At 37.5% G+C, this 57671-nt stretch carries 56 protein-coding genes (2 of these 56 only partly in view); 27 read left to right on the forward strand and 29 right to left on the reverse strand.

The window, feature by feature from the left end:
• The 5 genes from HDE70_RS00800 to HDE70_RS00820 form a co-directional block, all read left to right on the forward strand.
• Positions 1 to 108 carry the 3' portion of a DUF3472 domain-containing protein gene (locus HDE70_RS00800; protein WP_183867503.1) on the forward strand. 1104 nt of this gene lie to the left of the window's left edge, so 108 of the gene's 1212 nt are visible here — the last part of the coding sequence; the start codon falls outside the window, past its left edge; it ends in the stop codon at positions 106 to 108.
• 39 nt (positions 109 to 147) lie between these two features.
• Positions 148 to 771, forward strand: a complete 624-nt coding sequence (locus tag HDE70_RS00805; RefSeq protein WP_183887438.1) for a YiiX family permuted papain-like enzyme — start codon at positions 148 to 150, stop codon at positions 769 to 771.
• A 19-nt stretch (positions 772 to 790) separates the two neighbouring features.
• A complete protein-coding gene (locus HDE70_RS00810) occupies positions 791 to 1729 on the forward strand; it encodes a helix-turn-helix domain-containing protein (protein WP_183887439.1) in 939 nt (312 codons plus the stop codon).
• 85 nt (positions 1730 to 1814) lie between these two features.
• Positions 1815 to 2555 (forward strand): SDR family oxidoreductase, encoded by a 741-nt coding sequence (locus HDE70_RS00815; protein ID WP_183867506.1) that lies wholly within the window; start codon positions 1815 to 1817, stop codon positions 2553 to 2555.
• Between the two features lie 33 nt (positions 2556 to 2588).
• Complete coding sequence (locus HDE70_RS00820; protein WP_183887441.1) at positions 2589 to 3341, forward strand: SDR family oxidoreductase; 753 nt, start codon at positions 2589 to 2591, stop codon at positions 3339 to 3341.
• 41 nt (positions 3342 to 3382) lie between these two features.
• On the opposite strand, the gene HDE70_RS00825 is transcribed toward HDE70_RS00820, so the two are convergent.
• Both HDE70_RS00825 and HDE70_RS00830 read right to left on the reverse strand, forming a co-directional pair.
• Positions 3383 to 3691: a GNAT family N-acetyltransferase gene (locus HDE70_RS00825; protein ID WP_183867508.1), complete on the reverse strand. Its 309-nt coding sequence runs from the start codon at positions 3689 to 3691 to the stop codon at positions 3383 to 3385.
• Between the two features lie 12 nt (positions 3692 to 3703).
• Positions 3704 to 4573 carry a pirin family protein gene (locus HDE70_RS00830; RefSeq protein WP_183867509.1) on the reverse strand — a complete coding sequence of 290 codons (870 nt, stop codon included), beginning with the start codon at positions 4571 to 4573 and terminating at the stop codon, positions 3704 to 3706.
• 164 nt (positions 4574 to 4737) lie between these two features.
• Between HDE70_RS00830 and HDE70_RS00835 the strand changes: the two genes are divergently transcribed.
• On the forward strand, positions 4738 to 6750 hold the full coding sequence (locus HDE70_RS00835) for a thioredoxin domain-containing protein (RefSeq protein WP_183887443.1): 2013 nt from the start codon (positions 4738 to 4740) through the stop codon (positions 6748 to 6750).
• 11 nt (positions 6751 to 6761) lie between these two features.
• A complete protein-coding gene (locus HDE70_RS00840) occupies positions 6762 to 7262 on the forward strand; it encodes a peptidylprolyl isomerase (protein WP_111632143.1) in 501 nt (166 codons plus the stop codon).
• A 64-nt stretch (positions 7263 to 7326) separates the two neighbouring features.
• Here HDE70_RS00840 and HDE70_RS00845 read toward each other — a convergent pair whose 3' ends face one another.
• The 4 genes from HDE70_RS00845 to HDE70_RS00860 are packed head-to-tail and all read right to left on the reverse strand — an operon-like array spanning position 7327 to position 10071.
• Entirely contained in the window at positions 7327 to 7758 is a 432-nt protein-coding gene (locus HDE70_RS00845) for a Fur family transcriptional regulator (RefSeq protein WP_183867511.1), read from the reverse strand.
• 5 nt (positions 7759 to 7763) lie between these two features.
• Entirely contained in the window at positions 7764 to 8201 is a 438-nt protein-coding gene (locus HDE70_RS00850) for a hypothetical protein (protein WP_183867573.1), read from the reverse strand.
• Positions 8202 to 8215: 14 nt separating this feature from the next.
• Complete coding sequence (locus tag HDE70_RS00855; protein WP_183887445.1) at positions 8216 to 9445, reverse strand: ABC transporter permease; 1230 nt, start codon at positions 9443 to 9445, stop codon at positions 8216 to 8218.
• The gene (locus tag HDE70_RS00860; RefSeq protein WP_183887447.1) at positions 9442 to 10071 is read right to left on the reverse strand and encodes an ABC transporter ATP-binding protein; all 630 of its coding nucleotides are present in this window, start codon (positions 10069 to 10071) and stop codon (positions 9442 to 9444) included. Before HDE70_RS00860 ends, HDE70_RS00855 begins: the two co-directional genes overlap by 4 nt.
• Positions 10072 to 10278: 207 nt before the next feature.
• Here HDE70_RS00860 and HDE70_RS00865 point away from each other — a divergent pair, with 207 nt between their 5' ends.
• Together HDE70_RS00865 and HDE70_RS00870 are read left to right on the forward strand one after the other, a co-directional pair.
• Positions 10279 to 11484 (forward strand): GTP-binding protein, encoded by a 1206-nt coding sequence (locus tag HDE70_RS00865; RefSeq protein WP_183887449.1) that lies wholly within the window; start codon positions 10279 to 10281, stop codon positions 11482 to 11484.
• Positions 11485 to 11705: 221 nt separating this feature from the next.
• Positions 11706 to 13175 carry an alpha/beta hydrolase-fold protein gene (locus HDE70_RS00870; RefSeq protein WP_183887451.1) on the forward strand — a complete coding sequence of 490 codons (1470 nt, stop codon included), beginning with the start codon at positions 11706 to 11708 and terminating at the stop codon, positions 13173 to 13175.
• 55 nt (positions 13176 to 13230) lie between these two features.
• Here HDE70_RS00870 and HDE70_RS00875 read toward each other — a convergent pair whose 3' ends face one another.
• Positions 13231 to 13419 carry a hypothetical protein gene (locus HDE70_RS00875; protein WP_183867516.1) on the reverse strand — a complete coding sequence of 63 codons (189 nt, stop codon included), beginning with the start codon at positions 13417 to 13419 and terminating at the stop codon, positions 13231 to 13233.
• Positions 13420 to 13497: 78 nt separating this feature from the next.
• Between HDE70_RS00875 and HDE70_RS00880 the strand changes: the two genes are divergently transcribed.
• Positions 13498 to 14376, forward strand: coding sequence for a polysaccharide deacetylase family protein (locus HDE70_RS00880; protein ID WP_221301988.1), 879 nt, complete (start codon positions 13498 to 13500; stop codon positions 14374 to 14376).
• 76 nt (positions 14377 to 14452) lie between these two features.
• Here the strand turns inward: HDE70_RS00880 and HDE70_RS00885 are convergent, their stop codons facing one another.
• Complete coding sequence (locus HDE70_RS00885; protein WP_183867517.1) at positions 14453 to 16078, reverse strand: ABC-F family ATP-binding cassette domain-containing protein; 1626 nt, start codon at positions 16076 to 16078, stop codon at positions 14453 to 14455.
• A gap of 147 nt (positions 16079 to 16225) precedes the next feature.
• Between HDE70_RS00885 and HDE70_RS00890 the strand changes: the two genes are divergently transcribed.
• Together HDE70_RS00890 and HDE70_RS00895 are read left to right on the forward strand one after the other, a co-directional pair.
• On the forward strand, positions 16226 to 16804 hold the full coding sequence (locus HDE70_RS00890) for a nitroreductase (protein ID WP_183887453.1): 579 nt from the start codon (positions 16226 to 16228) through the stop codon (positions 16802 to 16804).
• Position 16805: 1 nt separating this feature from the next.
• Positions 16806 to 17258 carry a GreA/GreB family elongation factor gene (locus tag HDE70_RS00895; protein WP_260159852.1) on the forward strand — a complete coding sequence of 151 codons (453 nt, stop codon included), beginning with the start codon at positions 16806 to 16808 and terminating at the stop codon, positions 17256 to 17258.
• Positions 17259 to 17333: 75 nt separating this feature from the next.
• Here HDE70_RS00895 and HDE70_RS00900 read toward each other — a convergent pair whose 3' ends face one another.
• A complete protein-coding gene (locus HDE70_RS00900) occupies positions 17334 to 18230 on the reverse strand; it encodes a DUF5977 domain-containing protein (protein WP_183887457.1) in 897 nt (298 codons plus the stop codon).
• A 308-nt stretch (positions 18231 to 18538) separates the two neighbouring features.
• Here HDE70_RS00900 and HDE70_RS00905 point away from each other — a divergent pair, with 308 nt between their 5' ends.
• Positions 18539 to 21091, forward strand: a complete 2553-nt coding sequence (locus HDE70_RS00905) for an outer membrane beta-barrel protein (protein WP_183887459.1) — start codon at positions 18539 to 18541, stop codon at positions 21089 to 21091.
• A 116-nt stretch (positions 21092 to 21207) separates the two neighbouring features.
• On the opposite strand, the gene HDE70_RS00910 is transcribed toward HDE70_RS00905, so the two are convergent.
• Both HDE70_RS00910 and HDE70_RS00915 read right to left on the reverse strand, forming a co-directional pair.
• Positions 21208 to 22086 (reverse strand): polysaccharide deacetylase family protein, encoded by an 879-nt coding sequence (locus tag HDE70_RS00910; RefSeq protein ID WP_183887461.1) that lies wholly within the window; start codon positions 22084 to 22086, stop codon positions 21208 to 21210.
• Positions 22087 to 22213: 127 nt separating this feature from the next.
• Positions 22214 to 22840 carry an outer membrane beta-barrel protein gene (locus HDE70_RS00915; protein WP_183887463.1) on the reverse strand — a complete coding sequence of 209 codons (627 nt, stop codon included), beginning with the start codon at positions 22838 to 22840 and terminating at the stop codon, positions 22214 to 22216.
• 419 nt (positions 22841 to 23259) lie between these two features.
• Here HDE70_RS00915 and HDE70_RS00920 point away from each other — a divergent pair, with 419 nt between their 5' ends.
• The gene (locus HDE70_RS00920) at positions 23260 to 24780 is read left to right on the forward strand and encodes a glycoside hydrolase family 130 protein (protein ID WP_183867522.1); all 1521 of its coding nucleotides are present in this window, start codon (positions 23260 to 23262) and stop codon (positions 24778 to 24780) included.
• On the opposite strand, the gene HDE70_RS00925 is transcribed toward HDE70_RS00920, so the two are convergent.
• The 4 genes from HDE70_RS00925 to clpB all read right to left on the reverse strand — a co-directional run bounded on the left by HDE70_RS00925 (position 24775) and on the right by clpB (position 31478).
• On the reverse strand, positions 24775 to 25776 hold the full coding sequence (locus HDE70_RS00925) for a glycosyltransferase family 4 protein (RefSeq protein WP_183887465.1): 1002 nt from the start codon (positions 25774 to 25776) through the stop codon (positions 24775 to 24777). The genes HDE70_RS00920 and HDE70_RS00925 overlap by 6 nt on opposite strands.
• Positions 25776 to 28055, reverse strand: coding sequence for a glycosyltransferase family 4 protein (locus tag HDE70_RS00930; RefSeq protein WP_183887467.1), 2280 nt, complete (start codon positions 28053 to 28055; stop codon positions 25776 to 25778). Before HDE70_RS00930 ends, HDE70_RS00925 begins: the two co-directional genes overlap by 1 nt.
• Before the next feature lie 194 nt (positions 28056 to 28249).
• Positions 28250 to 28741, reverse strand: coding sequence for an FUSC family protein (locus HDE70_RS00935; protein ID WP_183867525.1), 492 nt, complete (start codon positions 28739 to 28741; stop codon positions 28250 to 28252).
• A 124-nt stretch (positions 28742 to 28865) separates the two neighbouring features.
• The gene (clpB, locus tag HDE70_RS00940) at positions 28866 to 31478 is read right to left on the reverse strand and encodes an ATP-dependent chaperone ClpB (protein ID WP_183887468.1); all 2613 of its coding nucleotides are present in this window, start codon (positions 31476 to 31478) and stop codon (positions 28866 to 28868) included.
• A 281-nt stretch (positions 31479 to 31759) separates the two neighbouring features.
• Here clpB and HDE70_RS00945 point away from each other — a divergent pair, with 281 nt between their 5' ends.
• The 5 genes from HDE70_RS00945 (at position 31760) to HDE70_RS00965 (ending at position 36816) form a co-directional block, all read left to right on the forward strand.
• The gene (locus HDE70_RS00945; protein ID WP_183867527.1) at positions 31760 to 32671 is read left to right on the forward strand and encodes a DMT family transporter; all 912 of its coding nucleotides are present in this window, start codon (positions 31760 to 31762) and stop codon (positions 32669 to 32671) included.
• Positions 32672 to 32720: 49 nt separating this feature from the next.
• The gene (locus tag HDE70_RS00950; protein ID WP_183887470.1) at positions 32721 to 33527 is read left to right on the forward strand and encodes an endonuclease/exonuclease/phosphatase family protein; all 807 of its coding nucleotides are present in this window, start codon (positions 32721 to 32723) and stop codon (positions 33525 to 33527) included.
• A 164-nt stretch (positions 33528 to 33691) separates the two neighbouring features.
• A complete protein-coding gene (locus HDE70_RS00955; protein WP_183867529.1) occupies positions 33692 to 34399 on the forward strand; it encodes an NUDIX hydrolase in 708 nt (235 codons plus the stop codon).
• A gap of 109 nt (positions 34400 to 34508) precedes the next feature.
• Positions 34509 to 35348, forward strand: a complete 840-nt coding sequence (prs, locus tag HDE70_RS00960; protein ID WP_183887472.1) for a ribose-phosphate diphosphokinase — start codon at positions 34509 to 34511, stop codon at positions 35346 to 35348.
• Positions 35349 to 35364: 16 nt separating this feature from the next.
• Positions 35365 to 36816 (forward strand): nicotinate phosphoribosyltransferase, encoded by a 1452-nt coding sequence (locus tag HDE70_RS00965; protein ID WP_183887474.1) that lies wholly within the window; start codon positions 35365 to 35367, stop codon positions 36814 to 36816.
• 83 nt (positions 36817 to 36899) lie between these two features.
• Here HDE70_RS00965 and HDE70_RS00970 read toward each other — a convergent pair whose 3' ends face one another.
• Complete coding sequence (locus HDE70_RS00970; protein ID WP_183867532.1) at positions 36900 to 37298, reverse strand: SRPBCC family protein; 399 nt, start codon at positions 37296 to 37298, stop codon at positions 36900 to 36902.
• A 1-nt stretch (position 37299) separates the two neighbouring features.
• Complete coding sequence (gene pyrE / locus HDE70_RS00975; protein ID WP_111632118.1) at positions 37300 to 37962, reverse strand: orotate phosphoribosyltransferase; 663 nt, start codon at positions 37960 to 37962, stop codon at positions 37300 to 37302.
• Between the two features lie 215 nt (positions 37963 to 38177).
• On the opposite strand from pyrE, the gene HDE70_RS00980 reads away from it, so the two are divergent.
• Positions 38178 to 38822 carry an NUDIX hydrolase gene (locus HDE70_RS00980; RefSeq protein ID WP_183867533.1) on the forward strand — a complete coding sequence of 215 codons (645 nt, stop codon included), beginning with the start codon at positions 38178 to 38180 and terminating at the stop codon, positions 38820 to 38822.
• Here the strand turns inward: HDE70_RS00980 and coaD are convergent.
• The 3 genes from coaD to HDE70_RS00995 are packed head-to-tail and all read right to left on the reverse strand — an operon-like array spanning position 38797 to position 40625.
• The gene (gene coaD / locus HDE70_RS00985; RefSeq protein WP_183867534.1) at positions 38797 to 39258 is read right to left on the reverse strand and encodes a pantetheine-phosphate adenylyltransferase; all 462 of its coding nucleotides are present in this window, start codon (positions 39256 to 39258) and stop codon (positions 38797 to 38799) included. The two genes, HDE70_RS00980 and coaD, sit on opposite strands and share 26 nt — an antisense overlap.
• 3 nt (positions 39259 to 39261) lie before the next feature.
• Complete coding sequence (locus HDE70_RS00990) at positions 39262 to 39801, reverse strand: RsmD family RNA methyltransferase (protein ID WP_068402444.1); 540 nt, start codon at positions 39799 to 39801, stop codon at positions 39262 to 39264.
• Entirely contained in the window at positions 39792 to 40625 is an 834-nt protein-coding gene (locus tag HDE70_RS00995; RefSeq protein WP_183867535.1) for a DUF3822 family protein, read from the reverse strand. The genes HDE70_RS00990 and HDE70_RS00995 overlap by 10 nt, the downstream gene beginning before the upstream one ends.
• Positions 40626 to 40677: 52 nt before the next feature.
• Between HDE70_RS00995 and HDE70_RS01000 the strand changes: the two genes are divergently transcribed.
• Complete coding sequence (locus HDE70_RS01000) at positions 40678 to 42135, forward strand: ATP-dependent RecD-like DNA helicase (RefSeq protein ID WP_183867536.1); 1458 nt, start codon at positions 40678 to 40680, stop codon at positions 42133 to 42135.
• Between the two features lie 15 nt (positions 42136 to 42150).
• On the opposite strand, the gene HDE70_RS01005 is transcribed toward HDE70_RS01000, so the two are convergent.
• Complete coding sequence (locus tag HDE70_RS01005) at positions 42151 to 42321, reverse strand: hypothetical protein (protein ID WP_183867537.1); 171 nt, start codon at positions 42319 to 42321, stop codon at positions 42151 to 42153.
• A gap of 119 nt (positions 42322 to 42440) precedes the next feature.
• A complete protein-coding gene (locus HDE70_RS01010; RefSeq protein ID WP_183867538.1) occupies positions 42441 to 42665 on the reverse strand; it encodes a hypothetical protein in 225 nt (74 codons plus the stop codon).
• Positions 42666 to 42885: 220 nt separating this feature from the next.
• Here HDE70_RS01010 and HDE70_RS01015 point away from each other — a divergent pair, with 220 nt between their 5' ends.
• Positions 42886 to 43845 (forward strand): MBL fold metallo-hydrolase, encoded by a 960-nt coding sequence (locus HDE70_RS01015; protein WP_183887476.1) that lies wholly within the window; start codon positions 42886 to 42888, stop codon positions 43843 to 43845.
• Here the strand turns inward: HDE70_RS01015 and HDE70_RS01020 are convergent.
• The 6 genes from HDE70_RS01020 to HDE70_RS01045 form a co-directional block, all read right to left on the reverse strand.
• The gene (locus tag HDE70_RS01020; RefSeq protein WP_183887478.1) at positions 43842 to 46256 is read right to left on the reverse strand and encodes an outer membrane beta-barrel family protein; all 2415 of its coding nucleotides are present in this window, start codon (positions 46254 to 46256) and stop codon (positions 43842 to 43844) included. The two genes, HDE70_RS01015 and HDE70_RS01020, sit on opposite strands and share 4 nt — an antisense overlap.
• A gap of 225 nt (positions 46257 to 46481) precedes the next feature.
• Complete coding sequence (locus tag HDE70_RS01025) at positions 46482 to 47693, reverse strand: DUF4374 domain-containing protein (protein WP_183867541.1); 1212 nt, start codon at positions 47691 to 47693, stop codon at positions 46482 to 46484.
• Positions 47694 to 47737: 44 nt separating this feature from the next.
• Positions 47738 to 50131: a TonB-dependent receptor gene (locus HDE70_RS01030; RefSeq protein WP_183887480.1), complete on the reverse strand. Its 2394-nt coding sequence runs from the start codon at positions 50129 to 50131 to the stop codon at positions 47738 to 47740.
• A 93-nt stretch (positions 50132 to 50224) separates the two neighbouring features.
• Positions 50225 to 51445 carry a DUF4374 domain-containing protein gene (locus HDE70_RS01035; protein ID WP_183887482.1) on the reverse strand — a complete coding sequence of 407 codons (1221 nt, stop codon included), beginning with the start codon at positions 51443 to 51445 and terminating at the stop codon, positions 50225 to 50227.
• Between the two features lie 20 nt (positions 51446 to 51465).
• Complete coding sequence (locus HDE70_RS01040; protein WP_183887484.1) at positions 51466 to 52134, reverse strand: hypothetical protein; 669 nt, start codon at positions 52132 to 52134, stop codon at positions 51466 to 51468.
• A 50-nt stretch (positions 52135 to 52184) separates the two neighbouring features.
• A complete protein-coding gene (locus HDE70_RS01045; RefSeq protein ID WP_183887486.1) occupies positions 52185 to 52694 on the reverse strand; it encodes a sigma-70 family RNA polymerase sigma factor in 510 nt (169 codons plus the stop codon).
• Between the two features lie 215 nt (positions 52695 to 52909).
• On the opposite strand from HDE70_RS01045, the gene HDE70_RS01050 reads away from it, so the two are divergent.
• Positions 52910 to 53632, forward strand: a complete 723-nt coding sequence (locus HDE70_RS01050; RefSeq protein WP_183887488.1) for a hypothetical protein — start codon at positions 52910 to 52912, stop codon at positions 53630 to 53632.
• 39 nt (positions 53633 to 53671) lie between these two features.
• Entirely contained in the window at positions 53672 to 54511 is an 840-nt protein-coding gene (locus HDE70_RS01055; RefSeq protein ID WP_183887490.1) for an acetolactate decarboxylase, read from the forward strand.
• A gap of 87 nt (positions 54512 to 54598) precedes the next feature.
• On the opposite strand, the gene HDE70_RS01060 is transcribed toward HDE70_RS01055, so the two are convergent.
• Positions 54599 to 55024, reverse strand: coding sequence for a hypothetical protein (locus HDE70_RS01060; RefSeq protein ID WP_183867547.1), 426 nt, complete (start codon positions 55022 to 55024; stop codon positions 54599 to 54601).
• 190 nt (positions 55025 to 55214) lie between these two features.
• On the opposite strand from HDE70_RS01060, the gene HDE70_RS01065 reads away from it, so the two are divergent.
• The 3 genes in view from HDE70_RS01065 to HDE70_RS01075 are tightly spaced (at most 32 nt apart) and all read left to right on the forward strand, a layout consistent with a single transcriptional unit that may run on beyond the window.
• Positions 55215 to 55838: a hypothetical protein gene (locus tag HDE70_RS01065; RefSeq protein WP_183887492.1), complete on the forward strand. Its 624-nt coding sequence runs from the start codon at positions 55215 to 55217 to the stop codon at positions 55836 to 55838.
• Positions 55816 to 56187 carry a hypothetical protein gene (locus HDE70_RS01070; RefSeq protein WP_183887494.1) on the forward strand — a complete coding sequence of 124 codons (372 nt, stop codon included), beginning with the start codon at positions 55816 to 55818 and terminating at the stop codon, positions 56185 to 56187. Before HDE70_RS01065 ends, HDE70_RS01070 begins: the two co-directional genes overlap by 23 nt.
• Before the next feature lie 32 nt (positions 56188 to 56219).
• On the forward strand, positions 56220 to 57671 hold the 5' portion of the coding sequence (locus HDE70_RS01075; protein ID WP_183887496.1) for an NACHT domain-containing protein. The gene runs 177 nt beyond the window's last position; the window shows 1452 of its 1629 coding nt (coding positions 1-1452); it begins with the start codon at positions 56220 to 56222; the stop codon falls past the right edge of the window.

The raw sequence follows: 57671 nt of genomic DNA on the forward strand, positions 1-57671 counted from the left end.
AGAAAAGCAATTATTAGTGTTGCCTCAGGTGAAACGCTTAGGGCAAGGGTAACCATTACAGATATATTTAATGGCGTGTCTGCTCCGGTTACTGTAAATATTCTATAGTATTGTAGTGGCGCTGGTTTTGATCGGCGCCACTACATTATGATAAGAACACTGCTGATCATTGCCGGCTTCTTGCTGTCTACAGGAATTAATGCGCAAACTAAACCTGACTCTATTAGAGAAGGCGACCTTATTTTTCAAACTTCTTTGTCTGCACAGAGCAAAGCTATTCAGCTGGCTACTCAATCTAAATACTCTCACTGTGGAATCATTTTCAAGGATAAAAATGGGTATTATGTACTGGAAGCGATTAGCCAGGTTAAACGTACACCATTGGCGCAATGGATAGCCAGAGGGCAAGGAAAGAATTTCGTGGTTAAGAGACTCAAAAATGCGGATCAAGTACTTAATCCGGTTATGCTGGTCAAAATGAAAAGCGAAGGGCAGCAACTAACAGGTAGAGCTTACGATCTGACTTTTGAATGGTCGGACACTCAAATCTATTGCTCTGAACTGATCTGGAAAATCTATGAACGTTCTACGGGTCTCAGAATTGGCAAACTGGAAAAACTTCGTGATTTTGATTTATCAAATGATATTGTTAAAAAGAAAATGAAAGCAAGGTATGGAAATCGGGTTCCAATGAATGAAACTGTGATTTCACCAGTCTCAATTTTTAACAGTAAATTACTTAAAACTGTTAATTTGAAAGAGCCGGTTTAATCGGCTAAACTTATATCAGATGAAAGAAACGGAAAAAACACTGGTTTTCAATAAATTGCTGGATCAGTATAATTACCTGGGATTACCGAAAGAATCCATTGATGAGGATGCTGACTTTACGATTCATAACCTGAAAGATATTCATCTGATTATTCCTTATCAATCACCGGTATACCGGACAAATTTCTTCTCTTTTGTTTTTGTGAAAAATGGGTCAGGGAAATACACGACGGACGAGCAACTGTTTGAAATCAAACCGGGCACCGTATATTTTACCAATCCCGGACATTTCAAGTCATTTGAATGGCGTACGCTGGAAGAAGTATACCTGATCACTTTAAGTGAATCTTTTCTAAAAGAAAATGTCCATGCTGATATTTTTGATGAATTCCCTTTCCTTTTAGCAGAAACAGTACCACCCAGGGTTTTGGGACCTGCGGTATTTGCAGAATTCGAACAGCTTTACCAGCAAATTAACACGGCTTATTTTTCTGATTCAGTTTATAAGAACAGGATGATAGGAAGTTTGTTTGTGGTGCTGCTTTTAAAGGTTAAAGAATATTTCTGGAAGGATTATAACCCAATATATGAGGGGAACCGAAGTTCTCAGATTGTTAAGGATTTCAAAAAGACGCTTGAAAAACATTATAGACAACTCGCAGCAGGCGAAGTGCAGTTGCTTTTCAGAGTCCAGGATTATGCAGACGCACAACATCTGCATCCTAATTATCTGAATAACGTGATTAAAAGTAAAACAGGTAAAGCAGTTGGTGCCTGGATTTCTGAAAAAACTATTGCCGAAGCTAAAGCCATGCTTCAGAATTCTGCTATTTCTATCAAGGAAGTTGCTTATCGTTTAGGGTTTAGTGAGGCCACAAACTTCAGTAACTACTTTAAAAAACATACTGATCTTTCTCCTGTTTTGTATCGGAAGCAACAAGCCGGTCCTGCATCTTAGAGATTCATATCTTATCCTGTAATCTTCATATTTTTTGGAGCTATCCTAATAGTCATATTTGTCTTGTCATTAAAACAAGGCAATTATGAAAACGCTAAACGGAAAAGTAATCTTAGTCACAGGCGCATCAAGAGGAATAGGTGCAGCTATAGCACATCAACTGGCAGCTGCCGGTGCAAAAGTAATCGTTAATTATGCTGGTGGTAAGGAAGCTGCGGATGAAACTGTTACCAGTATCCAGGCTCTTGGAGGCGATGCATTCGCTGTTCAGGCCGATGTGAGTAAAACAGATCAGGTAAAAAACCTCTTTGATGCAGCAATCGCACATTATGGCAGGCTCGATGTACTGGTTAACAATGCTGGTATTATGATTACTAAATTAATCAAAGATACCACTGATGAAGATTTTACCCGCCAGTTTGATATCAATGTCAAAGGTACTTTTAATACGATGCGTGAAGCCGCAGAGCGCCTGGCAGATCACGGTAGCATCATTAATTTCTCTACTTCGGTGAACCGGATTATGTTACCTGGTTATGCGACTTATGTAGCAACTAAAGCAGCTGTAGAACAATTAACCCGTGTATTTTCTAAGGAAGCAGGAAGTCGCGGGATTAATGTAAACTCAATTTCTCCAGGTCCGACCAATACGGAACTGTTTACAAAAGGCAAACCTCAGGAGGTAATTGACAGGTTAGCTTCTCTTTCTCCTTTCAACAGGATCGGTGAGCCTGACGATATCGCAAAACTGGTTGTATTCCTGGCAAGTGATGAAGCGAAATGGATTAATGCACAGAATATTGGTGCTAATGGCGGAATGGCTTAGTTCTTTTTCTTAACGATTATATCATTGATGAGTATGTACGATTTAAAAAATAAAGTAGCCTTAATCACAGGCTCGGCAAGAGGTTTAGGTAAAGCTATAGCAGAACGTTATGCGGCATTAGGGGCTGATATTGTGCTCAACTATTCAAGAGACAAATCCTCTGCGGATGAGGTAGTTAGCAGTATAAAAGCAATGGGTGTTAAGGTAATAGCAGTTAAAGCTGATGTGAGCAAAGTGGCAGAGCTGGAAAGATTATTCGCTGAAGCCATTACAGCCTTTGGCAAAATTGATATTGTGGTAGCCAATGCAGGAATAGAAATGGTGGAAATGCCAGTACTTGATTTCACGGAAGAGCAGTTCGACAGGTTGTTTGCGATCAATACTAAAGGTAGTTATTTTACGATGCAGCAGGCGGCCAAACATGTGTCGGACAATGGCAGGATCATTTATATTGCTTCCAGCACAACTGCATTTCCGGTACAAGGAATGGCTATTTATGGAGGAAGTAAAAGTACACCACGTTACTTGGTAGATGTGCTTTCTAAAGAAATAGGGCACAGGGGGGTAACTGTAAATTCTATCATTCCTTTTGCGGTGGATAAATCGGGTATTTTTGCGGAGGCAGATAGTTATCCTGAGTTGAGAAAACAATTGGTGGATAGCTGTCCGATGGGCAGACTGGCTGAAGTTGAAGATGTGGCTAATCTTGCTGAGTTCTTTGCAAGCGGGCTTTCTTCGTTTGTTTCCGGGCAGCATTTACTGGTAAATGGGGGTGCAACGAATTAAAATAAGAAGCCCTTTTTAAAGGGCCTCTTATTACTGATCAATCAGAAAGGATCAACACTTTCATCTAATATCCGGTTCCAGCCGGTATGGCGTTTAAGGTAGGCTACAACCAGCGGACATAGCGGGATCAGTTTATAATCGTTCTCTTCCATATAGGCTAATGTCTTTTCGATCACTGCGGTTGCTGCACCTTTGCCTTTCAGTTCTTCTGGTGCTTCGGTATGAATGAGCCAGATCTTTTTACTTCGTTCTTTATAGTCTATAAATGCGGTGTAATCACCCACTTTAAGTTCGAAACGGTTCTTGTCCTGATTCTTAACCAGGGGCAGATTTACATATTCTTCATTCATATCTTTCTATAATTAATTCAATACACCAAATTTGCCAGCATTGAAATCCTCTATCGCCTGATGAATTTCTTCTTCTGTATTCATTACAAAAGGGCCGTAACTTACTATTGGTTCATCAATTGGTGCTCCGCTTAATAACAAGATAACACTTTTCTGATTTGCCTTGATATGGATTTCCTCTCCTGAATTCTCAAATAATACAAAACTGTGTTCTGTTGCGATTTCATCATTCACGATTATACTGCCATTCACAACTAACAATGCGGTATTATGCGAAGCTGTTATTGTAGTAGTCAGTTCCCCACCTTCATTCAATTGAATGTCGAATAAATTTACCGGGGTATAGGTTTCAGCTGGCCCGGTTACTCCATTAAAGTTTCCTGCAATCACATTCACTGTACCTGCCTGATCCGCTAATTCAACTTTTCCCATTCCGGCAGCTTTTAATTCCTGGTAATGCGCAGGAACACATTTGTCTTTTTTAGGAAGATTTACCCATAATTGAACCATTTCAAAAGGCCCCCCTCTTTTAGAAAAGTTTTCTTCATGATATTCTTTATGCAAAATCCCTTCTCCGGCAGTCATCCATTGTACGTCACCAGCATTGATAATTCCACTGTTCCCGGCACTATCATGATGTGCAACGCTCCCTTGATAAGCAATGGTTACGGTTTCAAAGCCTTTATGTGGATGAACATCTACTCCTCTGATATGATCGGAAGGGCCGAAATCGTATGCTGCATTAAAATCCATTAATAAAAACGGACTGATCCTTCTTTTAGAAATATCAGCTCCGGGTATATAGTTAAATACTCTGAACCCGTCACCCACCATGCCTGGCTGACCAGGTTTTGCCACGATTTTTTCAATTAACTTCTTCATTTTATTTCTCCTTTTTTGAGGTAATCAAAACGATTGTGTTAAAACATTTTAACAACAACGTGCGTTGATTTTCGTTATACAAATATACCTTGAACCGCGGCCGCATCAGTTGATGTAGGATAAGAAGTGTCATGCCCGTACAGAATTGTTTTTATCTTTGTAATATGAACCTGGAACCTAATAGTTTAATCCGCGCCTCTTCGCCTTACCTTTTGCAGCATGCTTATAATCCTGTAAACTGGTATGAATGGGGGGAAGAAGCGTTAGCAAAAGCAAAGCAGGAAAACAAACTGATTCTGGTCAGTATTGGTTATTCTGCGTGCCACTGGTGCCATGTAATGGAACGGGAGAGCTTTGAGTTACATGAAGTAGCAGAGGTGATGAACAAACATTTTGTTTGTATAAAAGTAGACCGGGAAGAAAGACCTGATATTGATCAGATCTATATGCTGGCTATCCAGTTGATGACTGGCAGCGGGGGCTGGCCACTAAATTGTATTTGTTTACCAGATCAGCGGCCAATTTATGGAGGTACCTATTTTAAGAAAGAAGACTGGATCAATATTTTATTAAATGTTGCTGATTTATGGCAAACTGAACCGGGTAAAGCAGAACAATATGCTGTTCAGCTAACTGAAGGTATCCGCAACTCAGAGAAAGTTATCCCGAATATCAGAACGACACCCTATACAGAAAAAGACTTACAGGATATTACTACACCCTGGAAACGTAATTTCGATATGATAGACGGCGGCTATAACAGGGCGCCTAAATTTCCCTTACCAAATAACTGGCAGTTTTTACTGCGTTACAGTCATTTAATGAAAGAGAACGCAACCCATGTTTCTACGCTGCTGACTTTGGAAAAGATGGCTTTTGGCGGGATTTATGATCAGATAGGTGGAGGCTTCGCCAGGTATTCGGTAGATGGCAACTGGCACGTACCTCACTTTGAAAAGATGTTGTATGATAATGCACAGCTGATCAGTTTATATGCAGAAGCTTATCAGTTTTCGGGTATTCAATTGTTTAAAGAAGTGGCTATAGAATCCATTACCTGGATTGAACGCGAAATGACTTCTCCCGAAGGGTTATTTTACTCTGCATTGGATGCCGACAGCGAAGGAGTAGAAGGTAAATTCTATGTATGGGATTTATTGGAATTTGAAAAAATACTGGGTGCTGATGCCGCATTACTGGCGGATTATTTCAATGTGACCGCACAGGGGAACTGGGAAGAGGAAGAAATTAATATTCTGTTAAGAAAATATACACCAGAAGAATACGCAGAATTAAAGGGTATTCCAATTGCTGAGTTTACAACGAAGTTAAACCTTGCTAAAGAGAAATTACTGGCGGTACGGAGTAAAAGAATGCATCCGGGCTTAGATGATAAGTGTTTGACTGCATGGAATGCGATGATGATTAAAGCATTGGCAGAAAGCAGCCAGATCTTTGACCGGGAAGAGTTTTACCTGGCTGCAAAAAAAGCGGCAGATTTTATTCTGGCTAACCTGACAGCAGAGAATGGGGGATTGTACCGGAATTATAAGCATAATAAGGCCTCGATTACAGGTTTCCTTGATGATTATGCTTTCTTTATCGCTGCATTATTAGCTTTATATGAGGCTGATTTTGAAGACCGCTGGTTATTGGAAGCAAAGAAGCTGACGGATTGGGTGTTAAGCAATTTCCGTGATCTGGACAGCCCGATGTTATTTTATACGCCAGCAAACGGGGAGTCGCTGATTGCACGTAAGCATGAGATTATGGACAATGTGATTCCTGCTGCGAACTCTGTGATGGCACAGAATTTAAAACATATGGGCTTATTATTTGATGAGATAAGATATACTGAAAGAGCAGATGCAATGCTCGCTGCGGTGCATCCCCAAATTAAAACTTATGGCTCTGCTTATTCGAACTGGGCGATCCAGATGATGAATGAAGTGTTTGGAATTAATGAAATCGCATTAACCGGAGATTCCATCACCCAGGTAAGGAAAGGGCTGAATGAGAGGTACATCCCAAACAAAATTATATTAGGAGGAACAAATTCTGTACTTCCTTTGTTAAAAGATAAGCAAAGCATTGAAACAAAAATCTATATTTGCCGAAATAAATCATGTCAGCTGCCTGTAACAACAGTTGAAGAAGCATTAAAATTAATTAACTAAATAAGATTCCAATGAGTATTAAACCCAATACAGTAGTTTCATTAACGTACGAACTGCATACGACTAATGAAGAGGGACAACAAGTTTTCGTAGAAAAAGCTGATGAGCAAAATGCATTGGTATTCTTATACGGTGCAGGTATGATGTTGCCTAAATTTGAAGAGCATTTAACTGGATTAAATGTTGGTGACGAATATAAATTTGAGTTGAGTGCAGCTGATGGTTACGGAGATTTAGATCCGGGAGCTTTCGCTGACTTACCAAAAGATATGTTCAAAGAAGTTGACCTGCCTAATGTAGGTGATGTTATTCCTTTACAGGATAACGAAGGAAATCACTTCAGAGCAGGTGTTACTGCTATTCATGATACTACTATTTCAGTAGATTTGAACCACCCTATGGCTGGTAAAAACCTGATTTTTGGTGGTAAGATCCTTTCGGTACGTGAAGCAACTGAAGAAGAATTAAGTCACGGTCATGCACATGGTGCTGATGGACACGCAGGACACTAATCCTGATAAGTTATACTAAAAAAGGTGCGGAGGTTTTAACTTCCGCACCTTTTTTTATGGCTTTCTAATTCTTTTTAACTTCAAGGTTACACTTTTCACAGGTTCCGTAAGCAGTTGTGTTTACTGTTTTAGCTGTAAACCCTTTTGGCATTGTGCTATGTGGTACTGCAACATCCAGACAGTATATTTTATTGCAGGTGGTACAGTTAAAGTGAATGTGTTCATCGTGGTGATGCTCTGCTGAGCATGAAGAAGAACAGATTGCATAATTAGCCGTTCCGTTCATATCCATAATCCGGTGCAGAATTCCTTTATCCTCATAAATGTTTAAGATGCGGTAAAGTGTTACCCTGTCAATTTCTTTGCCGAGCTTTTTTTCCAGTTCAGGTTGTGAAATGGCGACAGTATCTAAAGCTATCTCTTCTAAAACACGAACTCTTTGTTTGGTATGTTTTAGTGCGTGTTCTTTGAGTATGTTAGTTGGATCGATTTTCATGTTCGTTAAATTGACTTTGCATTCACTAGCGCTATTGGTGGATTATCCATTGCATTTCCGGTGCTTAGTTTCAGCGTTCCTTTAATGGTTATAGTTTGATAGGTGAATTTAATCGGTTCAGCAAGCTCAACCATCACCATAATGGGTACGCCATTTTTCCCGCAGAAATAACACTGGTTAATCGGAAGGGTCGAAAGCATAAATTTAGTTTGTTTCATCCCGTCTTTAATCGGGACTAAATATCCTTCCAGTTCAAATGGTTTATTCGCGTATTTTTTAATATCGGCATTGTAAATGGCATACATCTGTGTATCCTTCACAATTTTAAAATCTACTCCTCCGATCACGTCCCAATTAGAAGAGCTGATCTGATCATTGGGATTATGCTGAGCTTTCACTGCAAAACCTGAAAGTAGTAAAAATATAATAAGCAGTGGTTTCATTCGTATGTTCATATTTAGTTTTTAGACAATATCTTAGAGATATTTGACCGGTAAGCCTGCAAGGCAGGGATTACAGCTGCAAATATACCAATCGCCAGCCCGGCAACAAATAAATAAATTTCATCTTTCAGCAGGATGAAGCCACTTAACCTGGCCTGACTGCTTTCCTGATAGTTTCCAATGAGTTGCAGGACTAAATGTCCCAAAACCATTCCAATAATTGTACCAGCTAAAGTAAGCAGGATTCCTTCAAAAATCACAATGCAGAATAACTGGCTTCTGGAGGCGCCCAATGTCCGCATAATGGCCAGATCATAACTTCTTTCTTTTAGAGAGTTGTATAGATTGACAAACACACTGATGGCAGCGATAAGCATAATCAGGGCGGCAAACCATTTTAAGGTATCTACACCAACACCAATTAGTGAGAATAAGCGGGTGCTTTCCATTGCAGGGGAGGCAGCTTGCAGGTTGGTAGATTGATTGACCATCCTTGGAAACATCACTACAGACATCGGAGACCTGTATTGGATGAGCAATGCTGTAATTTCCTTTTCATCACTGTGACCGGTCTGATCAGGCCGGTGATTTTTATGGTCATGATGTTCTGCGGCTTCTTCTTTTTCATGGTCTTCGTGCATTTTCCATACGCTGGAAATATTTGTCAGGATCAGGTTGTCTGTGACATTCCCCTGAGGGGCTAAAATTCCTACTACTTTATAGGCATGCGTTTTATGAATGTCTGAGCTGCCTGTAAGTCCATGGGCACCGAAAAAAGTATCTCCGATTTTTAGTTTCTGATTGATGGCAACGGTTGAGCCTATGGTGACTTCAAAATCAGCCTTCCAGAATTTGCCTGTACTGGTTTTTAGTTTATAGATACTCACGAAATTGCTATCTGTACCCACGATTCTGATACCCTGGTAATTATCGCCCTGCGCTAAGGGAACAGCTTTTTTAACAAAGGGACTGCGCGCTAATTCCTGTGCTTCTTTCAAAGGAATGTTTCCGGTAGGAAAGTCGATATAATAAATGCTGCTCAGGATTAGTTGCAGCGGACTGCCTTTGGCACCAACCACCAGGTCAATGTCTTTAGCATTGTTATCCAGTTTCTCACCGATTTGTGTGGAGGCTAAAAGTAAAATTGTCAATATACCCGTACCAAAGGCAATGAGCATAATATTTAATGCGGAGGATAATGGTTTAGACCATAGACTTTTCCAGCTGATTTTTAATGGGCTCATTTTAGTTCGTAAGTATTGGTAAATGCATCTTTAACTCTTTTATCATGGGTAGCTACAATTAATGTGGCCTGATTTAAGCCGGATTGTTGCAGCAATAGTTCAAGCACAGCCTGCGCATTTTTATCGTCCAGACTGGAAGTCGGCTCATCAGCAATTAATAGAGCTGGTTTATTGATTACCGCCCTTGCGATAGAAACTCTTTGCAGTTGCCCCTGACTTAATTCACTGGGGTAACTGTTTTTCTTATCCGCTATGCCTAATGAGGTTAAGACTTCGTTTACTCTTTTCAGATTTTCGGGAAGACGGGCAAAACTCTGGGCCATAACCAGGTTTTCTGCAATAGTCAGACTTTTGATTAAATGAGGACGCTGAAAGATGATCCCTATATTTCTTCCTCTAAACTGATCGAGTTCGCGGGAGGACAGGGAATAGATTGAGGTACCATCCATATTTACTGCGCCGGCAGCTGGTTTTAATATCCCGGTTAGGATGTGCAGCAGTGTCGTTTTTCCGCTGCCCGATTCCCCTAAGAGTAACCATTGTTCGCCATTATTGATTTCCCAGTCTTTAAAGCTAATGCGGTGGGCATTGCCGTAACTGTGTGAAACTGATTTGATGGATATCATTTATAGGAGTCTGTTTAATTTTAACAAAAGTACTATATGCAAGTTTATTGCATATAGAATATGTGTAAAGAGTTTGCTACTGCATTTGAATAGGTAAACGCGCTGTTTTAAGGATTGTTATCTCCTGGTAAATATAAATGCAATTATATTGCATTTATATTGTTTATTCTATATTTGCAACTTGATTGCATTAAATATACACATAAAATGAAGACTAAACTATTACCTGTAACTGTACTCAGCGGATTTCTTGGAAGTGGGAAAACCACTTTGTTAAATCATATTCTCCATAACAAACAAAACTTACGGGTGGCGTTGATAGTCAATGATATGGGCGAAATAAATATTGATGCGAATGCGGTTCACCGGGAAAATATGTTATCCCGGACGGAAGAGAAATTGGTAGAAATGAGTAATGGTTGTATTTGCTGCACGCTGCGGGAAGATTTGATTGCTGAGGTAGAGAAGCTTGCGAAAGAAGACCGGTTTGATTACCTGATTATTGAAAGTACAGGGATTTCTGAGCCTGTCCCGGTGGCACAAACTTTCAGTTATGTGGATCTTGCCATGAATATTGACTTAAGTAAGTTTAGTAAACTGGATACAATGGTAACTGTGGTAGACTGTTTTAATTTTAAGAAAGATTTTGGGACGAATGAATTACTGGTAGACAGGGGATGGGTGGATGATACCGCAGACAGGCGGACTATTGTCAATTTGTTAACGGATCAGATTGAGTTTGCGAATGTGATTATCCTGAATAAAACAGACCTGGTTTCTGCGGAAGATTTATTGCTGTTGAAAGCTGTGATCCGGAAATTGAATCCTTCGGCCAGATTAATTGATACTTCTTTTAGCAAGGTTGATTTGAAAGAAATACTAAATACTGGTTTGTTTGATTTTGATGAGGCTTCACAAGGGGCTGGCTGGATTAAAGAGCTAAATGCAGAACATCTGCCCGAAACTGAAGAATATGGGATCAGCAGCACGGTATTCCGTTCTTCCAAACCTTTTCATCCAGAACGTTTATGGGATTACCTGACTAAACAGTTTCCTCCGAATGTGATCAGAACGAAAGGGTTGTTTTGGTTAGCGCCTATGCCAGACCGTGCTTTGAACTTTTCACAGGCGGGCGGATCACTGCGGATTGAGAGTGCTGGAACATGGTGGGCGAGTATGTTGCCATCTGAAAGATTGAATTACCAGGATTTTACGGAGAATAAAAAGGAAATTGAGAACCGCTGGGATGTGAATTATGGTGACCGGATGAATGAATTGGTATTTATTGCGCAGGATCTTCAGAAAGAGCAATTACACCAGGACTTAAATACTTGTTTGCTGACTGTAGAAGAAGAGCTTCAGCGGAAGAACAAAGAAGTATTTGCTAATCCTTTTGAAAAAGTAATTCAGTAATTATTGTTCAGTAGCCTGCGTTCGTAATAAATTGGTTACGGGCTTATGTTATTAATGCAATATAGTTGCAATTGTGTTGCGTTAGTATTATATTTGATCTTCATTATTTAGTTAATAGGTAAGCACCTGTAACGGGATTCATCACCCTGTTACGGTGCTTTTAAATTTTAATATCGGATCGTACGCGTATATTAGGGGTTTAATCAATTCTCTAAATCGTTATGATCAAAAAGATATGCTGCTTACTATCTTTATTTCTGGTTTTTACTTTAAATAGTTTTTCACAGCAATTTAAAGTGGCTTATTCCCCTGCTTCATTAAATCGGCCCTTTACAGGAAAGGTTTTCCTCTACTTATCAAAAAATAATCCTGAACCCTTAACTGCATCTATTGGTATTGAAACATTAAATTGTTTTGCTGTAGAGGTTAAAGGGATCAAACCAGGGGAAAGTATTGTTATTGACGATCTGGCAACCGCTTATCCTGTGCTCCCTTCAGAAATGGAGCGTGGAACTTACTATGTTCAGGCAGTATGGGACTTAAATTTGGGTGGAAGAGCTATTGCAGCGAGCCCTGGGAATATCTTTAGTCAACCACAAAAAATAGTAATAGGTAAAGACTTAAAGCAGTCTTTTACGTTATTGGCCGATCAGGTGGTTCCTGAACTTGTATTTCAGGAAACGGAATTTATTAAAGAGTTTAAGGCTCCTTCCAGGTTATTGAGTGATTTTTATCAGAAGAAATTTACTTTAGATGCAGCTGTTCAGTTGCCTGCTGAATATTATAAAAATCCTTCGGCTAAATTTCCTGTACTGTTTGTGGTGACCGGTTTTGGAGCTGATCATCACTATATGTCTGTACAGGGTAAATTGCCTTCAGTAATTGGTACTACACCTGTTATCCGGGTATTTTTGGATGGCAATTGTGCTTTAGGACATTCTGCTTATGCGAATAGTGATAATAATGGCCCCTGGGGAGATGCATTAACTCAGGAATTTATTCCATTGCTGGAAAAGAAGTACCGCTGCAATGGAGCAAGGATGTTGACGGGGCATAGCAGTGGTGGCTGGTCTGTTTTATGGTTACAAACACATTATCCGAAGCTGTTTTTAGCTACCGCTTCCAGCAGTCCTGATTATGTGGATTTCCGTAAGTTTCTGAATGTGAACTTATATAAAGATAGTAATCTGTTTTATGATGCTAAGGGGCAGATCAATCCGGGTGGAACGGTGGCTGGCAGATTCCCTTTTTCTTATTTGAAAGAAATGTACCAGGTGGAAAATGTGATTTCAAGGGGGGAACAGCAACATTCTTTTGAAGCTGTATTTAGTAAAAAAGGGAATGATGGATTACCGGAGTCAATTTGTGATCCTCAAACGGGGGTGATCAATCAGCATACTGTTGAAAATTGGAAAAAGTATGATATTTCTTTATACCTGAGAGAGAACTGGAAAGATTTAAGTAAAGACCTGAATGGAAAAATACGAATATCGATAGGGGATGAGGATAATTTTATGCTGAATTATCCAGTCAGATTAATGAATGATGAAATGAAAGCGGTACAGGCAGATTTGCTTTTTAAGTATTATCCTGGAGATCATTTTACGGTGAAGACAGCAGGATATATGGCTGATTTATCTGGTTTCCTCGAGGGGAAATATAAGCAATGGCTGCTTCAGACAAGCAAATAATAAAGAAGGTCTGATCAGATTTTTATTCATTCAGACCTTCCTTTTTTGCTCCGGGTTAGTAATTCTCCAGGAAATCTTCTCCCTTTTGCGTAATTGTTGCAGAGGGATGGGCGCTATCCGGATGAATAAGGATATAACCCAGACGCTCCAGCTCTTCATAAGCTTCTTCCATTCCTCCAAGAATAGAAGAGCTTACTTGTTGTTCCACTGTTTCCAGTATTCTTTTGATTTCTTCATTTTCCATACTTAAATTTAACAATTTTTAGGATAAGGTGTTTGGTAATTTTAACACTGTTCGTAAAATATATTTATTTTTGTGTCCATGAAAACATACCCCAATTCATTATTCCTCTTTCTTTCCTTGTTTCTTTTCGCCTGTCATTCTGATACTAAACAACAAATAGCTAAAACTGCAAAGGACACTGTAATCGGTGCTGAGCAATCAACAACTCCTGTGAAATCTTCTCCGGCAGATGCTAAAACGATTCTTTCACGTAAAGAAGTTCCTGTGTTATGTTACCATCAGATCAGGGACTGGAAAGCTTCAGATTCCCAAAGAGCACATGACGATATTATTCCCCCTGCTAATTTTAGAGATCATATGAAAATGCTGGCAGATAGTGGTTATCATACTATTTTACCTGATCAACTGTATGATTATTTAAATTATGGTACTAAACTGCCTTCAAAACCGATCATGATTTCTTTTGATGATACGGATCTGGATCAATATACTGTCGGTGCTGCGGAATTAAAGAAGCATGGCTTTAAAGGCGTGTTTTTTATTATGACTGTATCTATCGGCAGACCAAGATATATGAGCAAAGCGCAGATTAAAGAGCTGTCGGATGATGGACATGTGATAGCCAGTCATACCTGGAACCACAAGAATTTTGCGCAGTTTACTGATGAAGACTGGGATATCCAGATCGATAAGCCTACGCAGACTTTAGAGAAAATTACAGGGAAAAAGGTGGAGTACTTCGCTTATCCTTATGGAGTTTTCAAAGCAGCTAACCTGCACAAATTAAAAGAGCATGGGTTTAAGGCGGCGTTCATTTTGTCTACGCCAATGGACGAGGTGAATCCGATTTATACGATCAGAAGGATTATTGATCCGGGACGTTATACAGCGAGGAATCTGTACAATAGTTTACAGAAAAGCTTTAATAAAAAAAAGGTAGTTACGCCTGCTTCTTAACCAGGTTACAGTATAAATGTAAAAAGGGGTAGCTGAAATTTCAGTTACCCCTTTTTTATATAATCAGATTACAAGCTTATTTATACAATTCAGCTCTGATCTGTGCTACGTCTTCACTGTTGATATAATCATCATAGCTCATCATTTTATCAATTGATCCATTAGGTGTCAATTCGATAACTCTGGTTGCTACTGATTCAGTTAATGCATGATCTCGTGAGGTAAATAAAACAGTTCCTTTGAAATCTTTAAGTCCGTTGTTCAATGCGGTGATTGACTCCAGATCCAGGTGATTCGTTGGCTCATCAAATAATAACAAGTTAGCTTGTCTTAGCATCATCTGAGAGAACATACAACGCATTTTCTCACCACCTGACAGTACTTTACAGTTCTTTAATACTTCTTCTCCAGAGAACAGCATTCTGCCAAGGAAGCTTCTTACAAACTGCTCGTCTTTGTCTGTATCAGAGTATTCTCTTAACCAGTCAACCAGGTTCATATCTTTTCCTTCGAAATAAGAAGAGTTATCATTAGGAATATCAGCAGTATTGATAGTTACACCATATTTGAATTCTCCGGTATAGTTTTTATCACGACCTGTTAATACGTTGTAAAAAGCAGTAGTTGCTAAACTGTTCTGAGAAACAACAGCGATTTTATCGCCTTTATTCACCATGAAGTTTACGCCTTTAAACAAGACTTCTCCATGACTGGTTAGTGAAAGGTTTTCTACCTGAAGGATCTGATCACCAGCTTCTCTGCCACCTACGTTGTTAAACATAATTGCAGGGTATTTACGGCTGGATGGTTTAATCTCAGTCAGGTCAATTTTATCAAGGGCTTTCTTACGGGAAGTAGCCTGTTTTGATTTGGAAGCATTCGCACTGAAACGCTGGATAAATTCCTGTAGTTCCTTTACTTTTTCTTCTAATTTTTTGTTTTGATCACCACGTTGTTTTAAGGCAAGCTGACTTGACTCATACCAGAATGTATAGTTACCAGAGTAAGTAGTCATTTTGCTAAAGTCAATATCCACGATATGCGTACATACAGCATCTAAAAAGTGTCTATCGTGAGATACAACCAATACTGTGCTCTGATAGTCAGCCAGGAAGTTTTCTAACCAGGCGATAGTTTCTATATCCAGGTCATTCGTTGGCTCATCCAGTAACAGAATGTCAGGGTTACCAAAAAGGGCTTGTGCAAGTAACACACGTACTTTTTGTTTACCGTCTAATTCAGTGATTTGTTTGTGGTGGAATTCTTCTTTAATTCCAAGATTGCTTAACATGGTTGCTGCATTGCTTTCCATATTCCAGCCGTCCATTTCTGCGAACCTGTTTTCCAGTTCACCTGCACGCTCACCGTCTTTGTCAGAGAAATCTTCTTTCAAATAGATGGCATCTTTCTCCTTCATGATGTCATATAATTCTTTATGACCGATCATAACGGTTTCAATAACTGTGAAATCATCATATTCATGGTGATTTTGTTTTAAAACCGCCATACGTTCTCCAGGCGTAAAAGCTACGCTGCCCGAGGTCTGATTAACTTCACCAGACAGGATTTTTAAGAAAGTTGATTTACCCGCGCCATTAGCTCCAATTACACCGTAACAGTTGCCAGGAGTGAATTTTAGGTTAACATCTTCAAATAGGGTACGTTTTCCGTAACGCAGGGATAAATTAGAAACTGAAATCATATTGCACAAAAATAAGCCGCAAAGGTAACGATAATTTAATAAAATGTTTTGTCTGGTATGGTATTGAATGTCTGAATTACATAGATTTATTGTAATATTCACCTGATGAAGCAGGAGCCTGTTAAAATTGTTAAATTTGCACCAATTATGGAAAGCGAAATAAATATACTTAGTTCTATTATACAGCGCAGACGGAGCATTTTCCCGCCAAGTTATACACAGGAAGAAATTCCTGAAGCACTGATTACCCAGGTACTGGAAAGTGCAAATTATGCGCCTACACATAAATTAACGCAGCCGTGGAGGTTTATTGTTTACCGGAATGAAGGAAAACGTAAGCTGGGAATGGAGCTTGCGCGTTTGTATAAGCAGGGGACGCCTGAGGCACAGTTCCTGCAAAAGAAATATGATGGGATCATCGAGAAAGCAGTGCAGTCAAGTTGTGTTATTGTGTTAAATGCGCAATTGCACCCTGATATTATTCCGGAATGGGAAGAAATCGCTGCTTTTGCGTGTGCGGTGCAGAATATGGCATTAACAGCAGAAGCGTTGAAGATTGGTGCGTATTGGAGTTCACCGGGGATGATTACTCAAATGGATGAGTATTTAGAACTGGCTCCGAATGAGAAATGTTTTGGGTTGTTTTATATGGGTTTTCATAATGAAGAACCGCGTACACCAAAACGTACGCCAATGGAAGAAAAAGTAAGATGGATCAATGGGTAAGATGGAAGGATTAAAAGCGAAATTATATCAATCTTGTATGGATTTTATCATGCAAAGGATCAATACTGCGGAAACTGCTTTAGAGCAGGCGCAAGAAGCAAGTAATGATGATACAAAGAGCAGTGCGGGTGATAAGTTTGAGACTACAAGGGAAATGATGCAGCAGGATATTGGCAGAAATAAAAGTTTGTTAATGGATGCAAAGCAGAACCTGGCTTTGTTGTCTTCTTTAGAAGAGGCTGTTCATAGCGATGTGGTTAGAAATGGAGCGTTGGTTTATACTTCTAACGGGATATTTTATATCAGTATTAGTGCAGGGCAGTTGAAAGTTGATGGCCAGCAGGTGTTTGCGATTTCAGCAGTTTCTCCGATTGGGCAGTTACTGGTAGGTAAGAAGGTTGGCGAGTCTTTTAGTTTTAACAAGAACGAGTATACGATTAAACAGATAGATTAGTTTTAATTTTTTTATGATAAAATATCCGTTATCAATTTGATAACGGATATTTTATCATAATGATTTGGGAAGGTTTTATCTGCATTTGGCAGGTTTAACAAATGTAAGTCTGTTAGATTTTCCACAAGGATTGACTGCCTCTACTTCGATTACGTGCTTTTCTGAGCAATCCCAATAAATTGAAAATGAATAATCTCCAACTCTTCTCAAAACACCATCGACATACCAATAGTAACTTACGTCTGGTAAGTTATTTACTTGAACATTTACCTGTTGCCTTGAAGATTGAAGTGGCCAGAATTTGTAATTGAAAACATGCTGATAAATTTCACCTGGTGCACTGGTACATGTAGATATACATGTACGGTTTATATTTGCTTCACTTTGTCCAGTTGTGTTTAAATCATTTAGTGCCTTAGCATCTGCTTCTGCTTGTGAATATCCAGCCCATTTTCTAGCTGGTATCGTATATGTAAATGGTTCTGAAGTGTACCCAGGGCCACAATTATTTTTATAGAAAACGCCTGTTTTTTCGCTGCTAAAGTAAGTAGTAGGTGGGTGTATTGGTGGGTTAATTGTTAAAGTAAACTGTTGTCTGGTGTCATAAGATCTACCTGTGTTATCATCTATTATTTTAACTGTAAAATAATAGGTTGCGGTAATGGGATAGGAAAAGCCATTATGGACTGTCATGGTCAGTTTAGTAGGATTTTTTGTACTAGCATTCCAAAGATTTGTTCCTTGTACATAGCTTGGATTTGCAGAAGTTCCAATACTTTCAAAAGGAGATGCTGTTGTAGTTTCTGTAGGGTTAAAAAGAGGGTAGTTAAGACAATGGGAAGTAGCAGTCTCACCGGAAATTGTTAACTCAATCGTTGATCCGGTGTAGGATACAGATGGTCCAGTTAATGTTTGTGTATACCCGGTTAAACACAAAACAGTAAGTAATAGTAATAAGTAAATTTTTCTCATTTGATCTTTAGTAATTAAAAATTTGGTAATGTGTGTCTCTTGGATCCAATATCAATTGCTATTTGTTTATTATCTTTTAGTTTGATTTTAAATCATAATAAAAGAAATTTATAATTATAATTGCAAATATAAATTAATATATTTGAAAATATGAAATTAATTAAGAAATCAAATGTTTTTAAATTTATTTTTTATTTATTACTAATAGTTTTATATTGCTAATAGCTGGTTTTCAGTTAATTTGATATAATTTTTAAGTTTATTTATTTTTTTATTACGGTAATTTTATTTTGTTGAAATGTTTTTTTGTGTTGATTCTTGTTGTTCTTCTTTTTTATGGAGATTGTTGGGGACAGAATAGTGAAATTAAGGGAAGGATTATCGATGGTCAAACTGGGCTTAAGATTGAATACGCTGACATATTTTTTTATAAAGATTCCTTAAAAATCTTACGTGCTAATTCAGATACAGCTGGGGTATTTGCAATTCCTCTTAGTTTACTTAATCTATGCACAAGGGTTGTTATATCAGGATTAAACTACAAATCTTTGATCGTTTATGATTTGAAAAATCTAAGAAGTAAACGGGGAAATGAGGTTTTCGAGTTGCAACCGCTTAATAATATGTTGAAAACTGTTGAGATAAAGTCAACGAAAAAATATCGGGATACCGTTAGGATTGATTTATCTAATGAAAATTTTGACCGTTCAAAAATGGTTGAAGAATTATTTTATACTTCTGGTCTTTCGGTTGATAGTAAAAGTCAATTGTGGTATAAAGGAAATATAGTTTCTGGGATTAAAGTTAATGGAAAAGATTTTTTTGGAAAAAATAATATGGGTATTTATAAAATCTTACCCGCATTAACTATGAAGAATATTGAAATCATATCTACGAATATTGATTCTGTTACTAATACAATCATTACAAAACCTGACATAAAATTAAATTTTACACTCAAAGAAAAGTATAACAAAGGAAAGTTTGGTAACGTAAACATATCAGCTGGGAGCTCTGAAAGATACTTATTCCAAGGTAATTTATATTTATATAATAAAAATGAACAGTTTTCTTTTTTTATGAATTCTAATAATGTGAATGCTAATGACAATATAATTAATGAACCAGTTGTGAATTTTTCGACTAATACTAATAATGTAAAGTATAAATCCGGGAAGGTTACTTATGAAAGAACGTTTAAGAAACTTATTCTTTCTACATCTGTAAAAGGAGCTTTAACAGATAAAGATTATAAGGCTTTAACCGAAAGAGAGGAGGAAACTATATCTCAAAACTCAAAAACGTCAAGTAGCTTGAGGGATAAAATGTTCCTTTTAGATGAAACACTATTGGGAATAGAATATAAAATGGATTCTCTGAGTACATTTTCTTTCCATCAATCTCTTAATTACAAAAACAATAACATTTTAGATTCAACTGAGTATGATATTCAAAAAGCTGAAATCAGAACATTGTCTCAGATGTATAAGAGAAATGAGAAGGGAACGCTTCAATTAATTACAAATTTCAAATATAACTGGAGATCATTTAGTAAAAAAGGAAGAACAATAGGATTTCGATATCTTTATAAGATAAATAACTATAAAACAACAGAGTCTAATGATATTTTGAGTGTAAGTGGAGTTCTGCCAGGTCGATACTTCATTAATGGAAACCGAAATGTATTCAGCAAAGCTTTGTCCATAGAATCCACTTTAACTGAGCCTATGGGGGATAACTCTTATTTCAGTTTTATTTCAGCTTTTAAAAGAAATATACTGGATTATCATTCAAATGTTGAGAGTGATACTACAATTAATTTCCTTCGCGACCCCATTAAGATAAATAATAAATATATTGATTTTGGAGGTAAGTATCATAAATCTTTTAAAAAGATAAATTTCGATGCATCTGTTGGTATTAATATTAATTTAAGACAAGTTGAGGTGGTTGGTATTTCAAATAATAGAGTTTTTACTAATTTGATAGCCAAAATGAATGTCAATTATGCAATAAACAGTAAAAAGAATTTGTCTTTTTCTTATAATCAATCAGTTGATGAACAATCGGTTAATAATTTAACTGGTATTAATTCATCCTTTGGTCTAGTAAGTCAGTTTAAAGGCAATCCGTATTTGAAGTCAGAGGTTAGAAAAAGAATAGAAGTAATATATAATCTAAAGAAATCCGATTCCTTGGATCTTTCTTTTTCGGGAGGATTTGATTTATATAAAAATAAATTGGGGTACATTGTAAATAGTTCTTCTTCAGTTATCCAGGAAACTCAGGTTGATAATATTGGCAATGCAATAACTACAGATCTATCATTTTCCTTAAATCGTTATTTTTCAAATGGACGAACTTTAAATTACTTTATAAAATTAAATTATGAGGAGAGTCCAGTTGTCACTAATCAAGAACTATTAGTAAATAGAAGTTATGTTGTGAATCAATCCCTATCTTATAATAATAGGTTAATTACATCTGTTTTGTCTCAATCATCAACATTAAGTGCTTCATTTACTAAATATTATACTGATGTTTATAGTTCTAATTCTCTCAATATAACTCTGTCTAGTAAATTATCAGCGAACATTTTTAATATAAAAGCGAATCTTTTCCCTTTGATCAATCTGAGTAAAAATATAAATTCCAGTATAGCTTTTGCAACAAATTTTGAATTATCAAAAGATATTTTTAAGAAGCTTGGTACATGCTGGATTCAAGTGTATGATGTTTTTAACACGTTTAAATATAATAATGACTTTCTTGGTCCAACTTATAAACAGACATTAAAATATTCCAATTTGCAACGATATATTCTCGTTGGTGTAAGTTTCAAATTTAATAGTATGAAATAGTTTTTAGGAATTTGAACTATTGAGAAATAAAATTTAAGTGGGCAATTAATTTGTTGACTGGAAAAGCTCGATTTATAACATTACAAATTGGGCTTTTCCAGTCAACAAATTAATTGTTAAAAGCTATTTTTAATGCTATTGCTTAATGTTTTTGGTGTCCAGTAACCACTAGCGATAATCCTTCTGATCGTAAACAGCGGATCTTTTTCATCACGTTTGGTAGATAGAATAAATGCACTCTTGAATCCTCTTTTTTTCAATTCAGGAATAGCCTCCGGATTCCATAAACCAAATGGGTAAGCGAAATGGTGAATGTTTTTACCAGTAATTTCCTGTAATGTCTTAGTCGGTTTATCAATCTGGATTTCCCAGTCTTTACCTTGATACTTTTTCACGTTATGGTGATCCCAGGTATGAGAACCAATATCATTTCCTTTATCTGAAAGATCTTTAACTTGTGCTTTGCTCATGTAATTTGGTCTGCCCAAAGAAACAGTCATGACGAAGAAAGCACCTTTGAAACCATATTTTCTCATTGTAGGCTCAGCAATTGTATACTGATCCAGATCGGTGTCATCAAAAGTCAGTAAAATTGGTTTTGATGGCAACGGTGTACCATTATTCAGATAGTCATATAATTGATCAAGCAGGATCGTGTGATAACCACTATCTGCCAACATTTTCATATGGCCTTTAAATACATCTATTGGAATAATATAATCTTTAGCTGCTTTGGAATCTTTAGGTCGCCAATCACGAATCTGATGATAACATAATACAGGAACTTGTTTACGCGCCAGGATTGTTTTGGCATCAGCAACTTTGATCTTTGATATATCTACGGCTTTATTTGGGGCAGCAGGTTCGTTGGAAGTTTTGGTTACAGTAACAGCAGAACTGTCTTTAGTTTCTTCTTTTTTGTTTTGAGATTTGGACTGGCAGCCGGCGCTTAAAAATAGTGCAGCAGCAGTTAAGGATAGGATGTAATGTTTCATTCAGAGATTTTATGTGTTGTTTGCTAAATTAGGAAATCAACTGACAATTTTATTATTAAAAGCAAAAAAGGCCAGACAATATTGTCTGGCCTTTTTTGTGTAAAAAGTTGTGTAGAGTATCTACATACTATAAGTAGAACTGAACACCGATTTTTGGAGCGAAGAAGTTTGCGCCAATGTTGAAATCTTTGTTTCCACCGATTTTATCACCGTTGTCATTTTTCAAAGTATTGTCGTTGTAGCTAATACCTTTAACAGAGAATTCGATACCGAATTTTTTGCTTGGGAAGAATGCAAAACCTGGAGATAGAGCAACACCTACATTATTATATTTAGATGTTTTTGCATAGTTATTTCCGTCGTTGTCACCAACTTTAGTATTACCAAATGCCATAGGAACAGATAATTGTCCGAAGAATTTAAATTGCTCATTGATACCTTTGTAGTAACGTGCGAATGGAGCAACTACAAATGCTTGTTTTTTTGTAGTGAAACCTGCAACATTACCAAGTGCATCTGTATGAATTTTAGAAGACTCAAAACCTACGCCAGTACCAATTGCTAAATTATCAGTTACGAAGTAACCTACACTTGGAACGATATTAAAGATTGTGTTTGTTTTGCTTGCACCATTTGGTTTGTTTGAATCAAATTCAACGTTACCACCTAACATGAATTTACCTTTTTCAGTTTGAGCTTGAGTTGTGAATGCTAATGCTGAAACTGCGATTAATGATAATAATAATTTTTTCATTTTGTTGCTTTTTAATTTATACAAAGCCAGAATTTTTGTTTTTAGTATCTGACTATGTTTGTCATATAGTCAATACCGGTGCCAAAGAAATGTTTAGCATACAATCTGGAAATGCGGTTTTTTGTAAATGCTTATCGGATAGTAAGATAAAATGTTTTAGGTTTCCCTTTATTATTTTGTGATGACAATTAACAAAATGCTCACATTAAATTAACATTAAAATTAGCAAGACAGTTTGACTTTCTTTGTTAGAATGTCAGTTTTTTTAATGCCATTTCTGTCAGTTTTTGGGTCAGATTCACTTTGCTCTGGCACGAATGTGGCACGTATTATTAAATAAATAACCAACAAAACCTCTTTCTGATAAAAAAAAACTAAATTCATTAAACCTTTATGTCTGTTTAAAACGTTATTTAATTATGAGACTATTAATAGAGCGCAAACCGATAAAAGTATATCCTGATCCAAAACGTGTAATAGCCAGGTTTTTTTTTAATGGTGAGGATAGGGCTAAAGAAGTAATCAAGCGGGTTTTAACCCTATCAGACCAGGAAGTATTTGGGTTGATTTCTCCTATTTTACAGGAGTATTCCAAAAGACACCGGAATATTACCAAAATTCTTGCGCGTCATTGCAAACAGATTAAGCACACCATAGAGGAAATGGAGATCGATTATGAATCACTGAGTAAATATCAGCGGCTTTTATTAGGATCCTATTTCACACACGAATATTCTATAGAATCTGCTGCCTTTTTTAATCCATCTGTTGTAGAAGATCCTGATCAGTCAGAATTAGTAGAGGGAGAGAAAAGGTTAATCATCAGTTTCAGAGCAGTAGGAGAAGGTCATATATCTTCTGTTGTCTTCAGAAGAGCTTTAATAGACTCTAATGGAAATATAACCGTAAATCCTTCCGGAAATTATATTGATGAGGCAGAAGTAGTGCGCAATGCGGTATACAATAAAAAACTCTTTTTCAAAAGAGCTGCGGATGCCATGATTGATCTCAATATCCTGGATGAGGTAGGCTTGAAATTAGAAGAGAAGTTCGATTACGCCATTTTAAGAAGAGTAATCGTCGATTCCAAAAATCTTCAGACCGATGATTTAAAGAAACTGGAATATGATAAGATACTCTGGCTTTCTGATACTTATCATGAGATTAGTTTTTCAAGAGATACTGATATCTCAGACCGTGTTATTTTTCCTATCTCGGAATTTGAACGTAAAGGGATAGAGGATGCACGGTTTGTCAGATTTATTAGAGAAGATGGATCGGTGATCTATTACGCAACATATACTGCATTTGATGGCGCTATGATCTTACCTAAACTCTTACAAACAACAGATTTTTACGACTTTAAAGTGAGTCCACTCCATGGGGCAGGTGCACAGAATAAAAACTTAGCCTTGTTTCCAAGAAAAATTAATGGCAAATACGCCATGATGTCAAGAATTGACGGATGGAACAACTATCTGATGTATTCAGATAAACTTACCGTATGGGATCATCCTGTAAAATTGCAGCAGCCTCAGTTTCCATGGGAATTTATTCAGATTGGGAATTGCGGATCTCCAATAGAAACAGAAGCTGGCTGGTTAGTGATTACACACGGGGTAGGGCCAATGCGCCGCTATTGTCTGGGTGCAAGCTTATTAGACCTGGAAGACCCTTCTATAGAGATTGGCAGGCTTACAGAGCCTCTGGTTATCCCTAATAATGATGAAAGAGAAGGATATGTCCCGAATGTATTATATTCATGTGGCTCAATCATTCACAATGGCGAATTGATCATCCCTTACGGATTATCAGATTACTGCTCTTCGTTTGCTTCGGTTAAAATTGAGTTGTTGCTCGCCAAGCTATTAAGCTCAGCGAGTGAAAGTAAAACACTGGATGATGATAGAGATGAAAGTAAACGTGAAGAAAAGTTATAAAATTTGCTGGTAGAGGCTAAGGTAGTCCTCTACCATTTTCTCTTTGGAAAACTTACGTTTCGCCCATTTGTGGCAATCCATTCTTTTCAATTTAGAGATTTTAGCTACCGCAGCAACTGCTTCCTCCACATTCTCTACCAGGAAACCTGTTTTTCCATGTTCGATGAGTTCTGGCATGGAGCCTTTATTAAAAGCAATAACAGGAGTTCCACACAGCATCGCTTCTGCTACACTTAAACCGAAAGGTTCAGCGAAATTAATTGGATGAAGCAATGCTAAGGCACCTTTCAAAAGTTCGTTGCGCTGATCAGGGCCGGCAGAACCTAAAAATACAATCTCTTCATTTAAATAAGGCTCAACCGCTTCTTTATAATAACGTTCATCCTGAATAATCCCGGCGATTAAAAGTCTTTTTTTACTCTTTATAGCAATCTGTATAGCTTCAGCCGTTCCTTTATCCGGATGAATCCTTCCGAAGAACAAAAGGTAATCATCTGGAGTGTCATTAAACTGAAAATCCTGCGTAACTAAACCATTGTATACTGTACCCAAATAATTGAGCGATGGATGACGGTTTGCATTGCTGATAGAAACATAATGGTTATGCCGGTTATATTTCTGGTAAACCTTCACAATTTTTTCTGATGAAAAACCATGAATAGTAGTTAACACCGGAGTTCTGATTAACCCGGAATAACTTAAAGGCAGGAAGTCAAAATGATTGTGAATTAAATCAAAATCATCTGACTGCTCCATCAGGTTACTGATATGAAGGCACTCAATAACTTTTGCATCCTGATGGCGATCTTCCTCATAACCTGTCTTCACCACACTTCTTAATTCGGCTGAGGTGATAGAATCGCCAGTGGCAAATAAAATAACCTCAATTCCGGCATCATGCAAACCTTCCGTTAAATTAGATGCCATTTGCTCCCAGGGGCCATAATGACGGGGCGGAGTTCTCCAGGCGACGGGTGATAATACAGCAACTTTCATTAAATAGCCTCCTGTTTAGCAAGTATAGAATCTGGTTTAACACTGTATTCATACTCGAATTCAAGTGATTTCAAGATTACCAGATGGGATATCCAATAAGCTAATGTACTCTCAGCCCCCTGATTTCTATTGACACCATAATTCTGCAATCCGTCACCGCAACCCTTGGTTTCATAATCGTACAGTGGCAATCTTAGACTATTTTCTCCTAAAAACCACTGATAGCTTAAATACATCTGACGGATATATTTCAGGTCATGCGTAATCTCATAAGCCTTGAAATACAAGAGCACGATAGCCATGGTTTCTATGGCCTGCTGATCATACTGTGCCATCTCCTTAGTGTCTTTGAATAACCAGCCATCATTACCGACAGGGTTCAAATAACCTTTATCCAATGTTTTAGAAGTCAGGAATTCCATACTTTCGAGTCCGATAGCCAGAGAATCCTGATCATGTGTGGTTTCATAATGACAAAGTAATGCTAAAGGTAAAATGGCATTGTCATAGGTCATCTTCTCCTCAAACCAGTTCCACTGATCTGCCCGGTGTGCCTGATAAGAAGCTTTTAAAGGAATGGCCAGTTTATTCAGCTCGTTTTTAATATGTTCATCATTCGGGTGAGCTTTTAAGAAACTGCTTAAACCAATCATGGTATTTGCCAATCCTCTTAAGTGTTTAAGCTTGGCAAAATGAGGGATAGATTTGATGAATAATTCGGTCGCAAACTCTCTGTAAGAATTATTTGGCGCGTTATTAATCAGATAACCCAATGCCCAGATTGTCCTGCCAAAGGAATCCTCAGAACCAACTTCATCCAGATACTCTCTTTTAAAGCTCAGGAAATTTCTGAAATTTCCATCGTCACACTGCATGTATTGAATATAACTCAGGTAAACAGGTAGCAATTCCAGCGCTGTTTTACTCTTGTTTTGCTGCCAGGCCAGGATGACCATAATCAATGCGCGTGCATTGTCATCCAGACAATAACCTTCTTTCAAATTAGGAATGCCATACTTAGCATGTTGAACAATTCCGGTATCGTCTGTTAAGCGTTTGATATGTGCCATGCTAAATGCAGGCATCATATCCGGATCTATAATAGGTTTAATTTCTTCTTTTGCCTGGTTTGCATTTGATATCGCCTCATTTAAGGTTTCAATAAATACGTTACCAGTACTTGGCCAGCGCAGGTGTAACCCATAGTTATAAGCGTTTTCTTTGAGTTCTTTAAGTTGCTGCTGATTGGCAAAGAGGTCATTGACAATCCCTGCCAGGGCATCTGAATCTTTGAAATCAAACAGTTTTCCGCGGTTTTCTGCTAATAATTCCTGTGCGTGCCAGTAGGGAGTAGAGATAACTGCCGCGCCCGCGCCTATTGCATAAGATAGGGTACCACTTGTAATTTGCGCCTCGTTCAGATAAGGAGTAATATACATATCTGCCGCGGTGAGGTAATCATATAATTCATCTTCTGAGACAAACTTATTAATGAAGATCAGATGATTTTCAACATTTAGTTTTTTCGCCAGACGTTTCAGGCTGTCTCTGTATTCTTCTCCGGAATTTCTGATTACACCGGGATGTGTAGTTCCTAAGATCGCATATAACACATCCGGATTTTTAGCGGCTATTTTAGGCAACGCCTCAATTACTGTTTCAAGTCCCTTATTCCGGCTAATCAACCCAAATGTGAACAATACTTTCCTGTTTTTGAAAGCAGGGGAGTTCTTGATCTCGTTTTCAATTTTCGGCTCCAGATCAGGTACCCCATGTTCAATAAGCTTTATTTTATCTTCTGCTATGCCGTATATACTGGTCAGAAAATGTACTGCCCTGTTACTCATCACCACAATTTTCGATGAATACTTTGCAATTTCCCTGATGATGGTCAATTGCATATAAGACGGATCTTTAAGGATGGTATGGAGAATGGTAATGAGGGGTTTTTGTAGACGGGCAATCAGCGGTAAGATATATACGCCATTATCACCCCCGTAAATGCCAAATTCATGTTCTAATATACAAACGTCGGTTAAGCTTGTATTGATATAATCGGCTGCTCTGATATAATCTTTTTGATTCTCTTGTCTGATGATAAACTGAACTTCCGGAGGATATTCGTAAGTAGTCAAATCTTCAGTATCTGTCATTGCCACAACAAAGCTGTCTTTGGAAACAGCTTCTGTATGGTGACCGATTGCTTTTAAAAGATTATTGTTGAATGTAGCGATACCACATTCGCGCGGAGGATAAGTCGATATATAAGCTATTTTCATCTTTAAGGTTATTGAGCCATTGTAAACAATAGGTTTTTGAATTAATGGTTATAAAAAAGAGCTATATGACACGGATTGCTGAACAAAAATTATTGAATAATGGCTTTTGTTCAATTTTCGCTTTTAATTGGAACGTATTTGTCTTATAAAAGATAAGTTCAAGCCCTTTCTTTTGTATAAAGCGAAATTTTGCGTTATTGTTTTAAATATTTCCTGCTAATGAGCAGATTAAACAATAGTGTGACACCAAGTGCTACAATGCAGCCAGTTACTACACATGAAACCCTTTCTAAAGCTACATACCAGTGTTTTTCCTGTTCTTCCTGAAGTGTGATAATGACTACAGCGGCTAAAGCGCTTTTTAAGGTATTGGTCATGCGAAGGGCGATGCCAATAAAGATAGTTAATGCGACACCCAGGCATAAGATTACCAGGTTCGAAGTATGTAGTGGATAGAGACAAATACCCGCAACACAGCCAATCATATTGGCTTTCATGCGGTCATAAGCAAGTGTATTGCTGTTGTCAGGAGATAGAGATACGGCTACAGAAACCAGTGACCAGTAAAATGGGTATTGAGGGAAATAGCTGTAGAGTGCGTAACAAATGATAATTCCAGTCAGACATTTTAATAAATAGATGAAATTAGTAGCATATGCTTCCTTGTGAATCTCTATTTTGTCCATTTTACTATTCAGCTGCTTAAATCAATTGAGATTGCAATTTAGCAAAAAAAACATGCTGATCAGCTATTTCTTAAATCGCCTGATGGCGATAACGAGCTGACCAGCATGTTTAGTTGGTTGTGTATTAAGAAGCAGGTGTTTCCTTCTTATTATTCAGAAATACAAACTTGTTATCAAACATATCCAGTTTTATTTTACTGTCTTTATCAATTTTTCCAGCCAGTATTTCTTTAGATAGCTCATTCAACACACGTTTCTGAATGACTCTTTTTAAAGGACGGGCCCCAAACTGCGGATCATAACCCAGTTCTGCCAGCCAGTCCAATGCTTCAGGGGTCGCTTCAATTTCAACACCCATTTCAGCAAGTGTATCCTGAACATGTCTGAACTGTAGTTCTGCGATATTTCTTACCTCACTACGGTTTAAAGGAGTAAACATGATCAATTCATCAATCCTGTTCAGGAACTCAGGTCTGATCGTCTGCTTCAATAATTCAAACAGTTCATTCTTGGTTTTCGCAATCACCTCATCTCTATTTGCATCATCCAGCTCCTTAAAGTTCTCTTGTATCAAATGAGAACCAATATTAGAAGTCATGATGATAATCGTATTCTTGAAGTTAACGAGTCTTCCTTTATTATCTGTTAAACGTCCGTCATCGAGTACTTGCAGTAAAATGTTAAACACATCAGGGTGTGCTTTTTCAATTTCATCCAGCAATACAACCGAGTAAGGTTTACGGCGAACAGCTTCAGTAAGCTGGCCACCTTCATCATAACCCACATATCCCGGAGGCGCCCCAATTAACCTGGAAACAGAATGTCTTTCCTGATATTCACTCATATCAATTCTTGTTAACGCGTTATCATCGTTGAACAGGAATTCTGCCAGTGCTTTAGCTAACTCTGTTTTACCGACACCGGTTGTACCTAAGAAAATAAATGACCCAATAGGCTTACGTTTATCCTGTAAACCAGCACGGGAGCGGCGTATGGCATCAGATATGGCTTCAATCGCTTCATCCTGTCCTGCTACACGTTTATGCAGCTCATCTTCCAGGTTTAAAAGTTTTTCACGCTCACTGGATACTAATTTCGTTACCGGAATTCCTGTCCAGCGGGCTACAACACCTGCAATATCATCAGCAGTAACTTCTTCTTTCAGCATACGGCCTTCACCCTGCTGACTTTCCAATACTACTTTTAATTTTTCTACTTTATCCTGCGCCTCTTTGATTTTACCATAACGGATCTCCGCAACCTTTCCGTAATCACCCGCACGTTCTGCCTGATCAGCTTCCAGTTTATAGTTTTCTATCTGCTCCAACTCGGTATTAATGCCGTCAACGACATCTTTCTCTCCTTGCCATTTTGCTTTCAGTTCATCCCGTTCAGCAGAAAGATTAGCGATTTCTTCTCCAAGAGATTTTACTTTTTTATCATCATTTTCTCTTCTGATTGCTTCTCTTTCAATTTCCAGCTGCATAATCTTACGATCCAGCTCATCTACATTTTCTGGTACACTGTCCATCTCTAAACGCAGTTTAGAAGCGGCTTCATCCATTAAGTCAATTGCTTTATCCGGAAGGAAACGGTCACTGATATAGCGTTGTGAGAGTTCGACTGCGGCAATAATTGCCTCATCACGGATTCTCACCTTATGGTGTGTTTCATATCTTTCTTTTAATCCTCTTAAAATAGAAATTGCATCCTGGGTATCAGGTTCATCAACGACTACTTTTTGGAAACGGCGTTCCAGCGCTTTATCTTTTTCCAGATATTTCTGATACTCGTTTAACGTTGTTGCTCCGATTGCACGCAATTCACCACGGGCTAATGCAGGTTTTAGAATATTTGCAGCATCCATTGCACCTTCACCACCACCAGCGCCTACAAGTGTATGTATCTCATCAATAAACAGGATGATATCACCTTCACTTTGCGTCACTTCTTTCACCACAGCTTTCAGACGTTCTTCAAATTCTCCTTTATATTTTGCACCAGCAATCAGTGACCCCATATCCAGTGAATACACTGTTTTTGTTTTCAGGTTTTCTGGTACATCACCTTTGATAATCCGGAAGGCAATACCTTCTGCGATGGCAGTTTTACCTACACCGGGCTCACCAATTAAAATCGGGTTATTTTTAGTCCTTCTGGAAAGAATTTGAATCACACGGCGAATTTCTTCATCACGGCCGATTACAGGATCGAGTTTTCCGGATTCTGCATATTCATTTAAGTTCCTTGCGTATTTATTTAAAGCATTATAACTTGCTTCAGCATTCTGATCAGTTACTCTGTTGTCACCACGCAAAGCAGCAATAGCTTTTTTGAGGTCTTTTTCAGTTACACCCTGATCTTTTAAAAGTTTAGAGGTATTATCATTGACAGATAAGATACCCAGTAAAAGATGTTCTACTGAGACAAATTCATCCTTAAATTCTTTCAGATAAGTCTGCGCTTTTTGAAGGGCCGAATTTGCACCAGAGGATAAATATCCATTGCTGCCACTTACCTTAGGGAATTTTGCAATCTGCTCATCCAAATTTATGTTGAGCGTATTTAAATTAACATTTAGCTTCTTTAAAACATAAGAAACTACATTTTCATCAACAGTAAGCAACCCTTTTAGCAAATGGGCCGTTTCAATAGCCTGTTGCTGATTGCCCTGGGCTATTTCGGAAGCCTGTTGAACTGCTTCCTGGGCTTTTATAGTAAAGTTGTTGAAGTTCATGCAAATGTCCGAACAAAATAAATGCCATAGTACAGGATCTGTGAAGTTCGGAAATTATGTCGCTAAAAGATATTTATTACTGAATAAATGACTGGTTTTTAACGTTTTGTACTGAATTTTTGTCTGATTTTAAAAATAATTGCGATGTGTTTTCTGATTTGTCTGCAATTTGGAAGGACAGACCAGTATTCAGGAAACATAGTGAATTTAAATTTTGAATGAGTTTCTTTGCATCAGAATTATTACGAATACAAATAAAAAAACGATACGAATACAATATAATGGAAAAAAACTTACTCAAAGGCGCCTTATTAGTAGGACTTGGTGCCTCAAGTTACGGTGCGTTGGCAACAGTGGTTAAGATGGCTTATGAGCATGGGTTCAATACTGCGGAGGTGACAACTTCTCAGTTTACAATTGGATTTACGGGAATGCTTTTATTAAATATATTAATCAAGAATAAATCAAAAGCAAAAGAAGATGCGCAGCAGGAGAAAGGATCAATTTTAAAATTAATGCTGGGTGGTACTTCTTTAGGGCTGACCAGTGTGTTTTATTATTTTGCAGTCAAATTTATTCCTGTATCTGTAGGGATTGTTTTATTAATGCAATCTGTTTGGATGGGGCTATTACTGGAAGCTGTACTGGATAAAAAAATGCCTTCACGCAGAAAAATAGTAGCGACCGTTATTGTTTTGATGGGAACGGCACTGGCCACCAATATCTTTTCGGATGTACATAATCTGGACTGGAGAGGGGTAGCCTGGGGATTGGCAGCTGGAACATCTTACACCATATCTTTATATTCTTCTAATAGTATCGCGACACATATGCGTCCTTTGAAAAGGAGTTTGTGGTTGCTTGCTGGTGGGTTAATTGCTATTATTCTGATTTTCTGTACAAATTCTTATTCGAATTTTAACTTCGGTATTTTCTGGCCATGGGGTTTATTTCTTGCTTTTTTCGGAACCATTCTTCCTCCGCTGCTTTTTACCAGTGGAATGCCGCATACCGGGATCAGCCTGGGAACAATTGTAGCTTCTGTAGAACTTCCGGTTTCAGTGATGTTCGCTTATATTTTGTTAAGGGAACCTGTTAATTTATTGCAATGGACTGGAATTTTGATGATCATTAGTGCCATTGTATTGATGAATGTACAGAATCTGAAAAAGAAACCTTTACACAGCTCTTAAGCTCCTCCGCAAAAAAAATATTATTCATTCTTAAAAGAAAGACTACGATTTGAAACGATTTACAATTGTGTTTTTCCTTCTTTTTTCATTTACTGCATTTGGACAGACCTTAACTGTTTGTTCGTGGAATTTAAAAGATTTTGGAAAATCAAAGACCGATATACAAATAGATTTTATAGCACAAACACTGAGAAATTGTGATGTAATAGCCATTCAGGAAGTGGTAGCCGGGCCGGGTGGGCCAATGGCGGTTGCGCGTTTAAGTGATGCGCTGAACCGTACAGGAACCAAGTGGGATTATACCATCAGCCATGGTACCTCGAGTGACAGATATAGCAAAGAACGTTATGCTTTTATCTGGAAAACCAGCAGAACCGGGAAAATAGGGGAGGCCTGGCTGGAGAAAAAATATAACCTTGAAATTACCAGGGAACCTTATTTCGCAAGGTTCAAACTCGGTAAAAAGCAGTTTACACTGGTCACCATGCATGCGATTCCAAAAGCAAAGCAACCAGAAACTGAGATTAAGTATTTAAAGTATCTGCCGGAAAATTACCCTTCTGATGTATTGATCTTTTGCGGTGATTTCAATTTACCAGAATCGCATTCGGTTTTTAATCCATTGAAGGGAATGGGATATCCACCTGCATTCACCAATCAAAAAACTTCATTAAAACAGAAATGTATCAATGGTAATTGTCTTGCTTCCGCTTATGATAACTTTTTCTATAATCAGGCGAAGATTAATTGTATCAATGCAGGCATCATTCCTTTTTATACAGCATTCGATGATCTGAAGGAAGCAAGAAGGGTTTCTGATCACGTGCCTGTGTTTATGAAGTTTTCGCTTTTGTAAAATAGAAGGATAGTCTAACATCGGTTAGTGATCTATGTTGGAAGGGTGTTGGAAGGGTCGTATACCCTTCCAACACCCTTCCAACATAGATCTCTTCTACATCTTTAACTTATCACGCTCAATTGACCGATTAATGTTATTACTTTGTAACAAAATCTGTTTAAATGAATAAAGTTACGCCTAAGATCGATCAGGATATTAAAGTTACAGTTGATGCCATTGTTTTTGGATATAATCAGGAAAACGGTATCTCTGTACTGCTGATTAAGCGTAAAATCGAACCTTTTCTAAATGAGTGGGCACTTCCAGGTGGATTTGTGCTGAATCATGAAACGCTGGAAGAAGCAGTGGAAAGGGAATTACTCGAAGAAGCAGGGGTCTCTATAAATTATCTCGAACAACTCTTCACTTTCGGCAAACCATCACGTGACCCGCGGATGCGCATTATTTCTGTAGCTTATTTTGGTTTGGTTAAATCTTCAGACTTCAGCTTGTTTGCTTCCACAGATGCGTCTGAAGCGGCCTGGTTTAATATCTATGATCTTCCACCATTAGCTTTTGATCATAAAGAAGTGGTTGAAAAAGCTATTGCCCGTTTAAGAGCAAAAATCACCTATGAGCCAATCGGCTTTGAACTGCTAGATCCTAAATTTCTTTTCTCTAACCTGGAACAATTATATATGGAATTGTTAGGCCATGATATTGACCGCCGCAATTTTAAACGTAAAGTAATGTCTTTAGGCCTGGTTATTGAACTGGATGAAAAGGCCCCGGCTTTAAGTGCCGGACGGCCAGGAAAACTTTACTCTTTTGACAAAGAAAAATATAAGCAGCTTAAAGTTAATGGTTTCGATCTCAATAAACTCCTTTAATATCAGTTGTTTATGAGTTTTTAATTTAATTTGTGTTAAAATAACGCAAATTAAATTTGCATAAGAAATAATAAAGACTTTAATTTGTGTCATTATAACGCAAATAGATATGAAAGTATTAAATTTATCAACCGGATTTAAACCCTTCAATTCCTCTTTAGAGGAAATAGATGCTAAAAGCTTTTTATTTAGCGGTGGGGAAGTACACATCAAGTTACAAGGTAAGGCAGAAGAAGTGATGATTTCTGCGAGACTTAATAATTCTGATGACGTCATGAAGTTGTTGCTTGCTGTGGATGCATTACGCCGCAACGGCAGTAAAAATATCAGCGTATTGATTCCCTATTTGCCTTATGCCCGTCAGGATAGGGTAATGGTAGGAGGTGAGCCTTTATCAATTAAGGTGATGTGTAACCTGATTAACAGCTGCGGCTTTGATAAGGTGTATATCTTTGATGTACACTCAGAAGTATCTCTTGCCTTACTGGACAATTGTGAACTGATCACTAATTCAAGTCTGGCTAAAAAAGTACTTCATAACCATAGTGACTACCTGCTGGTTTCTCCTGATGCTGGTGCACTGAAAAAAATCTATAAACTAGCCGAAGCTTTACAATACACCAGTGATATCATTTTATGTAATAAAGTTAGAGATGTCAGCAACGGAAAAATCAAACAGATCACAGTTGATCAGGATGACCTTGGTGGTAAAGCTTGTTTTATCATAGATGACATTTGTGATGGTGGTGCCACTTTTATAGGGGTAGCTAAAGAATTAAAGAAACGCAATGCTGGTAAAGTCAGCCTGATTGTTTCTCATGGTATTATGTCTCATGGAGAAACGGAGCTTGCGGAGTGGATAGATCATATCTATACAACAGACTCTATTAAAGATAGTGAATCAACATTGATCAGCAGAATTCCATTAGCTGATCTGATCGAATTATAACTTAAAGAAATTAAAGATGAATAATATCCTCTTACAAACCGATGTTTACAAAATGGGCCATATGGAGCAATATGCTCCAGGATGTAATAAAGTATATTCTTATTTGACTGCAAGAAGTGATAAGAATTTTAATGAAACCGTGTTTTTCGGACTTCAATATTATATCAAACAATATCTGTCTGAACCAATTACCAAAGAAATGGGTGAGGAGTTTCTGACTTACCGCAAACTGATTTTGGGAAGCAATTCTCCAGAAGTAGAAAGTAAAATCAGGGCGCTGTGTGCATTAGGTTACTTGCCAATAGAAATTAAAGCCGTTGAAGAAGGTACGATTATGCCTGTTCAAAATGTGCTGATGACGATCACTAATACGCATCCTGATTTTTATTGGGTAGTTGGATTTATGGAAAGTTTACTGCTAAAATTATGGTACACAATTACCGTGGCTACTTGCAGCCATCAGTACCGTAAAATTGTAACGCGTTATTTCAATGAAACCGATGAGGTTGAAATGGAAGGTGCAAAAGATTTCCAGGTGCATGATTTTGGATACCGTGGAGACGCTTCAGAAGAAGGTGCAGCAATTAGTGGGGTTGCACATTTATTATCGTTCCTGGGCAGCGATAATGTACCTGCTTTGCCTTGTGCGGTTGAATATTATAACGCTGATATCAATGGGGCTCCGATTATGCTTTCTGTACCAGCCAGTGAACACAGTGTAATGTGCTCTTTTGGCAGAGAAGATGAAATTGGTGCTTTCCGTCATATGCTGGAGTTATATCCAACAGGAATTGTATCTATTGTTTCTGATACTTTTGATGTTTATAAAGTATTAACGGAATTTGCTGAAATCCTGAAAGAAGATATTCTGAAAAGAGATGGTAAAGTTGTCTTCAGACCAGATAGTGGAAATCCTGAATACATTATTTGTGGAAATCCTGAGGCAGAACCTGGAACTAATGAGTGGAAAGGTGCCATTCGTTTATTGGATGAAAAATTTGGTTCTTCTTTAAATAGCAAGGGATACAAAGTCTTAAATCCAAAAGTAGGGTTGATTTATGGTGATGGGATGTATCTGGAAAGATATATCAGAACGCTTGACCGTTTAAAAGAGATGGGCTATGCGGCCAGTAACCTGGTTATTGGTGTCGGTGGTATTTTGAGAAACCATAGCCGTGATACTTTAGGTTTCGCTATCAAAGCAACTTATGTAGAAGTTGACGGGGAACCAAGAGAAATTGAGAAAGATCCGATCACTGACCATAAAAAGAAATCGTTGAAAGGAATGCTTTGCCTGAAAAAAGAAGGTAATGAATATCTGACTAAGGATCAGTGCAGCGCAGCCGAAGAAGCTGATTCTTTATTGCAGGTGGTATACAGAGATGGTAAATTGATGAAAGAAACCAGTTTAGCTGCGATAAGAGAACTGGTTAAAGCACAAGAAGAGGTTTTAACCGGTCAATTATAATCTGCTATTACATAAAAAAGAGCAAATAACTTATTCAGCTATTTGCTCTTTCTGTAACATCCCATGAACTCAATGGGATGTTTTTATTTTAATATCTCGCTTAAACGTTCAGTCTGATGATCTGCAAGTTTCTTTAAAGGCCCCGCAGCCAGCATTTTCATCATCATATTCAGGTCTGCTGAAATGATATGTGTAGCTGTTGTTGTACCATCACCATTATCCGCAACTGTCCATTTCAATTCTAAGTCGAAAGGAGCTTTCTCAGAAGGAATTGCAATCAATTCCTGATTTTCCACTCTGCTGGAAATCTTAATTGCCAGCTTAGCCATATTTTGAATGGTAAAACTAGCATCGTCTGCTGTAGAAGTCCAGTTGTAAATGTTTTCAGGCATTAACTGCTGATGATTGTTCATATCGGCTAAAAAAGCGTAAACTTTAGCTACCGGTTGGTTTACTGTGGTGGCACTTTCAATAACGGTCATTTTATACTGGATTTTGGTCAAAATTCTGTCCCCACTCTGATGGGTTTCTGCGCCATTGGTTAAGGATATCCACATCACTTTGTGCGATAAAACTATTCTCGGCAGCGTACTGTATCAAGGTATTGTAGTTAGATAACGTTGCAAAACGACATTTAGCCTCTTTAAAGTTTTCTTCCGCTATGTCAAAGCCATAGGTGAAGATAGAAACTAAACCTGCAACAGACAAACCAGCATTTTTTAATGCATGTACCGCCTGTAAACTACTTTTACCAGTAGAAACTAAATCTTCTACTACAACTACGCGCTGACCTTCAATGATTTCTCCTTCAATCAGGCTACCCGTTCCATGTTCTTTAGCTTTAGCTCTTACATAAACAAATGGTAATCCTAATTCCTGAGCAACTAATACACCCTGAGGAATACCAGCAGTTGCAACTCCGGCAATTACATCAACAGAACCAAATTCTTCCTGTATCAACTGCGTAAGTTTCTGTCTGATGTATGTTCGAACTGACGGATGGGAGAGCGTTATCCTATTATCACAATAAATTGGGGATTTCCAACCTGAAGCCCATGTGAAAGGGTTATTCGGTTGTAATTTTATTGCTTTAATTTGAAGTAAAAATTCAGCTACCTTTAATTCAATATCACTTTTATTATACATGTTCCAAAATTACTCAAAATAATACCTTTATTCCATAAAGGATTTGTCCTTTTTTTGCCACCGATTGATAATCAATGTGATAATTAGAAACCAGTGGGATTAAAACTAAATAATATTCGATTCCTCTTTGTATCGTACATAATTTTTATACTTTTATTTCATAAATAAGCACACCTAACCAGCTTTTGAAAGCTGACATACTAACGATCATACCAATGAAAAATTACACCATTTACATAAACGATAATACACTGCTAATTGCGAACAAAGTGCCTTCGCACACGGAACCTGTTGAGCTTGTGGAGGAAAACGGATTTAACTTTGAAACTTTCTATGAAGGATTGAGTAAGTTATCCGCAAAACAGTATGTACTGGTTACTGCTGATCCAAAATCACTTTTTAAACAAATGAAAGCTGGCTTAACGGTCATTAAAGCAGCTGGTGGCCTGGTGATGAATGCAAAGGATGAATACCTGTTTATTTTTAGAAATAAAAAGTGGGACTTGCCAAAAGGTAAAGTTGAAAAGGGAGAGGGTATTAAAGATGCCGGAAGACGTGAAGTTGAAGAAGAATGCGGCGTAAAAATCAATACTAACGATGAAAGATTATGCAAAACCTATCATGTTTATGAAATGGGGACCAGGTTAGTCCTGAAAAGAACCAACTGGTATAGCATGACGGTCAAAGGAAGCCCTAAATTGATCCCGCAAAAAGAAGAAGGCATTACTAAAGCAGAATGGCTTACCGCAGCTGACCTTAAACCAGTGCTGAAAAATACTTATCCTTCTATCATTGACGTGCTGAAAGCAGGTAAATTGATCAAAGAGAAAGTATCTAAAGAAAAAATAAAGCTTCCTTAGGAAGAAAAGGCGTTACATCACCATGGTTCCGGAGAATATCCCGGACTATGGTGGAGCTAATGGCCGAATACTCAGGCTTACTCAAAATAAAGATCGTTTCCATTTCTGGCATCATTGTCTGGTTAATCTGCGCAATTGCCCTTTCATATTCAAAATCACCTACAGAACGGATTCCACGAATCATATACGAAGCATTGATTTTTCTGCAAAAATCAACTGTTAAGCCTTCATAAGATTGAACTTCAATATTGTCATAATCTGCAAATACGGCTTTTACGATTTCTTCGCGCACCTGTCCCGATAAAAAGCTTTGTTTAGAACTGTTCAGCCCTATACCCACAACTACTTTATCAAATAATGGTAATGCACGCTTTAAAATATCAGCATGTGCGATGGTTAATGGGTCAAATGATCCCGGGAACAGGGCTATTTTCATAGTCTACGGTGTATAGTTAAAAAAGCTGAAAGAAGAATTACCATAACGGCGTGTCTCTTTATAGCCTGGCTGATCTTTTAATTTTAACAAAGAAGGGTGTTCTACAACTAGTAATCCGTTTTCGGTCAATAACTTATTTTTCGCAACCAATTGTGGAATAAGTGGGATATTCGTCAAATCATAAGGCGGATCTGCAAATATGATCTGATAACTTTTAGTATGCTGTTCCAGGAATTTGAATACATCTGCCTTTTGCAGCGTAATTTCATTCAGCTCATATTTTTCAATAACTGATTTAAGCCAGAAGATACAACCGGAATGCTTATCGACAGCCGTTACTTCTTTTATCCCGCGTGAAGCGAATTCAATACTGATGTTCCCTGTGCCGCTAAATAAATCCAGGACACTGCAACTGTCAAAATCGTAAGTATTATATAAAATATTGAAAAGGGCCTCTTTAGCCATATCTGTAGTAGGTCTTACAGGAAGACTGGCAGGCGCATTCATGCGGATACCTTTTAATTTACCGCCAATTATACGCATAAGTCCAGAGCTAATAAGCTGCTGTAATAGTGAGCAGGCATATCATCTAAGATAGCATGATCAATATCATTAGCAGGAGGAAGGTTAAAATGAATGTGATTGAAATATTTATGCAGACAGGTATGGTAACCATCGTTCTGATGAATAATTCCACTGATTAATACAGGTGTAGTTGCCGGATCTAACTTTAATTCCTGAATCAGCAGAACCAGGTAATAGTTAAATTCTTCTGCATTCTCCATCTGATAGGTATTCTGGAAGCGCATCTTGCCTTCATCCAGTAATAAAGCATTAAAAGAACCAACTGTGAAGTCGAGTAATAAAGAAGTACCTTCTACACTGGTTGCCAATGCCAGAACCGGTGCATTCTGCTCATAACGTGCAGCGCTGGCCAGGAAGGTGTTTAAAGTTTGCTCAGTGAATTTCTCCAGGTTAAACACCGAAGTGAAGCCAAAGCGCGCAAAAGCACGTGTATATAAAGTACCTGATTGATCTTCGCTGAAAAAGTTAGCGTAGGTATTCAGATCGTGTTTACAGAAAAATTCATTCGGAACAGCAATAGTATTTGGCGTATATACAGAAACCTTGATTTCCCTGAATGGTAACTTAAGGTAACTATCATTTTTTAAAATAGCGGCCAGATCAGTGGTGATGTCTTCACACTCCTGCTGATCAAATACGGCTTTTAACTGCTTGCTGTTTTTATCAATTATGGCATATGAAAAACTATCGCCGGTAATTTTCAACAACAAATTACAGGCTGAGGCAGTATTAGGATCAAATTCCGGATCCACTAATAAAATGCTGTTTTTACTATTGTTCATCTTAGCAAAATTAATTCTTTTTTCTATAACCACACCATTGCATATTTGTAAAATGGATAAAGCCTCAATAATTGCCCAGTCTTACCAATTTCAACCCACTGCTGAACAGTTTGTTTTTTGCCAGCAAATGGCTGATTTTTTGTCTGGAGAGCTGGATAACAGGTGTTTCATCCTCAGAGGATATGCCGGTACTGGTAAAACTACATCGGTTGCTGCACTGGTAAAGGTTTTGCCGAAATTTAAGCTCAGATCGGTTTTACTCGCTCCAACGGGGCGTGCTGCGAAGGTGATGACCAGTTATTCGGGCAGAACAGCCTTAACTATTCACAAAAAAATATATAGAAAAAGGTCTGCGGTAGGGCTGGATATGTCATTTCAACTGGCGCCAAATCTTGCAGAAAATACTTTGTTTATTATTGATGAGGCTTCAATGATTGCCGATGAATGGAATACCCAGAATGGATCTTCTTTTTTGAAAGATGTAATGGAGTTTATCTACAATGGTAAAAATTGCGCTGTACTATTTGTTGGTGATACTGCACAGCTGCCCCCGGTAGGTAGCCTGGAATCCCCGGCATTGAATAAAGAGTATGTCGCTCAGAATTTTGGATTAAGGGTCACAGAAACGGAATTGAGAGAGGTGGTAAGGCAAGGAAGAGAATCCGGAATATTGGCGAATGCTTCCATGCTGCGGGATCTGATCAATACCCATATTGAAAATATAGCAGAAGGAAATGGAGAGGAGAAAGTAGCCTTACCACAATTTTTCACGAAAGGATATAAAGATATTTTCAGGATGACAGGAGTGAAACTTGTCGAAGGATTGGAATATGCCTACAGGAAATTCGATATCGAAAATTCTCTGGTAGTTTGCCGTTCTAATAAATCTGCGAATGTTTACAACCAGCAAATCAGAGCAAGATTATTATATCGTGAAGAAGAGCTGACTGGCGGAGATCAGATCATGGTTGTCCGGAATAACTATTTCTGGTTGCCGGATAATGAATCGACTTCTTTTATCGCCAATGGTGATATGGCCAGAATTGTGAGAGTAAGGAACGAAGAAGAACGGTATGGTTTCAGGTTTTCTGAAGTACAGCTTGAATTCCTGGATTACCCCGAAGCAGGCCAGGTTACTTGTAAGGTCATGCTGGATACCTTACAGGCAGAAACGCCTAATTTACCTTATGAAGACAGCAAAAAGTTATTTGAAGGTTTAGTAGAAGATTATGAGCATATTACAAATAAGCGGGAGCGGATGCTGGCGATTAAAGAAGACCCATATTATAACGCGCTGCAAATTAAGTTTGCGTATGCAGTAACCTGCCATAAAGCACAGGGTGGTCAATGGGATGCAGTATTTGTAGACCAGGGATACCTGACCGACGAAATGGTAGATCTTGAGTTTCTGCGCTGGTTATATACTGCCATTACCAGGGCTAAACAGGAATTGTTCCTGGTTAACTTTGCGCAGAACTTATTTAGAGATCCATCCGAAGAGCAGTACTAAATATCAGCAAACAGCTTAGTGTTTTCCGTCTTCAGTGTGAGCAGCTTTTCTAAGAAAAGAAAAGTAAATTGCCGTAGTCGCTATAATTACGCATAAAGCAAGAACAATGAAAGTAACTTCTGTCGTTCCTAAACGTTCCGTATGTGCTGAAATCTCGTGATTTTCTAAAACTGTGGAAATAGTCATATTGTTTTTTTTTGTGAAGGTAATAAATATAAATTATTACCCCGCCATAAATAATGCAATATGGGTATCGCAGCGAACAGGTTGGGCAATAAAATCAACGGTATGTGGCTGATTACGATTTAGTTCACTATACCCAATTTTTCCTCTATTGCTTTTCCAATTGGTGCAATCGGTAAGGTTACTGACTTGTTTGTTTGTAACAAAACTCTCCATTCTCCGGTATATCGTCTTCTTGTAATCTCAAATGAGCCCTTTGGATGTACGATTTTGTAAAGATTGATGGTTGCTATTGGATGTAATATACTGTAAACATCGTCTTCGATATTAATTTTTAAACTTCTCATACGTGGTTGTTAATAAATTGATTCCCATTGATATACGCAGGAACCTTGCCATGATCAGATATCTTAACATGACTGCTACAGGATATTAGTATTAATTTACGCATTTTTGTTACCTATGTTTTTAAGAAAAAATGATTTAGCATAACAACATCACTCAACCGCGTAAATCATTTATAAAACTATAAAGATAAATTGGAATTTTATCAAATGTGATCAACCTATGAATAAGAAATTATACTTTTTTCTTTTGCTCTTATCAAACCTTGTTTTTATCCAGGGTTATGCTCAAAATCAAAAATCTTTTAAAGTTATCCCATTGGGTACCAAGGGTGGACTGGATGAAAGTAATTTATCAGCTTATCTGATTGCACCAATAGGAAGCGAGAACTTTATTGCTGCCGATGCCGGAACAATAAGACACGGATTAGATGTAGCGATCAGCAATCAATTATTTAAAGGGCCTGCCGGTGAGGTCCTGAAAAATAACATTAAAGGTTACCTGGTCTCACATGCACATCTGGATCATATTGCCGGATTGATCATGAACTCTCCTGATGACTCAAAAAAGAATATTTACGCTTTTCCATCTGTTATTGAAGTATTAAGAGACAAGTATTTTACGTGGAAAGCCTGGGCTAACTTTGCGAACGAAGGGGAGATGCCGCGTTTGAGTAAATATACTTATGTACCACTTGAAGCGCAGGTAAAGAAAGAACTGACGGGTACAGAAATGCAGGTGACAGCTTTTCCTTTGAGCCATGGGCCTGGTTATGAAAGTACAGCTTTTTTAATCGGCCATCAGGAGAGTTCTTTATTATACCTGGGGGATACAGGAGCAGATGAAATAGAGAAAAACACGCAATTAGAGAAGCTTTGGAAACAAGTAGCCCCACTGATTCTAAAGAACCAGTTAAAAGCAATATTCATTGAAACATCTTTTTCTGATAAGCAGCCTGAAGATCAATTATTCGGGCATTTAACACCACGTTTGCTGATGGTAGAGTTAACCAAGCTGAGTAAACTCACCGGAGTTGAAGCTTTGCAAAAAGTTTCCATTGTGATTACGCACATTAAAGCATGGGATAAAGAAGAAGCATACCTGGTCAATGAACTGAAACAGAAAAATCAACTGGGGCTGAAGCTTGTTTTTCCGGAACAGGGAAAATACCTGGAGTTTTAATGGTTTCTTCCGCGTTCATCTTCGTTGCCTGTCTCCCGGTTTTTGGCAGGTTTACTTCCAAAACGATAACTCATGCTTAACTGTGCATAACGGTTAATTTGAAAGTTGGTAAACTGCTGTTTGATCCCATTGACATCAGTGGTGAAGGATGTCGCACTGCTTCTGAAAATATCATTGACATTGAAGGTTATATTCAGGTTCTTTTTTAATGCGAGGGCAGTTATGCCCAGATCTAGTTTATAAGAAGTTCCTGATCTGCCGATATGATCAATTTCAGGGAACTGATACCAGAAGCTGGCTGCTATAGCAAAGGTTTTCTCTATATTCAAATAGAAGGTATTATTACTGGCGAGATACAGACCATAACCTCTGATATTTTTGAAGCTGCTATTGCTGGAATTCGCATTGGTATGATAAAATGTAGCCTGGTTATTATTATCCAGCCAGCTGAAAAGTTTTAAAGAATAACTCTCAGCAATACCGTATCTATAAGTTTTAATGAAGTTTAATGGCGTGGTATAAACCAGATTTGTATCCGGCCTTGCAATCGTGACATTTGTAAATCCGTTGTCGGTTACATTTAAAAATAAAGAAGTGGTCAGATTGCTTTTATAGGTATGGGCGAGTTCGAAATTATTATTGTATTCTGGTTGTAAATAAGGATTACCCTGTCCATAACTATAAGCCGTAAATAACGACTTAAACGGATTAAGGCTCCAGAAGGAAGGCCTGTTGATCCGTCTGCCAAGCGTGAAAGAGAAACTATCATCTTTATCCGCTTGATAAGCAATTAATAAAGAAGGGAACAGCTTAACATAACTGTTGTTTGTCGTTTGATTAATTGTATAGGAATAACCTTTGGTTTGCGTAAATTCAGTCCTCAGACCACCCTGATACCTCCATTTACCCATTTCTTTATTCAGACTGGCATACAAGGATTGCGTGTTTTCTGTATAATCAAATTCATTACTCAGGTTTGTATTATAAACCAAATCATTTGTATTCATCTTATTATAATAAAAAGCATTGCTATAGTTATCAATAAAGCTCAGTTTACCACCAAAAGATAATAAGCCATAGTGAGTTGGTAATTCGGCGTCGGCCTTAAAAGTATAAATGTTGATATTTTGCTTATTTGTATCATAATACCGGGTATTGTTTGCTGCATTGGATTGCCCTGGTAAATAACCACTGCTTTCAAAGTCAGAACGATCTGTGCGGTAATAGTTATAATAATCTGCATTTAAGGAAAGCTTTTTTCCGGTGGTATCAAAATTCACAATGGTGTGCATATTAATTGAATTGCTCAAAGCAACAGGATGATAAGTCGCATAGGTTTTTAAGGTTGAATCCAACTTCCCGGAGTTGTTATATATCGGATTGTTCACGTGGTCGGAGCCATCATAAACACCGCGTCCGCCAAGATAAGATAGTCCGATAGTTGTTTTAGGACTCAGTTTATAATCGGCTCCGGCAATTACATTAATATTATGATAAGTGTAATCTCCGGTATCGGTTTGTAACCAGGTTTGTTTGGGATAATACAAGTCGGTTTGAAACCCTTCCAGATGATGATCCTTATCCAGATTCACACTACTGTAAACGGAGAGCTTTTCTGAATTATAGTTCAGATTAGCGCTACCATTCAATGCATAGAAATTACTTGTTCCATAAATAGTTTTCTGGTCATGTATCCAGTGTTTACCATTCAATTGTATGTTTCCTGAATAACCTTGTTTCTTGCTTTGTTTAGTCACAATATTAATCAGGCCAGCATTGCCGTCTGCGTCGAAGTTTGCAGAAGGATTTTTAATCAGCTCTATTTTTGAAATCTGATTGGCAGACATTGATTTCAAATACCGCATCAGATCTAAGCCCGCAAGCTGAATAACTTGTCCATTGATCATTACTTTTAACTGTCCTTTACCCGCACTGGAGATTTCGTTATTGCTGACTTTTACACATGGGATCTGACTGACTGCCGTTAATCCATCGGTTCCGGTAGCAGTAACACTGCTCGAAACATTATAGGTCAGTTTCTCGGTATTATTAATTAAAGCAGCAGGTTTACCAGAACTAATGGCCACTTCATTCAATTGATTATTTAAAGATTGTAACACTATTTTTATAGCGGTGTCGGCAGAAATAAAAAGGTCAATACTGTTTTTTTGAAAACCAATATAATTCGAACTCAGCTGATATTTACCTTTCTTTAAATTCCTGAAAATGAAAATGCCTGAACTATCAGCGGTTACAGTTTGGGTTTTTGAGCGGGTTAAATCTGATAAGATGGCCCCTGTGTAAGGTAGAGGGAGATTTTGCTGGTCATTTACAGTACCTGTAAGTTTATATTGAGCGAAAAGACTGCCATTTAAAAGCAGGAGTAACGTAGCGGTAAGTATAGATTTCAAGAGGTTATATATTTGGATCGGTGAGCGAAAATTAAATATATAAAAAAACAGGAAATTAATTGTTTCTGCTGCCTTTTGATTTTATCATTAATGTAGAGGATTGTAAGATCGGAAACGGAGGGAGATGCTCAGAAATATCAGAAAAAGATAAAGCGGCCAGATCATAGCCGCTTTATCTTTCTTAAGCTGTCCCGGCAGCAATAAAACGGGAAGAGAGCTATGAAATTAAAGTTTTTCTAAACGTGACAAAGAAGTAATACCTTCCAGTTTTAAACCTCTGGTTACCGCAGAAGTTGACGGGTTATATTGGTAGATGTAGTATCCATCTGCCGTTTGTGCTGCTATAGAAACTATTCCATTTTCAACCAGCACATTTTCTATAAAGCTGCCGCTGATACTTTTAGGGATATTCAACTTGGTTTTAGTTTGGTTTACAACATCTACTACATAGTAATCAGCGATATATCCAACGCTATAAGATTTATAGTCTGTAATCTGAGTTTTATCTATGAATTTTACGATGGCTTTTCCGTTACCGATGTAAAATAATCCCATGGCTTCTTCTTTATTTCTGTCTGTTAATTCATAGAAATAGTCTGGATCAATTTGCGAAGCTCCGTTTTTTATACGGTAAATACCGAATGGCTTATTTTTATTCGAAGTTGTCCAGATATTTGGAGATGCGATAAAATAAGAATTACCATTTTCTACGAATGAGTTTGGCATATTTAAAGAATAATGCTCAGGTAAAGTGAACCTTGTATCTTTTGTTACTTTCACGTTATTCATTGCAGGATAATCAAAGGTAGCCAGGTAAGTTGTATCTACCGAAAGATTGTCACCACCATTTGCATTTTGTGTATAGGTAAGGTTCACTTTGTTATCAGTAATCGTAGCTGCATATCCCCAGAAATAGTGATCCTTAAGTAATCCCGGAACATTTATTTTACCGCTGGCAGTAATGGCCATCGTCTCTACATTAAGAATGGCATATTCAAATTGAACCGATCCGTTCGAACTGAACAGGACAAGCGTTTTATCATCTTTCCATTTGTAAAAACTAGCATAATATGCCCAGCTGATTTGCGTAAATGGAATTTCCTTAACAACAGTATTAACTTTATTGTTAGAGGTATACTTTACCAGGTTACCTGCATCGTTCATTCCATAATAAAATCCGTTTCTGGCAGTTATTGTAGTCAGAGTCGTTGCTACTCCTGTTCCTACAAGGGTTGCAGTACCACTTGTTAAAGAGCCTGTCTGCAAAATATATTCAGCAGCAGGTGATCCCGAAGATACTCTCAGACTGTAAGTACTCTGAACTACAGGAGGATTTTCGTCCGTTGTTTTGCTGTCGTTTTTTTTACAAGCAGAAAGTCCTGAAATAAGTACGACAGCTGCAAGTAAAGGGAAAAGTTTATTGACTGTTTTTAACATGATATTGAGTTTGTTTTAAGGATAAAATGGTGTTTGTTTATTGATTATTTAATGAAGTAGCGCAGTTTTACATAAAATGACCTGCCTGGTTTTTGCAATCTGAAATTATCATAAGCGATCACATTGGTAACGTTAAAAGACTCGGCAGAAATATTATACCTGCCATTCTTAAATGAATAAGCCAGGCTTGCATTATGCGTTAATTGACTTGGTATTTTATTATTGGATTCTTTGCTGCCCAGTGATTCCCAGGTTAGATAAAACCAATGTACATATTGAGTTGACCAGTTAAATTGCAGGCGTGAATCTTTACCCAGCAGATCATTTTTACCAATGCCAATGTTGGCATTTCCATATACCCACGGCTGATTAGGTATTTTATCCCTGAAAGTGGCATCTTTAATTGTCGTACTACCGGCCTGAAATTCCTGGTTATTCCTTGCATTCTGGTAAGTTGCATTCACAGAAACCTCCAATAGCTGGCGATAGTTGTAGCTCACTTCACCTTCTACTCCACTAATTTCTGCTTTACCTACGTTCAGATAGTTAGAATATCTGCCAGCAGGTACAGCCATATAAATAAAGTCTTTCGCATTTCTATAGAAATAAGAAGCATCAAAAGCAATTCTATGGTCATTCATCTGGTAATGATAATATAAGCCAACATTGATATTGTCACTTTTCTCCGGCTTTAAGGCCGTATTTGAGACCACATTTATACCGTCACCAAATAACTCATCAGGCTCTTGCAGACGATAAGCATGCTCAAACGAAGCTTTAATCCCTGCATTTTCATTGATTTTAAATCTGGAAGCTAATCCATAACCGAAATTATCCTGATGCGTCCGGCTGTCTGCATTTTCCCATCCGCTGGAGCCCCCTAAAGAAACTGCATTGGGTACAAAAGCACCATATCCGTAGTATTTTACAAATGGTGTAATGGTCAGTTTGTCGTTCCATAAAGTGCGCTGATAAGCAAAGCCCACAATGTTTTTTGTGATCGTATTCGGAGTAGCGAATGGATTATCTTTTAGTCTGCCCAACTCTTCCTTAGCGGAACGGCTGAAATGGCTATAACTATAATTCAGATTAATACTTTGCTGGTCATCAATCTTATAAGCCATGTTTATCCTTCCGATAGCTGTATTATTCTTATAACGGTAGATAGTTTTTACACCTCCGATTTCGCCGGCAATCTCTTCTGGTTTTACAATTCCTCCCCATCCATATTTATAACCTGAAGTATCCGTTACATGTGATTTTGTAGTAGAATAAGAAGCTGTTGCATTTACTGACAAACCCTTTAACAGAAAATCATTTTTCTTGTATTTAAGGCTGGGCAGGAAAAATTGCTCATTATTAGTCGCACCGCCATAAACAATATTCTGACTTGCGCCGGTCTGTATTTCTTTATACAAAGAAGAATAAAGGAAGCCCAGAGACAATTGATCAGCCCATGATTTATTAACTACACCTACGTCCATTTGTCCCATTGTAGACTTATAAGCATCATGGAAACGATAAGCATCTTTTTGAACAACCGCCCCGCCTTCATTGACCTGTATCGGTGCACCATATTCCGGATTGTTACGCATTAAATAATTATTGTCCGAATAATTATGATAACCACTAAAGTTGAAAATCAGTCCGCTTTTATCCGTCGTAAATCTACCTGCAAGCGCAGCGCGGCTCGTATTGAAAGACCCATAACTATAACTCGCATCCAGAAACTTTTTAGTATGCTGATCTGTGACAATATTTATAGCGCCACCTAATGCGTCTGAACCCAGCTCTACAGGGACGACGCCTTTATAAATCTCAATTCTTTCAGCAAGGTTAACAGGAATATTGTTGAGTGACATTGCACTTCCAAAGGTTTCCATTGGAATACCATCCAGAAAAAATTTAACTTGTTTACCAGAAAGGCCATTCATTGTGAATTTGAAATCAGAACCTAATCCGCCCTGTTCTCTGATTTTAATACCAGCACTTCTGTTCAGCACCTGGTTAAGATCAGCTGTAGTATTAGCAAACTTTTTAAGGTCGATCGCATTTACAGCAAACCCCGATTCCTTGATTTCCTGACTTTTTGTTTTACCAGTAATGGCAACATTATCAAGTTCCTGAAAATTCTTCTTTAAATTGAAAGATAAAGAAACTTGCTGTCCGGATTTTAAGGATAATGACTTTGAGCTGGATACATACCCCATGTAAGAAGCGATAATCGTATAATTACCGGGCGATATCCCCTTAAGTTCATAGTATCCGTCGTTGCCAGTAACAGCTCCGGTTTTCGTGTTTTTTAAGAACAGCGTAGCACCTGTGATTACCGATGTACTGTCTTTGACATATCCTGAAATTGTAGCTGGGTTTTGTGCGTATGCAGCGAAGGATAGAGCCGTTATAGCTAATGAAAGTAGAATTTTTCGAAATGACATTATTTTAATATGGGTGTGTTTATACTGTTAGTAGCATAAAAACTACTTTCCCGAAGGTGTAACAGTAAAAAAATATTAAAATAAATTAAGGCACTAATTCAGCTGGTCAGCCCTTAGGATGAAATCGGTGTCTCCTGCTAATTGAAGGCCCTTTTTTAGCGTGCCATTGCTCATATTATAGATCCAGATATAATTGCCATTTAACGTAGAATTTACCGCGATGTAGGCAAGATTGTCTTTGACAATTACACATTCTCTTCTTGTCCCTTTATCCAGAGGAAGATCAAGTTTTTTTATCTCTTTTTTTAGCAGGTCGAGCACATAAAATTCGAAATGCGCTGTACTGTAATGATCACTCAGACCTTTAAATAAGTCCTTTCTTTCACTTCTGATAATAGCTTTATGGTTACCAAGATACCAGATTCCATAAGCATGGTTTTGAATTACAGAACCAGAAATATTAAAAAAGTATGATTTATCTATAGTTTCCTGTCCTGCATTGATCCGGAATATTCCTGTAGGCAATTCCGGGCGGTTGCCTAATGCAATTCCAGGACAGGACATAAAGTAATAGTTTCCCTGTTCATCATTGAAAGAATAAGATTGTATCGTATTGGTTCCTCCCGGAGAAGTAGAGCGGGTATCTTTATCCGTTTTGATTAACTGCATTTCCGGATATTTAATAGCGGCCACATAAGTTGTGTCACTGGTGCTGTAATTCGAAGAACTTAATTGCTCATTATAAGTATATCCCAATAACATCTTATCTTTTCTGAGTTCAACAAAGCCAATTGATACCGAAGTGAATTTTCCCGAAGGACGGGCTATATTAATATCGCCTGCTGCGGTCTGTTGCATCTTAGCGGTATTCACACTAATATATTTGACTTGTGTATAATCGCTTTTGTTCAAGCCTGTCAGTAATAAAGTATCATTAGAAATCCAATTACAATTCTCTATAGAAAAGTCTTTCAATGGCATAGCAGCCAAAAGAATCAACTTACTGCCATTCAGTTTATATTTTTCGAAGGATGCCTTTTTTCTGCTTAAGTGATAATAATAACCCTGGTGTACAATAATATCCCTGTCCATTATGTCCCCATCGAGTAAAGCACCTTTATCTTCCGGCCGCACCAATCCGCTGTTTAAAGAATCTGTTTCCAGCAAATATTCTTTTCCATCTTTACCAAGGATATACATACTGTATTTTTTCTTTGACGGACTCAGGTCCTGGTGGTTATTTTGATTACAGGAAACGCAGCAGAAAAGGATCAATAAGCAAGGCAGCAGAAAAGTTTTTACCGGATGATACATTGTATTTTATTAGGAGCGTATTAGATACTAAACTTATTCATCAGCTGTTTTTGAAGTACTGGTGGAAGATCCATCAGATTTCTTTGATTGATCAGGATAAACCTGTCATATCCGGATTTTCCATTCATAGCGATATAGGTTTGCCCTGTCTTAAAGGTCATTTTTCCTTCTCTTCCGCCAATGCTTAATTCAATATCTTTTTTGGGTGAGATAATAATACTTCCGGAGAAATCAATACTACCTGTCTGGTAGTTAATTTTTGCGGTAGATTCTGGTGCCAGCGAAATGCAATAAGCTCTGGAATCAATATGTCTTACTTTTAATAAAGAAGTATTATTTACTGATACTGGTCCTAATGGATCCGAAGGAGTATAGTATAAATGATAACCAGTGAGCGAAGACAGACCGATAACCAAAATAGCAGCAATCATTCTTGTCCAGCGCATAATTCTGGAAGATTTGATCAGGATGAAAGTTGGTTCTTCTTTTATTGCGGGTAATTCAGCTGGTAGAATCTGCTGAATTTCTTCCCACATTTGTGTTTTGATTTCAGCTTTGTTTTCTTGTACAGGAAGTTGCAGCTCCAGATCGGTTTCTTCAGAAAATAGCCATTCCTCCACGAATTTGCTTTCTTGCAGATCGCATTCGCCAAGGTGATATTTTTCGATAAGTTCTTTACTTATTTTCATACAGGCTATTCCTAATACAAACTTAGGCAAAATATAAGATCCTGTTTGAATTAATTAGTGTAATTAGCAAGATTGAGTTTAAGCATATTCGTTGCTTTGGAGATGTGATATTCCACTGCCCTTTCTGAGATTAGCAGGTTAGACGCTATTTCTTTGTTGCCTAAGCCATCCTCTCTGCTCATTTTATAAACTCTTCTGCATTGGCATGGAAGGCGGTCGACCAGGAGATTTACTTTTTCCTTCAGGCTATTGAAAAGAATATGTTCTTCGGTGCAGTTTGTTGACATCGTACAGCTTTGCATTTTCATTCCGATGTGTTTTTCTCTGCTAACCTTATTTCTGATGTACTCAAAAGTCTTGAACTTCGCAGAACGAACAAGATAATGCTCCGCTTTTTCAAGTTCGAGGTTTTCTCTTCTTTCCCAAAGTGATTTGAAAATGTCCTGAACCATTTCTTTTGCAGGCTCCATTTCGCGAATGTTATTGTAACAGATCGCGTAGACTTTTTCCCAATAAAGCGTGTAAATCCATTCGAAAGTTTCCTTATCGATATGAAGCATGCCTGATGAATTTATATCTTTTATTGTTGCCAAGCCGGAATTGTATAATATGCGCCAAATATAGATTATTTATAATGATTATAAATAAATTAGTTGAATTATCTTTTTAATTAGCTATGCAATTTCCTGGATTTAGCTATTAACAATAATTAACATTCAGGTTAAATAGTGTTAATTATTGAAATTGTTTTTTTTCTTCTGTCTACTTTTAACAGATGAAGCTAATTTTAGTGCAAATATTACTGGTCTTTATAGTAATGATACATTTTTTGTCGGTGAAAGGTCAGTCTCAGCAAATGTTAAAGGGAGTTATATTTGAAGAAGGTACTAAGACAAGAGTGGGAGGGGCATCGGTTCATAATCAAAGAACTGGTTATACGAATCCAACTAATAACTTCGGTTTATTCGATATTTTGGCACAAGAAGGAGATACACTTCAGATTTCTCTGGATGGGTATTTCGATAAGAAGGTCAAAGTAGAAAATTTAAAAGATTTGATTATTTATCTCAGAGCCTCATCAACTCAATTAAAGGAAGTAAAGATAACCGGACAGTCAAGATTACAAGGTTTGCGGGATGCCCAGGCTGATTTCAAAGCTAAAGGGATTTTTTCGAATGGTAAACCATCAGCAGGGATGTTGTCGCCACTGGGAGGCAGCCCGTTAACTTATTTGTACGAAGCTTTTAGCCAGGATGGAAAACGGGCCAGAAGGTTAGGCCAATTCATCGCACGTGAATCTGATTATACCGAGGTAGCCAGCAGGTTCAATAAAGAAAAGATTAAGCTGCTTATTCCGATCAGGGATGAAGATATGGAAGAGTTTAAATCAGCTTACTGGCCCAAAACTGAGGACATCCGGAAATGGGGTGATTATGATCTTCACAATTATATTAAAAAATCTTTTGAGGAATTTAAAAAAACTAAAGGCTATATGTAATTCCATAGGTACCTTTGTCGCATAAAATTTCTAAGGATCATGCGTATCAATCGTTTAATCTCCATTGTTATCTTCGCCACAGCTGCAATTACATTTACAGCCCGTGCTTCAGTTACTATCAAAGACCTGAATTCTATTAAAGTCATACCAAAAGATAGTATCCCCAAATCATTATTTACCGTTGGTATAGGCGGTGGCCTGATCGGCGGTCTGTATGATGGTTTTTATCCTTATAAATCACTTAAAAAACATGGTAATTTTGGGCTTGGCGCTCCCGATAAACTTGATGGTGAGTTGATGATTTTTCAGGGGAAGGTTTATAAAACTCAGCATACCGGTAAAACAGCACTGGTAGATGACCGTGATTCAACTTCATTCTCGATGGTCAACTTTTTTCGTGCCGATAAGAAGCTGAGTCCTCCGGCGGGTATGGATAAAACAGCATTATTTCATTACCTGGATAGTGTGCTGACTAATGTAAACGGGATGTATGCCATTCATATCAGTGGCAAATTCAAAGCGGTGAAAACGAGAGCTTTTCCACCTGTAAAAGCGCATCAGCATACCCCACTCGCTGAAATGTTAGCCTTACAACGGTTTTTTGAATATAAGGATTGTGAAGGAGATCTGATCGGTTACCGTCTGCCTTATTTTATGGATAACACAAATATTTCAGGTTATCATTTTCACTTTCTATCGACTCAGAAAGATGCCGGTGGTCATATCATCGATCTTAAAACTGATAACATTGTGATTGAAATCGAGCAATTGGATAGTTATACTGTACAGCCTCCTGCGACAAAAGATTTCGAACACTTTGACTTTAAAAAGAATAGAGAGGAAGATATTAAAAGTGTAGAGCGCGGAGGAAAGAACTAACAGATTAAAAAGATTAAAATCCGGAGACTAAAAAAAGACCTTTCAATATTGAAAGGTCTTTTTTGTTTTGCTGCGTAATAATTATAGTTATTGAAATGTATAGACATCTTTTGGTTCATCTTTCAGGAAAGATCTGTTATAGCAAGTTTCTGAGTAAACTACTTTACCATCAACAAGCAACTCTAAATTTACATTTCCGCCATCGGTGATAAAACCCTCAAATTTTATTCCGTCACCTTTTTTAACTGTTCTGGTAAACTGTTTGGAAAACGGGGGAATGATCTCAGGTATAATTGTCCATGCCTTATCATTAGGAGTAAAAAGAACGTTTAGAGTTGATTTTACTGTTGGATTAGCAAGGCTTACCCTGTATTCAATATTTACCTCTTTTGAAGCTGGTGCTGGTGTATTGTTTTTTTCTTTTTTACAAGAACCGAAAAGGACAATTAATCCAACACAAAAAACAACTGGAAATTTGGAACGGTTTGCTAACAAAAGTAATGGGTTTCTCATTTGACGTTTTTTAAATGAATGACAATAATATTTAGTAATAAAGTCATTAAACGCAGTTGTATAGTCAAACCCCTATTTAATTAAATATAGTTTGGGGTAATTAATCTTACGGATGCTGAGATTGTAGATGACAGTTAAAAATATTATTAGTAATAATTTTAAGTCACTAACCATCTATAATTACTGAATTATGAAAGAATCAATCATTCCTGAAATCATTGGTAATGCGTTCGAAATTATTAAAAAGATAAATATTGACCCTAAATCAGTTGTCTGTACTTTATTGTTTATTCCTGTTTTTTTAGTCTTAAAACGTTTAGTGGTAAATTATGTAAAGGAATGGAGTGAATATTTAATAGATGGATCGATGTATTTTCTTAGCAGACATATTAAACAATCTCTTGCTTCATCTTTAAGCTTAAAACGATATTGTAAATTGCAATTAGGAAATGAAAGCATAAAATTTCTAAACATTCCATCAAGTTTTGATCTATGCTTAGACATTGACAAAATCTTTGTAAATCTAACTATTAGCTACAATCAGGAACAGGAAAGCGATCTTAATCACCGCGATTTCTTAAAGATTGGCAATCGGATAAAGGTTATGGGAGATCCTGGATCGGGAAAATCATCTTTAATTAAAAAGGTTTTTAGAAATAACTGTCAGTTAGCTATAAAAAGGACAAGAAGAGCAAAACTTCCGGTATTTGTAGAGTTGAAAAATGTAAACCCGGATAAAATAAAGGAAAGTGATTTAGGCAAATGGTTTTTACGACTACATCCGGGAAGAAGTGGCAAAGAACCAAGTTTATAAAATTCAGGATTGTTTTGATAACTATGCCTGCAATAAAGGATTGCTCATACTTTTAGATGGATTGGATGAGGTTTCATCCACAAACTACAATAAAATTTCTGAATGTATAAATGGACTGAGCCGTGTTTTAAATGATCTTAGTGAAAGTAACACTATAGTGCTCACTATGAGAACTCAGTTCCATCAACAAGTGAAAATGGATTTTTCGGTAAACTTTCCGCACAATACCTTTTTAAAACCTTTCACACCATCACATATATATGAATTTCTGTCCAGATGGCGTTTTGATAAGAATACAGAACAAAATATTTCACGTGTTTATAAAGATCTGACAGACGGCCTACCTTAAGAGAGATGTGCAGCAATCCTCTCGTACTGTCAATGTATGTTGCGGAAGATCAGATATCTAAAGGGAATATCTCTCCGGAATCCAGAACACAATTTTATAAAAAGATCACCGAAGAATTGATCTTTAAAAGACGTTTAATGCAAAAGTCAAATATTCCAGGTTCTTATTCTTCTCTTAAAGAGCAAAGAGAACGTATTCTTGGACGGATTGCCTATGAACATTTAATCAACATTAATGAGTCTGGTAATACATTATGCTGGAAAAATGCCATCCGGATAATCAGGGAAATTCTAAATTGTGATGAATTAAGGGCAAATGATGTTTTCAACGAAATTGCAAAAGAAACAGGGCTGATTACAGAAGAGCGGTATCAGGAAACTTTTAGATTCATACATCTTACGTTTTGTGAATTCTTAGCTGCCTTTGAAGTTGCGCAAGGTATTACACTGGGTTGGGATGAACTTCTGAAATATCACAGGAAGTTTTTTAGTATGAATATTGAAGGCAAATTAAGACTCATAGAGGTAATTCCCTTTGCAGTTGGGTTATTGTCCAGGGTAAAACGTGAACAAGCATTATTTGATGTAGCTAAACTCAATGATTCCACATTGATGTCAAGATGTTTTCTGGAGACCAAGCTATATAATCATAAAACCTGGCCTGCATTTATTACCAATTCGCGAAAAAATATTTTAGCATACAAGCAGGGTGATTTTAATGAAAAATGGCTTCAAGATCTGCACGTATTTAATGTGGTGGTTAGAGATGCTAATCTATCGGCAGAAAATATGGGAATCAATCAAAACATTGATTTAAGTGAGTTTTATGAAAGTTTATTAGATCAGGAAAAAATATCATTAAGCCAGGTTCTTTCCTCTTTAGCCAGGCAGGATGCAGCAGCAGTTTTTCGGTTAGCTGAAATAGGAAATATAAATTTGTTAAAAGACTTTCCCTATATCATTATTCAGAATTGTGATCAGCCTCCTTTTTTAGGATTGGTTAAAGAAAAAATAATCGAAAACAACAGCAGTAATGCTGAGGACTGGGCGGCATTGTTAAGCGAAGCTGCCCTGCAAAAAAGATTAATCAGTGACGTGCTGGATGAAATGCGATATAGTGAAGAATTATATAATAAAATCAATGAGGACGATACCTATAACATTTGGTACTATAAAACATTGCTTCCTGAAACATTCTTGACACAGTGTATCACTTTGGCAACTAAAAGTAAGCTGGATACCACTTTAACCAAGGGACTTAATTTACTATTTAAAATAAAATCCCCAAGTGAGAATCCTTACAGGATGTTATCTGCTAATGCTATTTTAAAGATTGCATTTGGTATAGTCCTTATTCTTTCTTTCTATACTTCTTTGTCTAATATGTCTTTAGACTTTTTTATTACTAAAAACTATAGCTGGTTTTCATGTATATGTGGGATTGTATATATATCTACCTGTATTGTAATCAGCTATCGGTTTAAT

The organism is Pedobacter cryoconitis (assembly GCF_014200595.1).
GTDB lineage: Bacteria > Bacteroidota > Bacteroidia > Sphingobacteriales > Sphingobacteriaceae > Pedobacter > Pedobacter cryoconitis_C.

What these genes read in the sequence shown, in the direction of transcription:
- HDE70_RS00820 (WP_183887441.1), top strand. Translation starts at nt 2,589, where the DNA reads ATGTACGATTTAAAAAATAAAGTAGCCTTAATCACAGGCTCGGCAAGA.
- HDE70_RS01050 (WP_183887488.1), top strand. Translation starts at nt 52,910, where the DNA reads ATGAAGCTAATTTTAGTGCAAATATTACTGGTCTTTATAGTAATGATA.
- HDE70_RS00925 (WP_183887465.1), bottom strand. Translation starts at nt 25,776, where the DNA reads ATGAAAGTTGCTGTATTATCACCCGTCGCCTGGAGAACTCCGCCCCGT.
- HDE70_RS01060 (WP_183867547.1), bottom strand. Translation starts at nt 55,024, where the DNA reads ATGAGAAACCCATTACTTTTGTTAGCAAACCGTTCCAAATTTCCAGTT.
- HDE70_RS00970 (WP_183867532.1), bottom strand. Translation starts at nt 37,298, where the DNA reads ATGACCGTTATTGAAAGTGCCACCACAGTAAACCAACCGGTAGCTAAA.
- HDE70_RS00895 (WP_260159852.1), top strand. Translation starts at nt 16,806, where the DNA reads ATGGAAGGATTAAAAGCGAAATTATATCAATCTTGTATGGATTTTATC.
- HDE70_RS01045 (WP_183887486.1), bottom strand. Translation starts at nt 52,694, where the DNA reads ATGCTTCATATCGATAAGGAAACTTTCGAATGGATTTACACGCTTTAT.
- HDE70_RS00810 (WP_183887439.1), top strand. Translation starts at nt 791, where the DNA reads ATGAAAGAAACGGAAAAAACACTGGTTTTCAATAAATTGCTGGATCAG.
- HDE70_RS00860 (WP_183887447.1), bottom strand. Translation starts at nt 10,071, where the DNA reads ATGATATCCATCAAATCAGTTTCACACAGTTACGGCAATGCCCACCGC.
- HDE70_RS01005 (WP_183867537.1), bottom strand. Translation starts at nt 42,321, where the DNA reads ATGACTATTTCCACAGTTTTAGAAAATCACGAGATTTCAGCACATACG.
- HDE70_RS01025 (WP_183867541.1), bottom strand. Translation starts at nt 47,693, where the DNA reads ATGTTAAAAACAGTCAATAAACTTTTCCCTTTACTTGCAGCTGTCGTA.
- HDE70_RS00935 (WP_183867525.1), bottom strand. Translation starts at nt 28,741, where the DNA reads ATGGACAAAATAGAGATTCACAAGGAAGCATATGCTACTAATTTCATC.
- HDE70_RS01010 (WP_183867538.1), bottom strand. Translation starts at nt 42,665, where the DNA reads ATGAGAAGTTTAAAAATTAATATCGAAGACGATGTTTACAGTATATTA.
- HDE70_RS00830 (WP_183867509.1), bottom strand. Translation starts at nt 4,573, where the DNA reads ATGAAGAAGTTAATTGAAAAAATCGTGGCAAAACCTGGTCAGCCAGGC.
- HDE70_RS01035 (WP_183887482.1), bottom strand. Translation starts at nt 51,445, where the DNA reads ATGTATCATCCGGTAAAAACTTTTCTGCTGCCTTGCTTATTGATCCTT.
- clpB (WP_183887468.1), bottom strand. Translation starts at nt 31,478, where the DNA reads ATGAACTTCAACAACTTTACTATAAAAGCCCAGGAAGCAGTTCAACAG.
- HDE70_RS00890 (WP_183887453.1), top strand. Translation starts at nt 16,226, where the DNA reads ATGGAAAGCGAAATAAATATACTTAGTTCTATTATACAGCGCAGACGG.
- HDE70_RS00865 (WP_183887449.1), top strand. Translation starts at nt 10,279, where the DNA reads ATGAAGACTAAACTATTACCTGTAACTGTACTCAGCGGATTTCTTGGA.
- HDE70_RS01055 (WP_183887490.1), top strand. Translation starts at nt 53,672, where the DNA reads ATGCGTATCAATCGTTTAATCTCCATTGTTATCTTCGCCACAGCTGCA.
- HDE70_RS00965 (WP_183887474.1), top strand. Translation starts at nt 35,365, where the DNA reads ATGAATAATATCCTCTTACAAACCGATGTTTACAAAATGGGCCATATG.
- HDE70_RS00840 (WP_111632143.1), top strand. Translation starts at nt 6,762, where the DNA reads ATGAGTATTAAACCCAATACAGTAGTTTCATTAACGTACGAACTGCAT.
- HDE70_RS00875 (WP_183867516.1), bottom strand. Translation starts at nt 13,419, where the DNA reads ATGGAAAATGAAGAAATCAAAAGAATACTGGAAACAGTGGAACAACAA.
- HDE70_RS00945 (WP_183867527.1), top strand. Translation starts at nt 31,760, where the DNA reads ATGGAAAAAAACTTACTCAAAGGCGCCTTATTAGTAGGACTTGGTGCC.
- HDE70_RS00845 (WP_183867511.1), bottom strand. Translation starts at nt 7,758, where the DNA reads ATGAAAATCGATCCAACTAACATACTCAAAGAACACGCACTAAAACAT.
- HDE70_RS00980 (WP_183867533.1), top strand. Translation starts at nt 38,178, where the DNA reads ATGAAAAATTACACCATTTACATAAACGATAATACACTGCTAATTGCG.
- HDE70_RS00870 (WP_183887451.1), top strand. Translation starts at nt 11,706, where the DNA reads ATGATCAAAAAGATATGCTGCTTACTATCTTTATTTCTGGTTTTTACT.
- coaD (WP_183867534.1), bottom strand. Translation starts at nt 39,258, where the DNA reads ATGAAAATAGCCCTGTTCCCGGGATCATTTGACCCATTAACCATCGCA.
- HDE70_RS00825 (WP_183867508.1), bottom strand. Translation starts at nt 3,691, where the DNA reads ATGAATGAAGAATATGTAAATCTGCCCCTGGTTAAGAATCAGGACAAG.
- prs (WP_183887472.1), top strand. Translation starts at nt 34,509, where the DNA reads ATGAAAGTATTAAATTTATCAACCGGATTTAAACCCTTCAATTCCTCT.
- HDE70_RS00815 (WP_183867506.1), top strand. Translation starts at nt 1,815, where the DNA reads ATGAAAACGCTAAACGGAAAAGTAATCTTAGTCACAGGCGCATCAAGA.
- HDE70_RS00995 (WP_183867535.1), bottom strand. Translation starts at nt 40,625, where the DNA reads ATGAACAATAGTAAAAACAGCATTTTATTAGTGGATCCGGAATTTGAT.
- HDE70_RS01000 (WP_183867536.1), top strand. Translation starts at nt 40,678, where the DNA reads ATGGATAAAGCCTCAATAATTGCCCAGTCTTACCAATTTCAACCCACT.
- HDE70_RS00880 (WP_221301988.1), top strand. Translation starts at nt 13,498, where the DNA reads ATGAAAACATACCCCAATTCATTATTCCTCTTTCTTTCCTTGTTTCTT.
- HDE70_RS01030 (WP_183887480.1), bottom strand. Translation starts at nt 50,131, where the DNA reads ATGTCATTTCGAAAAATTCTACTTTCATTAGCTATAACGGCTCTATCC.
- HDE70_RS01015 (WP_183887476.1), top strand. Translation starts at nt 42,886, where the DNA reads ATGAATAAGAAATTATACTTTTTTCTTTTGCTCTTATCAAACCTTGTT.
- HDE70_RS00955 (WP_183867529.1), top strand. Translation starts at nt 33,692, where the DNA reads ATGAATAAAGTTACGCCTAAGATCGATCAGGATATTAAAGTTACAGTT.
- pyrE (WP_111632118.1), bottom strand. Translation starts at nt 37,962, where the DNA reads ATGTATAATAAAAGTGATATTGAATTAAAGGTAGCTGAATTTTTACTT.
- HDE70_RS00910 (WP_183887461.1), bottom strand. Translation starts at nt 22,086, where the DNA reads ATGAAACATTACATCCTATCCTTAACTGCTGCTGCACTATTTTTAAGC.
- HDE70_RS00915 (WP_183887463.1), bottom strand. Translation starts at nt 22,840, where the DNA reads ATGAAAAAATTATTATTATCATTAATCGCAGTTTCAGCATTAGCATTC.
- HDE70_RS00835 (WP_183887443.1), top strand. Translation starts at nt 4,738, where the DNA reads ATGAACCTGGAACCTAATAGTTTAATCCGCGCCTCTTCGCCTTACCTT.
- HDE70_RS01065 (WP_183887492.1), top strand. Translation starts at nt 55,215, where the DNA reads ATGAAAGAATCAATCATTCCTGAAATCATTGGTAATGCGTTCGAAATT.
- HDE70_RS00855 (WP_183887445.1), bottom strand. Translation starts at nt 9,445, where the DNA reads ATGAGCCCATTAAAAATCAGCTGGAAAAGTCTATGGTCTAAACCATTA.
- HDE70_RS00805 (WP_183887438.1), top strand. Translation starts at nt 148, where the DNA reads ATGATAAGAACACTGCTGATCATTGCCGGCTTCTTGCTGTCTACAGGA.
- HDE70_RS00850 (WP_183867573.1), bottom strand. Translation starts at nt 8,201, where the DNA reads ATGAAACCACTGCTTATTATATTTTTACTACTTTCAGGTTTTGCAGTG.
- HDE70_RS00885 (WP_183867517.1), bottom strand. Translation starts at nt 16,078, where the DNA reads ATGATTTCAGTTTCTAATTTATCCCTGCGTTACGGAAAACGTACCCTA.
- HDE70_RS00900 (WP_183887457.1), bottom strand. Translation starts at nt 18,230, where the DNA reads ATGAGAAAAATTTACTTATTACTATTACTTACTGTTTTGTGTTTAACC.
- HDE70_RS00930 (WP_183887467.1), bottom strand. Translation starts at nt 28,055, where the DNA reads ATGAAAATAGCTTATATATCGACTTATCCTCCGCGCGAATGTGGTATC.
- HDE70_RS00920 (WP_183867522.1), top strand. Translation starts at nt 23,260, where the DNA reads ATGAGACTATTAATAGAGCGCAAACCGATAAAAGTATATCCTGATCCA.
- HDE70_RS01040 (WP_183887484.1), bottom strand. Translation starts at nt 52,134, where the DNA reads ATGAAAATAAGTAAAGAACTTATCGAAAAATATCACCTTGGCGAATGC.
- HDE70_RS00990 (WP_068402444.1), bottom strand. Translation starts at nt 39,801, where the DNA reads ATGCGTATAATTGGCGGTAAATTAAAAGGTATCCGCATGAATGCGCCT.